This window comes from Sediminibacter sp. Hel_I_10, assembly GCF_000688335.1.
In the GTDB taxonomy this organism is placed as follows: domain Bacteria; phylum Bacteroidota; class Bacteroidia; order Flavobacteriales; family Flavobacteriaceae; genus Psychroserpens.
Genome location: NZ_JHZX01000001.1, coordinates 3,863,993 through 3,921,663, shown reverse-complemented (window position 1 = coordinate 3,921,663; position 57,671 = coordinate 3,863,993). Strand labels below are relative to the sequence as shown.

General features: G+C 35.8%; 38 protein-coding genes (1 of these 38 cut by a window edge). 19 read left to right on the top strand and 19 right to left on the bottom strand.

The annotated features are described in order from the left end of the window. The 12 genes from P176_RS0117635 to menD form a co-directional block, all read right to left on the bottom strand. Positions 1–366, bottom strand: the beginning of a protein-coding gene (locus tag P176_RS0117635; protein ID WP_026755941.1) for an o-succinylbenzoate synthase. 684 nt of this gene lie to the left of the window's left edge; only the first 366 of its 1,050 coding nucleotides appear in the window; it begins with the start codon at positions 364–366; its stop codon lies off the left edge, out of view. Between the two features lie 24 nt (positions 367–390). Further along, positions 391–1,080, bottom strand: coding sequence for a DUF2490 domain-containing protein (locus P176_RS0117630; protein ID WP_026755940.1), 690 nt, complete (start codon positions 1,078–1,080; stop codon positions 391–393). A 157-nt stretch (positions 1,081–1,237) separates the two neighbouring features. Then, positions 1,238–2,689 (bottom strand): TolC family protein, encoded by a 1,452-nt coding sequence (locus P176_RS0117625; protein WP_026755939.1) that lies wholly within the window; start codon positions 2,687–2,689, stop codon positions 1,238–1,240. After that, positions 2,679–5,924: an efflux RND transporter permease subunit gene (locus P176_RS0117620; protein WP_026755938.1), complete on the bottom strand. Its 3,246-nt coding sequence runs from the start codon at positions 5,922–5,924 to the stop codon at positions 2,679–2,681. The genes P176_RS0117625 and P176_RS0117620 overlap by 11 nt, the downstream gene beginning before the upstream one ends. Positions 5,925–5,948: 24 nt before the next feature. Beyond that, entirely contained in the window at positions 5,949–7,031 is a 1,083-nt protein-coding gene (locus P176_RS0117615; protein ID WP_026755937.1) for an efflux RND transporter periplasmic adaptor subunit, read from the bottom strand. Between the two features lie 139 nt (positions 7,032–7,170). Continuing rightward, positions 7,171–7,605, bottom strand: coding sequence for a hypothetical protein (locus P176_RS0117610; RefSeq protein WP_026755936.1), 435 nt, complete (start codon positions 7,603–7,605; stop codon positions 7,171–7,173). 195 nt (positions 7,606–7,800) lie between these two features. Continuing rightward, positions 7,801–8,478 (bottom strand): metal-dependent hydrolase, encoded by a 678-nt coding sequence (locus P176_RS0117605; protein ID WP_026755935.1) that lies wholly within the window; start codon positions 8,476–8,478, stop codon positions 7,801–7,803. Positions 8,479–8,730: 252 nt separating this feature from the next. Continuing rightward, on the bottom strand, positions 8,731–9,636 hold the full coding sequence (gene menA, locus P176_RS0117600) for a 1,4-dihydroxy-2-naphthoate octaprenyltransferase (protein ID WP_026755934.1): 906 nt from the start codon (positions 9,634–9,636) through the stop codon (positions 8,731–8,733). Positions 9,637–9,655: 19 nt separating this feature from the next. Further along, positions 9,656–10,495: a 1,4-dihydroxy-2-naphthoyl-CoA synthase gene (locus P176_RS0117595; RefSeq protein WP_026755933.1), complete on the bottom strand. Its 840-nt coding sequence runs from the start codon at positions 10,493–10,495 to the stop codon at positions 9,656–9,658. 127 nt (positions 10,496–10,622) lie between these two features. Beyond that, the gene (locus P176_RS0117585; protein WP_026755932.1) at positions 10,623–11,456 is read right to left on the bottom strand and encodes a S1 RNA-binding domain-containing protein; all 834 of its coding nucleotides are present in this window, start codon (positions 11,454–11,456) and stop codon (positions 10,623–10,625) included. Positions 11,457–11,599: 143 nt separating this feature from the next. Beyond that, on the bottom strand, positions 11,600–11,941 hold the full coding sequence (locus P176_RS0117580; RefSeq protein ID WP_026755931.1) for a DUF2853 family protein: 342 nt from the start codon (positions 11,939–11,941) through the stop codon (positions 11,600–11,602). Positions 11,942–12,018: 77 nt separating this feature from the next. Next, positions 12,019–13,779, bottom strand: coding sequence for a 2-succinyl-5-enolpyruvyl-6-hydroxy-3-cyclohexene-1-carboxylate synthase (gene menD, locus P176_RS0117575; RefSeq protein WP_026755930.1), 1,761 nt, complete (start codon positions 13,777–13,779; stop codon positions 12,019–12,021). A 748-nt stretch (positions 13,780–14,527) separates the two neighbouring features. On the opposite strand from menD, the gene P176_RS0117570 reads away from it, so the two are divergent. From P176_RS0117570 to P176_RS19770, 3 genes are all read left to right on the top strand, one after another. Continuing rightward, positions 14,528–19,351 (top strand): T9SS type B sorting domain-containing protein, encoded by a 4,824-nt coding sequence (locus P176_RS0117570; RefSeq protein WP_026755929.1) that lies wholly within the window; start codon positions 14,528–14,530, stop codon positions 19,349–19,351. A gap of 245 nt (positions 19,352–19,596) precedes the next feature. After that, positions 19,597–25,176, top strand: a complete 5,580-nt coding sequence (locus tag P176_RS19775) for a T9SS type B sorting domain-containing protein (RefSeq protein ID WP_156033155.1) — start codon at positions 19,597–19,599, stop codon at positions 25,174–25,176. Between the two features lie 164 nt (positions 25,177–25,340). Then, positions 25,341–31,004: a T9SS type B sorting domain-containing protein gene (locus P176_RS19770; RefSeq protein WP_051605558.1), complete on the top strand. Its 5,664-nt coding sequence runs from the start codon at positions 25,341–25,343 to the stop codon at positions 31,002–31,004. 122 nt (positions 31,005–31,126) lie between these two features. Here P176_RS19770 and P176_RS0117555 read toward each other — a convergent pair whose 3' ends face one another. The 3 genes from P176_RS0117555 to P176_RS0117545 are packed head-to-tail and all read right to left on the bottom strand — an operon-like array spanning position 31,127 to position 36,151. After that, a complete protein-coding gene (locus P176_RS0117555; RefSeq protein ID WP_026755928.1) occupies positions 31,127–33,811 on the bottom strand; it encodes a DNA gyrase/topoisomerase IV subunit A in 2,685 nt (894 codons plus the stop codon). Then, complete coding sequence (locus P176_RS0117550) at positions 33,804–34,295, bottom strand: hypothetical protein (protein ID WP_026755927.1); 492 nt, start codon at positions 34,293–34,295, stop codon at positions 33,804–33,806. Before P176_RS0117550 ends, P176_RS0117555 begins: the two co-directional genes overlap by 8 nt. A gap of 5 nt (positions 34,296–34,300) precedes the next feature. Next, a complete protein-coding gene (locus P176_RS0117545) occupies positions 34,301–36,151 on the bottom strand; it encodes a DNA topoisomerase IV subunit B (RefSeq protein ID WP_026755926.1) in 1,851 nt (616 codons plus the stop codon). A gap of 208 nt (positions 36,152–36,359) precedes the next feature. Between P176_RS0117545 and P176_RS0117540 the strand changes: the two genes are divergently transcribed. Continuing rightward, entirely contained in the window at positions 36,360–37,184 is an 825-nt protein-coding gene (locus P176_RS0117540; RefSeq protein WP_026755925.1) for a phosphatase PAP2 family protein, read from the top strand. A gap of 114 nt (positions 37,185–37,298) precedes the next feature. Here P176_RS0117540 and ychF read toward each other — a convergent pair whose 3' ends face one another. Beyond that, on the bottom strand, positions 37,299–38,393 hold the full coding sequence (gene ychF / locus P176_RS0117535; protein ID WP_026755924.1) for a redox-regulated ATPase YchF: 1,095 nt from the start codon (positions 38,391–38,393) through the stop codon (positions 37,299–37,301). A 324-nt stretch (positions 38,394–38,717) separates the two neighbouring features. Between ychF and P176_RS0117530 the strand changes: the two genes are divergently transcribed. Continuing rightward, positions 38,718–39,851 (top strand): carboxypeptidase-like regulatory domain-containing protein, encoded by a 1,134-nt coding sequence (locus P176_RS0117530; RefSeq protein WP_026755923.1) that lies wholly within the window; start codon positions 38,718–38,720, stop codon positions 39,849–39,851. 80 nt (positions 39,852–39,931) lie between these two features. On the opposite strand, the gene P176_RS0117525 is transcribed toward P176_RS0117530, so the two are convergent. Further along, on the bottom strand, positions 39,932–40,285 hold the full coding sequence (locus P176_RS0117525) for a 4Fe-4S dicluster domain-containing protein (protein ID WP_026755922.1): 354 nt from the start codon (positions 40,283–40,285) through the stop codon (positions 39,932–39,934). Positions 40,286–40,371: 86 nt separating this feature from the next. On the opposite strand from P176_RS0117525, the gene P176_RS0117520 reads away from it, so the two are divergent. The 9 genes from P176_RS0117520 to P176_RS0117480 all read left to right on the top strand — a co-directional run bounded on the left by P176_RS0117520 (position 40,372) and on the right by P176_RS0117480 (position 49,012). Next, positions 40,372–41,433 carry an acyl-CoA reductase gene (locus P176_RS0117520; RefSeq protein ID WP_026755921.1) on the top strand — a complete coding sequence of 354 codons (1,062 nt, stop codon included), beginning with the start codon at positions 40,372–40,374 and terminating at the stop codon, positions 41,431–41,433. A 140-nt stretch (positions 41,434–41,573) separates the two neighbouring features. Further along, positions 41,574–42,638 carry a 3-phosphoserine/phosphohydroxythreonine transaminase gene (gene serC / locus P176_RS0117515; protein ID WP_026755920.1) on the top strand — a complete coding sequence of 355 codons (1,065 nt, stop codon included), beginning with the start codon at positions 41,574–41,576 and terminating at the stop codon, positions 42,636–42,638. Between the two features lie 88 nt (positions 42,639–42,726). Then, on the top strand, positions 42,727–43,689 hold the full coding sequence (locus P176_RS0117510) for a D-2-hydroxyacid dehydrogenase (RefSeq protein ID WP_026755919.1): 963 nt from the start codon (positions 42,727–42,729) through the stop codon (positions 43,687–43,689). Between the two features lie 92 nt (positions 43,690–43,781). Further along, a complete protein-coding gene (locus P176_RS0117505) occupies positions 43,782–44,423 on the top strand; it encodes a DUF937 domain-containing protein (protein ID WP_026755918.1) in 642 nt (213 codons plus the stop codon). Between the two features lie 213 nt (positions 44,424–44,636). Further along, complete coding sequence (locus tag P176_RS0117500) at positions 44,637–45,065, top strand: DUF6146 family protein (RefSeq protein WP_026755917.1); 429 nt, start codon at positions 44,637–44,639, stop codon at positions 45,063–45,065. A gap of 20 nt (positions 45,066–45,085) precedes the next feature. After that, complete coding sequence (locus tag P176_RS0117495) at positions 45,086–45,598, top strand: DUF6787 family protein (RefSeq protein ID WP_231481291.1); 513 nt, start codon at positions 45,086–45,088, stop codon at positions 45,596–45,598. Continuing rightward, positions 45,598–45,939 carry a hypothetical protein gene (locus P176_RS0117490; protein WP_026755915.1) on the top strand — a complete coding sequence of 114 codons (342 nt, stop codon included), beginning with the start codon at positions 45,598–45,600 and terminating at the stop codon, positions 45,937–45,939. Before P176_RS0117495 ends, P176_RS0117490 begins: the two co-directional genes overlap by 1 nt. A gap of 27 nt (positions 45,940–45,966) precedes the next feature. Further along, positions 45,967–48,366 carry a TonB-dependent receptor domain-containing protein gene (locus tag P176_RS0117485; protein ID WP_026755914.1) on the top strand — a complete coding sequence of 800 codons (2,400 nt, stop codon included), beginning with the start codon at positions 45,967–45,969 and terminating at the stop codon, positions 48,364–48,366. A 79-nt stretch (positions 48,367–48,445) separates the two neighbouring features. After that, positions 48,446–49,012 carry a hypothetical protein gene (locus P176_RS0117480; protein ID WP_026755913.1) on the top strand — a complete coding sequence of 189 codons (567 nt, stop codon included), beginning with the start codon at positions 48,446–48,448 and terminating at the stop codon, positions 49,010–49,012. Between the two features lie 87 nt (positions 49,013–49,099). Here the strand turns inward: P176_RS0117480 and P176_RS0117475 are convergent, their stop codons facing one another. Continuing rightward, positions 49,100–49,396 (bottom strand): hypothetical protein, encoded by a 297-nt coding sequence (locus tag P176_RS0117475; protein WP_026755912.1) that lies wholly within the window; start codon positions 49,394–49,396, stop codon positions 49,100–49,102. A gap of 292 nt (positions 49,397–49,688) precedes the next feature. Between P176_RS0117475 and P176_RS0117470 the strand changes: the two genes are divergently transcribed. The 3 genes from P176_RS0117470 to P176_RS0117460 all read left to right on the top strand — a co-directional run bounded on the left by P176_RS0117470 (position 49,689) and on the right by P176_RS0117460 (position 53,976). Continuing rightward, positions 49,689–52,142: a DUF5916 domain-containing protein gene (locus tag P176_RS0117470; protein WP_026755911.1), complete on the top strand. Its 2,454-nt coding sequence runs from the start codon at positions 49,689–49,691 to the stop codon at positions 52,140–52,142. A 50-nt stretch (positions 52,143–52,192) separates the two neighbouring features. Continuing rightward, entirely contained in the window at positions 52,193–52,855 is a 663-nt protein-coding gene (locus P176_RS0117465; RefSeq protein WP_026755910.1) for an ABC transporter ATP-binding protein, read from the top strand. 92 nt (positions 52,856–52,947) lie between these two features. Then, positions 52,948–53,976, top strand: coding sequence for a hypothetical protein (locus tag P176_RS0117460; RefSeq protein WP_026755909.1), 1,029 nt, complete (start codon positions 52,948–52,950; stop codon positions 53,974–53,976). Between the two features lie 95 nt (positions 53,977–54,071). On the opposite strand, the gene P176_RS0117455 is transcribed toward P176_RS0117460, so the two are convergent. Next, positions 54,072–55,079 (bottom strand): alpha/beta fold hydrolase, encoded by a 1,008-nt coding sequence (locus P176_RS0117455; protein ID WP_051605557.1) that lies wholly within the window; start codon positions 55,077–55,079, stop codon positions 54,072–54,074. Between the two features lie 235 nt (positions 55,080–55,314). Between P176_RS0117455 and P176_RS20620 the strand changes: the two genes are divergently transcribed. Both P176_RS20620 and P176_RS0117445 read left to right on the top strand, forming a co-directional pair. After that, on the top strand, positions 55,315–56,385 hold the full coding sequence (locus tag P176_RS20620) for an AraC family transcriptional regulator (RefSeq protein ID WP_026755907.1): 1,071 nt from the start codon (positions 55,315–55,317) through the stop codon (positions 56,383–56,385). Between the two features lie 520 nt (positions 56,386–56,905). Then, complete coding sequence (locus tag P176_RS0117445; protein ID WP_026755906.1) at positions 56,906–57,670, top strand: TIGR02757 family protein; 765 nt, start codon at positions 56,906–56,908, stop codon at positions 57,668–57,670. Position 57,671: the final 1 nt, after the last annotated feature.

Sequence of the window (57,671 nt, the reverse complement as noted above, 5' to 3'; positions counted from 1 at the left end):
GAGTCCGTTGATTGAAATAGCATCATTGCCTTTTGTGAATTTTGAAGGAAATAATTCAAAACCATCAATACTTTCTAAAGATTTAAATGCCATTTCTAGACCAAACTGAATGCTCGGGTATTGGGTAGTTTCAATAAGTAAGGCCTGTAATCCTAAATTAATATGGTCGCAAACCCATTGTAATTTTGCCTCATAATGGGGTGTATCGTCAAAGCTCAATCCTCTAAACATTCCACACTCACCAATCCCCTTTTTGGTTCCGTCATTAATTATAATAAACCAAGTATCCTTAGTTTTCAAAACGCCTCTTGATGTCCCACTCGCTTGTTTAAAATTTAAGGTATAAGGTTGAAATGATGCCTTCATATGATGTTTTTGCTTAAGTTTTAATTAAAAATTATGATGCATGCTAAGCTGTAATTGGGCTTTACCAATAGCATCTGTTTTTTGATTCATCCAACCTAGTTGAAAACGTATGCCGTCATTTACAACATAGCCAAGCCCCAAATACGTTCTGTTTCTATCAAATAATGCCACGGTACGGTCATCTCCTATGTCCTTTTGTCCATTAATAAATAACTCATTGTACAACGCTAAATAAAGGGTATTAGCTTCTAAAGCCTTATTAGTTAGCGGTATGTTTATAGAGAGGTTGTAGCGATAGCGTGTTCTAAAATCTTGATCTTCTACAAATCGTTGTTCGTATCTAAATCTATGGGTAAGGTAAACGCGATTGCCCAATTTTTGAGGTAAAAGAGCTTCTTGATAGATTCTGTTTTCCATAGACGTATTATTCTCATCTCCAAACTCGCCAGAAGTCACATGGGCGTAACCTAGGGTAAATTTTGCTTCAACACCTTTAGGTCTATAAGTCAAACCAGATCTTAATAAAAGTTGTTCTAAATCACCACCGAGATTCCAATTTCGGTATTGTGCATCTCCTTGAATCCCAAAACGGCTATTTTTAAATTGATGATCATAAAAGTACATATACCACGCCCCAGTTTTGCCAGATTCTACCTGAGCAAACATTCCTCCTGAAGAAAATAGTAACACCACTAAAAGATTCTGAAGCTTCATTCTTGCAATTTCATCAAAATTACAAAATAAACCCCATGAGATAAAGTTAGAATGACATACTTGACATTCTTAAAAATAGACGTTACGTTTATAATGAAAAAAAGCCATCCCACATGATGTGAGATGACCCTTTAACTGCTATTAACACTAAAAGATTTTAGTTCCAGCCTCCGCCGAGTGCACGATAAATATGCACATTAGCTAACAACTGATTTTTTTTAGTTTCTACAATTTCAATTTTAGCATCCAGTGCCTCTCTTTGGGTAAGTAACACCTCCATATAATCGGCTCTTGCAGAGCGAAACAATCTTGTAGATAAATCAATCGAGGTTGTTAATGCTTCAACTTGATCCCTTTTAAGATCATAACTATTTTTAAGATTACGAATGTTAGAAAGCTCATTGGCGACTTCAACATAAGCCCCTAAAATGGTCTTTTCAAATTCATAAACTGCTTGTAGCTGTCTGTCATTTGCATTTTGATAATTCGCTTTTATGGCATTTCTATTAAGCAAAGGTCCTACAACGTCTCCCACTAAAGAATAGGCAAGAGACTCTGGTGTACTTGGCAAATGTTTCAAATTAAAGGCCTCTAAACCTACGCCAGCTTTAATTCCCAAAGAAGGATAAAAACCAGCTTTAGCGACCTTGGTATCTAATTTTGCCGCTGCCAATTCAAACTCTGCTTGACGAATATCTGGGCGATTCTCTAATAATTGTGATGGAATTCCAGCATAGACGGTATCAATTTTACGCTCAATAAAGTTATCTGAATCCCTCTTTATAGATTGTGGATATCGACCAAGTAAAAAGTTGATCTTGTTTTCGGTCTCTACAATTTGCTGTTGTATTTGATATTTATTACTTCTGTTCTTAAGAACTTCTGCTTCAAATCTTTGTACACCCAGCTCTGTAGCTCTAGCGGCTTGCTTTTGAAGTTTTACCATTGCTAAAGCATTCTTTTGAAGTTCTAAATTCTGCTCTATAATGGCCAATTGATTGTCTAACGCCAATAGCTCATAATAGGTTTCTGCAATTTCAGACACCAAATTGGTGACCATAAAATTCTTTCCTTCAACCGAAGATAAATACTCAAATACAGCTGCTTTTTTGCTATTCCGAAGTTTTTTCCAAATATCCAATTCCCAAGAGGCTGAAAGCCCTAAAGAAAAGTTGGATAAAGGATCAGGAAATGCCTCGTCTTCACGAATGTTCAAATTTTGCTCAACGGCACCATTTCTAGTAAACTCACCTACCTTTTCTGTTTCTGCTCCAGCATAGGCGCTTACAAACGGTAAATACTCACCTTTTCTTGCTCTAATTTCATTTTTAGAAATGTCTATTTGTTGCAACATGATATTGAGCTCTTGGTTACTGACCAAAGCACTATCAATTAATGTGACTAAATTTTCATCTGAAAAGAAATTTTTCCAATTGACCTTTGCCACATTTGTGGTGTCTGTAGCCAATGCATTATAGAGATCTGGTACCGAATTATCTTCTTCTCTTACAACCTTGGTCGGGACACAAGAATAGAACACCAAAACGGCAAGACAACTTAATACAAATGAACGTCTGTAAGTAATTAGATTTCTAATATTATTGTTCATCACTATCTTTTTTAATTAGTTTTTTCAAAAGCTTGTTGATTTTGCGGAGTCTAGAAGATGTTTTACTTTCACTCTCACTTATTCTCATAAATTCTTCGGAAACAGGCTCGTTAGATTCTCCTTTAATCAAGCTACGACCATCTGCCATTGTTGCGAAAATATAATACAGGCCAGGGATGATCAATACCCCAAATAGGGTTCCCATGAGCATTCCTCCCATAGCTGATCCTCCAATAGTTCTATTACCAATAGCACCTGCACCATGTGCAAATACCAATGGAATAAGACCTGCTATAAACGCAAACGAGGTCATCAAAATAGGTCTAAAACGTACTTTGGCACCTTCTATGGCCGATTCTAAAATAGTACTGCCCTGTCGTCGTTTTTGTACTGCAAATTCTACAATTAGTACCGCATTTTTACCGAGTAAGCCAACCAGCATGATGAGTCCAATTTGTGCGTAAACATCATTGGCCAGCCCCATTGCTTTAAGCATAACGAACGAACCGAGAACTCCAACAGGCAAGGACAGAATGATGGCAAATGGTAATAAGAAACTCTCGTATTGTGCAGCAAGTACAAAATACACGAAAATTAATACGACGATAAAAATGTAAATTGATTCATTTCCTCTTCGAGCCTCATCATAAGACAAACCTTCCCAAGCAACATCATAACCCCTTGGAAGGGTCAATTCTGCAACTTCATTTATGGCGTCTATGGCATCTCCACTAGTAAATCCAGGCGCAGGCAACCCTCTTATAGATGCAGAATTGTAAAGGTTGTAACGTGTAATCTCATTAGGACCCAATTTTTTCTCCATGCTCATGAAGGCCGAATAAGGTACCATCTCTCCCTCTTCATTCTTAACAAAAAGTTTTTCAAGATCTGTTGGCAGTGCTCTATATTCTGGTGCTGCCTGAGTATACACCTTAAAGAAACGACCAAAACGGATAAAACCTTGTTCATACGTACTACCAATTAAAATATTGAGGTTTTCCATAGCTTTATCAATGGTCACCCCTTTTTGCATGGCAATCTTATTGTTTATTTTAAGTTCATACTGCGGATAATTTGCAGAATAGAACGTGAATAAACCGGCAAGCTCTTCACGCTTAGAAAGCGCATCCATGAAATTGTTATTGATTTTTTCAAATTCATGATAATCGGTGCCATCTGTTTTATCTAATAAACGCATAGAAAATCCACCAGATGATCCAAATCCAGGTACTGCAGGCGGTTCAAAATATTCAATGACCGCTCCTAAGTTTTTGGTTTCCTCTTCCAGCTCTTCCATGATTTCGTGAACTGAATGATGACGTTCTGACCAAGGTTTTAAATTAATCAAACAAGTCCCGGCATTAGAGCCTCGACCTTCAGTCATGATTTCATATCCCGCCAAAGAAGATACCGATTCTACGCCTTCCGTTTCTTCACAGATTTTCTGAAGTTTTCTGGCCACATCATTGGTACGCTCCAACGTAGATCCTGGAGGTGTTTGAATGATGGCATAGATCATACCTTGATCTTCATTTGGAATAAATCCTGCTGGTAAAACTTCATTTGTTAAAAATATACCGACGCAAAAGGCAATTAAGATCCCAAAGGTTAAGACTCTTCTAGCCACGATGCGGTTAAGAATTTTACCGTATCTACCAGTCAATCGTTCAAAACCTCTGTTAAACCAATCGATAAATTTATCTACAGGTGATTTCTTCTTGGGTTTACCATGATCATTTTTAAGGATCATGGCACAAAGTACCGGCGTCAAAGTTAAAGCCACAACGGCCGAGAGAATAATAGATCCTGCCATTGTTATTGAAAATTGGCGATAGAAGACTCCAACTGGACCAGTCATAAATGCTATGGGGATAAATACAGAGACCATCACCAAAGTAATAGCTATAATAGCGCCACCAATCTCATTAACCACCAATTTAACAGCTTCATAAGGTCCCAAATGGGTTTCTTCCATTTTGGCATGCACGGCCTCGACCACCACAATAGCATCGTCAACCACAATACCAATAGCTAAAACCAGTGCGAATAACGTGATCAGGTTAATAGAAAGACCAAAGAGTTGCATGATAAAAAAGGCCCCAATTAAAGAAACAGGTACAGCAATGATTGGTATCAACGTAGAACGCCAATCTCCCAAGAACAAGAATACCACGATAGCTACCAAAATAAATGCATCCCTAAGTGTATGAATTACCTGCTCTATAGATGCATTTAAGAAGTTAGACACATCATAACTAATTCTATATTCTAACCCTGTTGGTAAGTCTTCCTGAAGTTCCTCGAGCTTATCTTTTACCTCTTGAATCACATCACTGGCATTACTACCAAATGTTTGTTTCAAGACAATGGATGCCGAAGGTTTTCCATCTAAATTAGAATAAATATCAAAAAACTCACTACCCAATTCAACATCGGCCAATTCTCCTAAGGTTAAGATTTCACCATCCTCATTGGCTTTGATAATAATATCCTCATATTGTTCAGGTTCATCATATCGATCTTGATACATGAGCACATATTCAAGCGATTGTGATGTTTTACCAGAGCTTTGACCAATCCTTCCAGGTCGAGCCAAAATACTCTGCTCTTCCATGGCTTTTAAAATTTCTTCTGCGGAAACATTATAGGCACGCATACGGTCTGGTTTTAACCAAACTCTCATGGCATACTTTCGGCTACCAAGAATTTGCGCACTAGCAATACCATCGATTCTTTGAATTTCTGGAATCATTTTGGTATACGCGTAGTTATACAAAAATAGCTCGTGGTCATCGTCATTATTACTGTACAAGTTAACGTACATCAACATACTTGGCTGCACAGGAGTTATGATAACCCCTTCTCGTTGCACCAATTCTGGCAATAACGGCATAACTTGATCTACTCTGGTCTTTACCCTTACTACCGCTTGGTTGGGATCTGTACCAGGTTCAAAAATAATACGTAAGGTTCCTTCTCCCGCACTTGTGGCATCAGAAGCTATATAACGCATACCTTGCACACCGTTGATGGCCGTTTCTAGAGGTATGAGCGTTGATTTTACCAGTACATCTGCACTAGAACCAGGATAAGCAATAAATATGTTTACCGTAGTTGGTGCAATTTCTGGAAATTGTGAAATTGGTAACTGCTTAATAGAGAGCAGTCCCGTGAATACGATGATTACCGATATGACGATTGCCAAAACCGGTCTTTTTATAAATTTACTAAACATCTGTCGTCAAGATTTTAATTGCGATTACTCGGCGTATAAGTTCAAGTGAGATAAAACTTCATTTGGTTCTACAAATTTGGTATGTATCTTTTCCTTGTTCTTAACCATTCGAATACCTTCTACCAATATTCTATCGTTAACAGACAATCCTTTATCTATTACAAAGAGATGTTGCATTTCTGCCGCAATAGTGATTTCTCTTTGTTGCACCACATCATTTTTATCAATGACGAATACGTATTTCTTATCTAAAATTTCGAAAGTTGCTTTTTGAGGAATAATGATGGCATCTTTAAAAGGGATGGTCATCAATACGCTACCTGTTTCTCCATGTCTCAAAATACTATCAGGGTTATCAAAGGTTGCTCTAAAGGCAATGTTTCCCGTTTGGTTGTTAAATTCACCTTCAATGGTTTCAACGATACCTTTTTGATTGAATTTTTTATTATTGGCCATTAAGAGTTGTACTTCCTTTTTACTATCCTTATTTGCACTGATGATATAGTCTAAATATTCGGCTTCTGGCACATTAAAATAAACCCACATTTTACTGTTGTCTGAAAGTGTAGTCAATAATTCACCTTCGTCTAGTAAACTACCTTCACGAACATGTAGGTGGTCCATGATGCCATCAAAAGGCGCCTTGATATTGGTAAAACCCAAATGTGTTTCAGAAAGCGCTACTTCTGCTCTAGCTTTGTCATAATTAGCTCTGGCCATTGCCAGTTCGTTTTCAGAAACAACGTTACCATCTGCAAGTAACTTGGTGTTATCTAGTTCTATTTCGGCAACTTTGGCTTCAGCAGTAGCTTTTTGAAGATCGGCCTCATAAATGTTGGGCATGATATGGAACATTCTTTGGCCTTTAGTCACGCGCTGACCTTCATCTACATAAATATTTTGTAGATAACCTCGTTCAAGAGCTCGTAATTCAATATGCCTTATAGAATTGATTTGACATACATAATCCTTAGTTACAGAAGTGTCTTTTTTAATGGGGTTGGTAACAAGATATTTTGTGTGTTCTTCTTTTTTCTCTTTTTTTGATTCGCAGCTTGTGTGAAATAAAAGCACAAGCATGCCTATGACGATAACATAGTTTTTCATAACGATACGATAAGATAATTGGTGATATAGATTGAGTTAATGTAAATGATACTTCCATTTCAGTATGGCAGTACTTTCTTTTTTGAAATAATTACATAAAAAACAGACTTATGAAGTTATGTCTGTATACACCAAATGATCAGATAATGAATACCTGAAATTTTAAGTAGAGTCTAAGGGAAGGTTTTGAAATTACATGTTCATAATTTAAAAACTCCCGCTTGAGCTGAGAAGAAAAATAAGCACACTGTGCAGCATGCAAACGCGCAGAGTTAAAGAAAGCAAAGGACTGAGATGAATTGCTAGTACTTGCTTTTTCTTCATTCTCTTCTGAATCTTCAACATCGGCTATTTCTGCAAACAGCTGATGCATATGTTCTGTTTCTGAACTATTATTTAATTCGAGAAGACGTTGATGATACGCATCGAAATCTACAAAATCATTTAAATTATTTTCTTGTTGGAAAACGAAATGATTTTGAGCACTATATCCTGAACTTGCATATAGTTGTACAAACCCACTCAAAAGTAGAATACTTAAAGAGAACAGAATATGTTGGAAGTGCTTTTTCATTTAGGGCGTAAAACTATATCAAATCCATCATATTGCAAAACACTCCTAATTTTTATTTGTAGTATTTCAACGATTTTATGATATAATTTAACACTCAAACGTTATCGCTTTTGGGTTAATCCGATTAAAAGAGAACAATCCTGTTCTACGATTACAATTTATTCAAAAAGGTACAAACTGAAATTACCAGCACTATTATAGTTCAATAGATTCGCCAATTTCAAGAAGCATCAAATCTTTGTTTTTGCTGAAAAATTTGCGTTTTGCTTCTTCATGATCAATTTCAATATAACCGAAAGTATCGTAATGCACCCCTAAGATTTTATCACATTGAACAAAATCACTGGCCATAATAGCTTCATCCACACCCATAGTAAAATTATCTCCTATTGGTAAAATCGCCAAATCTAGCTTTGTAAACAAAGGGATCAACTTCATATCCATCGTTAAAGCAGTATCGCCGGCAATATAAATGTTTTTGTGTTCACCTTCAATTACAAATCCGCCTGGTTGACCACCATAGCTGCCATCAGGAAATGAAGACGTATGGATGGCATTTACATATTTTACATTTCCGAATTCAAAATCCCATTGACCACCATGGTTCATTGGGTGATTCTCAATATCCATATTATCAAAATAGGTGGCTATTTCAAAATTAGAAATTACAACGGCACCTGTTCTTTTGGCAATGGCCTCAACATCTAAAATATGATCTTGATGGGCGTGAGTTACCAAAATATAATCTGCCTTAAGCGTATTGATATCAATTTTTGAAGCCTTTGGATTTTGGGAGATAAAAGGATCTACTAAAATGTGGGTATCGTCAACTGTAATGCCAAGACTTGCGTGACCGTAAAATGTAATTTTCATTAGGATCGAATTTTATTTGAATACAAAAATATTTGAAAAATTTTATTTAATCTAATTCTACAATGTTGTTGTTTTAACCTTCTAAAACCGATCATCTATTAGTTTGATCATTTAGGGACAACGTGTCAAAAACTAAACTAATAATGAGGCGTAATACATGTTTCATTGGGAAAGCGCTTTTGAGTTAAAGCTAAAGTACAAAAAACATTACCACAACTAAAAAAAAGGAAGACTATGGAACCTAAAGATTATTTACAAAATGTAGCCTAAACCCAATAAAACCGATAGGGCAAAAGTAGTTAATGCCAGTACTTTTAGCTGAGAATCAAAATCGTTTGCAGTAACAGCCTTACTTATGTTTTTAATATGAATGATCAATGGTACAAAGGTGACCAAGAAAATCAGGTTCCAAAATGAAGTAAAATACAATAGCGCAAAAATCACAGCGATAATCATAGCTGATATAATCAAAGTCAAGTGATAAATTTTCGCATTTCTTTTTCCCAATTTAACAGCTAAAGTGCGCTTATTAGAACCCGCATCAGAGTCAATGTCACGCATATTGTTTAAATTCAAAACGCCCACACTTAATAAACCCAAAGTAACAGATGGAAGAATGATCAAATGGTCTAAGTGCTTGGTGTATAGAAAATAGCTTCCAACTCCGCTCAACATTCCGAAAAACAAAAATACAAAAACGTCTCCCCATCCTTTGTAACCGTATGCAGAGCTGCCCACTGTATAATTGATCGCCGCATAAATGGACAAGCCCGATAATACAAAAAAGAGCAACCCGTATAAAAAATATTTATTTCCGAAGGCTGCAAAAATGAGTAACATGGTAAGTACCACAACAATCAAAACATTGATTTTTATACCTTCTAGCATTTGATTCGGCGTAATTGCACCACTTTGTATAGCACGCTGTGGTCCCACTCTGGTATCATTATCGGTACCCTTAACCCCATCTCCATAATCATTGGCCAAATTTGATAACACTTGTAGTGCTGTCGTTAAAAGAAGCGCCAAAAACATGACCATTCCATCAAAGGCGCCATTATAGTGCGCAAAACAAGAGCCGATTATAATCCCGGAAATGGAAAGCGGAAGTGTACGTAATCTAAACGCAGATAACCATGGTTTTAAGTTCTTAAACATGCAAAGGCTTTTGGCTGATTCAAGGAATCCATTTTTTAACAAAATTCGGCTTCCGTTTTTCCAAAAATGCGTCTCTGCCTTCTTTTGCCTCGTCTGTCATGTAAGCTAATCGTGTAGCCTCACCTGCAAATACTTGCTGGCCAACCATACCATCATCGGTAAGATTCATAGCAAACTTCAACATTTTTATAGAAGTAGGTGATTTTGCTAAAATTTCTTGTGCCCATTCATAGGCAGTGTCTTCTAAAGCATCATGCGGAACAACGGCATTTACCATGCCCATATCAAAGGCTTCTTGAGCGTTATAGTTTCTTCCGAGGAAAAATATCTCTCGAGCCCGCTTCTGCCCTACCATTTTTGCTAAGTATGCCGACCCGTAGCCCCCGTCAAAACTTGTGACATCTGCATCGGTTTGTTTAAAGATGGCGTGCTCTTTACTGGCAAGAGTTAAATCACAAATAACATGCAAACTATGGCCTCCACCAACGGCCCAACCAGGAACAACTGCAATTACGGCTTTTGGCATAAAACGAATGAGACGTTGTACCTCTAGAATGTTTAAGCGATGGTAACCATCATCACCAACATAGCCTTGATGACCTCTCGCCTTTTGATCTCCTCCAGAGCAAAAACTCCAAATACCATCTTTAGAAGAAGGTCCTTCTGCAGATAGTAAGACCACACCTATGTTTACATCTTCATTGGCATCATAAAATGCATCGTAAAGTTCTGAAGTGGTCTTTGGCCTAAACGCATTTCTTATATCTGGCCGATTAAATGCAATTCTGGCAACGCCATTGCTCTTTTTATAGGTGATGTCTTCATAGGTTTTAACCGTAACCCATTCTGCTTTATTCATGGCTTTTTATTTAGCTGCAAAAATAATGTTTATATCTATTTTGTTCAAATCTGAAAGCGCAAGGATGTCAGATTTGAACCGTGAAGTCAATTTTCAATAATCGTATTGAAATCTATTTCTAATAGAATTATATTAGACGAATGCCGTCTTCTTCAATACTTATTAACCTTTGCTTATATAGCGTACCGATAGCTTTTTTGAATGTTTTTTTACTCATTTGAAGCTCATTTTTAATTGCTTCAGGTGCAGATTTATCATTAAGAGGTAAAAATCCATCTTTACTATCCTCTAAATGCTGCATAACGAGATCTGCATTCGGTTCAATTTTTCGATAGCCAATTTTACCTAGAACAATATCAATTTTATTATCAGGACGTATTTTTTTGACATGTCCTTTTAAACGATCACCAATACTTAAATCCTTAAAAATATTATCATTAAAGATAAGGCCGTGATGCTGTTTGTTTACAATCACGTTCATCCCAATATCTGATGGGTGAGAGACAATGAGGTCTACTTCATCAAATTCTTGAACGGTAAGTTCTGAATTGTCTAGAAAACGATTGGTCTTACTTGAGGCTACCAATCGATCTGTTTCCTCATCTAGATAACAATGGATCAAGTACCAACCGCCGGCTTTCATTTTAAAGGCCTGCTCCTTAAATGGGCAAAACAATTGCTTGACGAGTCCCCAATCTAAAAAAGCACCGTGATTAGTAACATCACTACAGCGTAGCATGGCAAAATCATCTCTTACCACATAAGGCTCATCTGTTACAGCTACTGGTCTTTCTTCATTATCAAGATATACAAAAACCTTTATTTTATCCCAAATTTTAAACGCTTCGGGAACGTAGCGATTGGGCAATAATACTTCGTTATCTTCAGTATCTGCCAAGTAAAGTCCTTGTTCTGTTTCTCGAATGATTTCGAGTGTATTAAAATCTCCAATTCTTATCATGGCGCAAAGATAGGAAAAACGCCAAAGCCTGAAACATTAGAAATGACAAGACTCCCTATTTTTGATTTTATTTAAATCTAATAGAGAGTCTTTATGTTTGTGATTTCAGTAATGCTAAAAATCAAGGCTATTTTAAAACCATATTAATTGTAAACGGATTCTTTTTTAAAATGAGTCGCTAATAGATAATACACAACAACACGATATTTATTGCGATTGGATTTTCCATATTTTTCCATAACAGCATCAATGGCAACATCTAGGGCATCACTCTCAGAAAGTCCCAATTTTTTGATAAGAAAATTATTTTTAACCGTTGCAAGCTCCTTCTCATCAGAACTGGAAACCGTTGCGGAATCGGCATTATAAATCGACGGACCGCAACCGATGGTTACCTTTGTCAATAAATTCATGTCTGGATTAACATCGCACTTTTCTTTTAAATCTGCAGCATATTTTGCGATCAACTCATCTCTTTTACTCATAATTTTGATTTTGGGTTAATTGAATTTTTCTTAAAAATACAGATTTCTTATAAATTTATAATCAAGAGATTGCTTAACTAAGCGATAAAATCAAAATAATCTAAGAGAATATCATCGTTTTTAGTTCTAGGTGTAAAAACCTCTAAAAGACGCGGACGTTTCGATTTATTATAAAATTTTGACAAGGATTGCTCTAACTGTACTTCATTTGTTGCGGCGAGGTATTCAAATTTAAACATCTCACAGAGTTGCTTAGCCGTAAGTTTATGAGTGGTTTCAAAGAAATATTCAAAATTAGGTGTGTTTTTATCGCCAGGTAAAATTCTAAAAATACCACCACCTTCATTATTGATTAGGATAATTCTAAAATTTTTGGGGATGTAATTGTTCCATAGCGCATTACTATCGTAAAAGAAGCTTAAATCGCCAGTAATCAATGTGGTTTGTTTAGAGCTAGCAACTGCTGCTCCAATTGCTGTAGATGTACAACCATCAATCCCGCTGGTACCTCGATTACAAAAAACCTCTAGCGTAGGATTGAGATTAAACAACTGTGCATAACGCACTGTAGAGCTATTGCCTAATTGCAATTGTGATTTGTTAGGTAGAGATTTTAAAATGAAACTAAATACCTTAAAGTCGCTAAAAGGAATTTGACGTATGTATTCTAAATGTTTTCTATTACGGTGCTTTTTAACAGCCGTCCAAGTGGGCAGATAATTACTTTTTAAGGTGTGCGTTATTTTAGGAAGAAACTCTGACAAAAAGGCATTCGGGGTTGCTTCTATATGCTTAGTAAGACAAAAGTAAGTATCATTAGCCGACTTTGGATCTACGTGCCAATGGTGTTTGGGCTGATGAGATCTGAGAAATTTTTTGATTTTTTTTGAAACAATCATTCCGCCGAAAGTCAATAAAATATCGGGTTGTAATTGTTGAAACTCCTCCTCTTGCAGGGAGGCTATCATTTTATCAATACTCGTAAAAAAATTGGGATGGTGTAAATTGCTAGTGGTTTCGGTAAAAACAACTAAGCTATCATCGTTAGCTAACTCTTCTAGCCAGCGTTGTTCTATTTGATTAGGAGGCAGTACGCCTACCAAGATCATTTTTTTTGAAGCACCATACCACTCATCTATACAATCTTTTACCTCTACATCATCAATTTTTTGTTTTTTGAAATCGAGCTTTTCTATTCTTGGCTTTACAGACATTTTCTCAACGGTCTCATAAAGAGGTTCGTCAAACGGAATGTTGATATGCACGGGGCCTTGCTTTAGTTTTGCCAGTTCAAATGCGGTATTGATTTCTTCTTCGTTGTCATCTTGAATGTTTTGCTGAAGACCAAGAAAACGTTCAAGCTTCCCTTCCAGACTTTTAAAGATGGGGAGATCTTCTTTTTCAGATAATCGGTGCTCATCCTTCAAATCCAACTTTAAGTCTGTTGAATATAAACTATGATTTTCAAACACATTTTTTTGATTGATGGTTTGTCCGTCCCCAATACCTATTAAATGCTTAGGCCGGTCTGCCGAAAGCACTATTAAGGGAATATTGCTATAAAATGCTTCTGAAATGGCGGGATAATAGTTGAGTAAGGCACTGCCAGAAGTACATACCAGAGCCACTGGTTCTCTAAGTTGCTGAGCAATTCCTAAGGCAAAAAATGCGGCACATCTCTCATCTACAATACTGTAGCATGTAAAAAATTCATCGTTGGTAAAGCCTATATTAAGCGGTGCGTTGCGACTTCCAGGGCTAATAACAATATGCTTTACTGCTTTTTGCCGGCACATTTGCACAACCGTTTGGGCCAATGGTATTTTAGGGTATATCATAATGATACAAAGTTATCTCATTTCGGTCTTTCAAAAAAGAATAGAGAGATTAAAACAGCGTTTTATTTAGAAAAAAAACAAGGATCGGGGTTGACCTATACTTTTTATTTCAAAATCAAAATTAGATGGTCTTACGCTAAACAGTAAACTAACGCTCTGTAACATTTGTAGAAAACAATCGTCTTTTAATTGTAGAACATCAAACATCAATCTTAAAACAATAACATTATGAGAACATTAAACAACAATCAACTTTCAGCAACATTAGAGCAAACAAAAACAAGTACATGGAACAGTAAACGTCGTTATAGAACACGTTTGTAATCGTATTCATCAATCAAAATCAACATATCATGAAAGCTCTTAAAAAAATCGTTAAAACGTCAAATACCGTTAATGACGATCTAGAAAATCTTAAATATTAGGTGCTAAATTTTAATTTTAGCATCTTAGAATTGAACTGAAAACCAACGTACTAATAAACGTTGGTTTTTTTTGTGCTTTTCTAAACAAAGCATGAAAATTGTAAGTCAGACTTGACTTGAAGCATCAATCACGAGCTTCATTCTAATAATTATTTTAGTACAAACCATACAATTTTTCGTCTAAACGTTAAATATTCATGTATTTCAACGTATTTATTTGTATTTCGTCTAATTATCGATTACTTTGGTCCCACTATTAGAACAGAAGGTTTTTAAGTCCCAAACTAACGCCCTTCTTATACCATAAACTTAACCGCTTAAAGATGAAACATTTCTACAAAACCCTCATTGCCCTCACGTTCCTTTTTGGTTACACCATCAATGCGCAACAAATCAACATTAACAACGCTTATACCGTAGATCAGCTTGTCGAAAACAATCTGGTTGTAGGCTGTGTTGAAATTTCAAACATCGCGTCACAAGTTAATGGCTCGGTTAACGGATTTAACAGTTTCGCCTATTTTGAAAATGGAAATTCTAACTTTCCTTTTGAAAACGGCATCATGTTGTCTACAGGTAACCCCATGTCTGGCGGAAATTCACAGAACAATAACATTCTCAACGAAGGGAACACCGATTGGCTATCAGATGCCGACCTCGAAGAGGCTCTAGGCATTAGCAATACGTTAAATGCAACGTCAATTGAATTTGACTTCATTTCTATAACCAACCAACTGCAGTTCAATTATATTTTAGCTTCCGAAGAATACTTTGGAAATTTTCCTTGTCAATATTCTGACGGTTTTGCTTTTTTGATTAAAGAAGCTGGAACTTCTGATCCTTATCAAAATATTGCTATTATTCCTGATACGACCACACCGGTCAATACCAAGACCATTCACGATGAAATCGTAGGGTATTGTGATGCTTCAAATGCCAACTATTTTCAAGGGTTTAATGTAGGAGACACCAACTATAACGGACGTACGAAAGTTTTGACAGCAACGGCAGACATTACGCCGTATGTACAATATAGTATCAAACTAGTGATTGCTGATCAAACCGATCAAAATTACGATTCAGCAGTATTTATAGAGGGCAATAGCTTTAACTCTGAAGTTAATTTGGGCTCAGACATACAAACCTGTGCCAGTGAAGTCTCTTTAGAAGGCGACATCGCCAACCCGCAAGCCGTTTATTCTTGGTATATGAATGATGAGCTTATCCCTGGAGCACATACACCACAATTAACTGTAAATCAATCTGGAATTTATAAATTAGAAATTTCAATTCCTTTAGCGGGCTCTAATTGTACCATAGAAGATAGCGTAGAAGTTACCTTAAGTGCTACCCAATCTGCAGATGCCATAACCGATTATCAATTATGTGATGCTAATGCTGATGGCACCGAAACTTTTGATCTTACCGTAAAAACCAATGAGGCCTTAGATGCTGTGCCAGATTCAAGTTATCTAATTTCTTATCACTATAGTGCCACTAGCGCTCAAAATAATTCTGGTGCAATTACGGCACCTATTCAGAACACGTCAAATCCTCAAACTATTTTTGTGAGAATTGAAGACGAAATTAACGGTTGTTTAGCCTATACTGAATTCAATTTAATTGTAAACGAACTTCCTGAGGTAACGCCTCCAACTATTTTAATTGCTTGCGCAGATATTGCAGACGATGGAGCGACCATTATTGATCTTTCAGAAAAAGATGAGGAAATCACCAACGGAAATCCAGATTTAGGCGTTACCTATTATTTAGATCTTGATGATGCTGAAAATGGCCAGAACGCAATACCATTACCCTATGTGAATAGTAATGGCAATGAGCAGGTATATGTTCGAGTAACTGATGTGGTTACAGGTTGCTCTTCAACCACCACTCTTACTATAGATGTACTTAACAAACCTGTAATCAATATTGGTCCGCATATCATCGATGCTTGTGATCAAGATCATAATGGTTTTGCTGAATTTGATTTAACCCAAATTACAGCAGATGTTTTAGACGGCTTGACTGGAGTAACCGTTACATTTCATGAAACGGCTTTAGATGCTAACGAAGGCATTAATCCTATTTTAGATGAAACAGCTTACACTAATCCGCAAGCTGAGGAAGGTGAAGTATATATTCGCGTGGTAGATAATGAAACGGGATGTGCTTCTGTGACCTCAATTGAAATTCACACCAATCTGTTATTAACTGGTACAGATATTAAAGAATTTTCTTTGTGTGATGAAGGGAATGACGGTATTGAAGGTTTTGACCTTGCAAATATCGCCTTAGATATCATTAACAATTTAGAAGATGTTACCATTGACTTTTATACGTCTTTAGAAAATCAAAGTAACGGTGTTGGAGCGCTAAGTCAAAATGTAGAATTTGTTCCAAGTTCTAATCCACAAACGCTTTACATTACTTTAACAAGTCCAATCTGTACTGAAATTGCCGAAATCGAACTGATTATCTATCCCGTTATTGAAGTGGAATCGATTGGCTCTCAAATTGTTTGTGATGAAGATCAAGATGGTTTTACAGCATTGAATTTAAACCAATTTAATAGCGCGATCACTAACGGTGAGCCTGGATTTAATGTAAAATACTTCACTGATGAAGACGATGCCAATAATAATTCGGGAGCTGTTCCTTCTAATTACACCAATACCACAAATCCACAGGTGTTTTATTATAGAGCTAGATTAAACGAAACTGGGTGTGCTTCAGTTCAATCTTTTGAAATTACGGTATTAGAAGCTCCAATTTCCGAAGCTCCAGAAGGTATTATCATTTGTGATCAAGATCAAGATGGGATTGCTGTTGTAAACTTAAATGCTAAAATTTCAGAAGTTATTAGTGATACCACCAATAGAAACGTCACATTTCACACGAGTGTTTCTGATGGTGAAGCTGGAACCAACGCCATTTCAAATCCTTCTTTCTTTAGCGCCATGACGCAAGTGATCACCATACGTGTTGAAAATACCAACACTGGTTGTTACAGTTTAGAGAATTTAGATATTATTGTGAACACCTTACCTGTAATAAACCCAATTAGCGTCTATAAATTTTGTGAGGAAGGCGATGACGGATTTGGAGAATTTATTTTCCAATCCCAAGATGCTGATATCTTAGGAGGGCAAAGTGGTAAACAAGTATTTTATTACGAAAATGCACAAAACGCAGAGAACGATGTTGATGCTATAGACAAAACTCAAGTTTATGAAAACCTGTCTAATCCACAAACCATTTATGTACGTGTAGAAAACATTACCGATGCAACCTGTTACACTACAGCCTCTTTTACTATAAGAGTAGGAACTAATCCCGAATTCAATGAAGCTACAGACATATTTGTTTGTGACGATATTTCAAATGATGGAAGCGTGGTTTTTGATCTGAGCATTCAAATGGGCGAAATCACGAATGGTATTTCAGACATTGAAGACGTGACCTTTCATACTTCAGAACTCGATGCCATCAACAATGTGGATGCCATACCTATGACTTTTGAAAACACTGTGAATCCTCAGCAAATTTATGCTAGAATCAATAACGGATCTATCTGTGAGTCTTATACCTCATTTGTATTGAGTGTTATTGCTGCTCCAGATGTCAACATACCAGAAGGTCTTGATCAATGTGATGTCGATTATGATGGTATTGCTCAATTTGATTTAACACTATCAGAATTTGATATTTTAGATGTAAGACAAGACAATATTGATATTGCTTACTACGAGTCTGAGGCAGATGCTGTTTTAGAGGAAGATGAAATTACAAATACTTCAAACTACACCAATTTATCTAATCCACAGACGGTTTTTGTAAGAGTGGCTAATACCATATCAAATTGTTTTGTTACGGTTCCTCTAGAGTTAAACGTGAACCTTCCTCCTGCTATTAATTTTATCAATAATTTTCAAATTTGTGATAATGCAGATGCCATTACAGATCTTACAGCCATTAATGATGCTTTGTTGATACAAACAGAGAATGTAGTTGTAACTTATTATGCTTCGGAAGAAGACGCTCGAGATCAGTCTAATGCATTAGATAACAACTATAATTATCAAACATCAAATGATGTATTGGTGGCAAGAGTTCAGTTTTCAACAACGGGTTGTTTTATAATCCATGACTTTAATTTGAAAGTGAATCCATTACCGATAGCAAATCAACCTACTGACTTAGAAACTTGTGATGATGATTTTGATGGTTTCCTTGTCTTTGATTTGACCCAGCAAGAGGCCCAAATATTGGGAACTCAAGATCCTAATGATTTTACGGTAACGTATTATAATGATTTGGTATTTGCTCAAGATGATGTGAATAGAGTAAACCCAACTTACGAGGCAATGGACAATGATGTGATCTACGCTAGAGTTGAGAACGATATTACGGGCTGTTATGACATTACCCAGTTCACTATTTTTGTGCATCCTAAAGCCATTGTAGACATTCAAGATCAGGTAATTTGTTTAGATAATCTACCATTGGTGGTGAGTGCAAATACTAACTTTACAGGTGATACCTATTTATGGTCAACCAATGAGACCACTCCAGAAATTGAAATTACAGAAGTGGGCACCTACTCTGTAAAAGTGACTACTGCTTTTGGTTGTGAGACTATTAGAGTATTTTCAGTGTCAGAGTCTGAGGCTGCAAATATTGAATTTACAGAAGTTATTGATTTCTCAGATCCAAACAATGTTACCGTTACGGTGAGTGGTATTGGTAATTATTTATATCAAATAGATGATGATGAGCCACAAGAATCTAACTTCTTCGAAAGTGTCCCACTAGGATATCACACATTAACCGTGATTGATCTTAACGGTTGTTCTGAAATTACCAAAGAGATCTTGGTGATTGATGCTCCCAAGTTTATGACCCCTAATGGTGATCAATATTTCGATACTTGGCATATTACGGGAGTTGAGACCCTGCCTGGTACTATCGTTTACATCTACGATCGCTATGGCAAATTATTAAAGCAATTGTCTTCTTCTTCTGAAGGTTGGGATGGTACCTATAATGGTCAAGATATGCCATCATCAGATTATTGGTGGGTTGCTCAGGTGAAAAAAGGAACTATAGAATTTGAGGCTCAAGGTCACTTCACCATTAGACGCTAATGGTGGCTAAAATTCTGAATTTTAACAGACTATTGTATGAGTTTTGCTTGAGAAACGTGATCATAACCCTTTTTTATTTATTTTTGCAAGATTATCAAAGGTTGATGAAACTTAAAAATACATAATCCCATTTCGCCATCGTTCTATCAAATATTAGATATAAAGATTTATTGCTACTGTCAATTTTAGTGACGCTTAGCTCAGTGATTTACGCACAGAAGATAAGTACGTCAACCAATTTGCCTTTGAGTAATTTGGTGAACAATACACTAGGGCAAGGCTGTGTAGATGTATCAAATGTGTCCTCTGTAATTAATGGTAGCGTCAATAACATAAACAGTTATGGCTTATTTCAAAGAGGAAGTTCTGAATTTCCGTTTGATGAAGGCATCGTTTTATCTACAGGAAACGTGATTTCTGCAGGAAATACAGAAATCCCGTTACCCTTAGACGAAGGTGAAGATAATTGGTTGACAGATCCAGATCTAGAAAATATTTTCGGTGTTTCTGAAACTTTAAATGCAACATCCATTCAGTTTGACTTTGCCTCGATTAGTAATGAAGTTACCTTTAATTACATCTTAGCTTCAGAAGAATATTTTGGAGTCAATCCTTGTAACTATTCTGATACCTTCGCTATCTTAATCAAAGAGGCTGGAACAACCGATCCTTTTGTTAATATTGCTACAGTTCCAGGAACTTCTTTACCCGTAAACACCACTAATATTCACGATGAGATTTTCGGCTATTGTGATGCCTCTTATCCCGAGTATTTTGAGGGTTATGGTCTTGGTGATACTAATTTTAATGGGCGTACCACGGTGCTTTCTGCTGTTGCTTCAATTCAGCCAAACGTTAATTACACCATTAAATTTATAATTGCAGATAATGAAGATCGTTTTTATGATTCCGCAGTTTTTATACAAAGTGACACAACAGAAGCTTCTGTAGATTTAGGTGAAGATATTTCGACTTGTGCAGATTCGGCAGTATTAAATGCAGACATAGGTAATGCAGTTGCAGCCTACTCTTGGTTCATTAATGACAATCTTATTGCTGGTGAAAATGCTCCAACATTAAATGTAGATACTTCGGGAACCTACAGAGTTGAAATCAGCATACAATTTGATGGCAGTACTTGTGTGATTTCGGATTTTATAGAGGTTGTATTGTCTAGTGCCCAAACGGCAGAGCCCATCCCTAATTATGAACTCTGTGATGACCAAACTGAAGACTTCAGTACGACATTTGACTTTTCAGAAAAAGATACCGATGTGCTTGCTATCGTGCCTCCAGGTTCTAATTATAATATCTCCTACCATACTACTCTAAACGGTGCTGAAAATAATACTGGAGCGCTCCCTACTCTCTATGACAACACCTCAAATCCTCAAAACGTTTTTGTAAGAATTGAGGATATTGACAATGGCTGTGTGTCTTTTTCAAATTTTGATCTCATTGTGAAGCCTTTGCCTGCCATAGGTACTGTTTCAGATATTACGCTTTGTGATACTGGCGCGTCAGATGGTAGCACCTCCATCAATCTGCAAAACACAACTCTAGAAGTGACCAATGGTAATGATGCACTCTTAGTAAGCTATCACAGAACCTTGAATCAAGCGATCAATGCAACAAATCAAGTGAATCAACCATATACCAATACGCTTCCAAACGAAACATTATATATTAATGTTCGTGACCCAGAAACAGGATGTTCTAATATAACATCTTTTGATATTACGGTTTTAGAAATACCAAATATTGATGTGAATACAACACATTATATCAATGCATGTGACACTAGCGGTAATGGATTTGCGGTTTTTGCATTAAACACCATAGTTAATGACGTATTGCAGGGTGTAACAGGTGTTGATGTCAGTTTTCATCAAACTATGGCTGCTGCTCAAACTGGTGCTAATCCCATTACAAGTATTTCTACTTATCAAAATACTGTAGCCAATTTTCAAACCGTTTATATTAGGGTGGTTGATCCAAATGCTGGCTGTCCGGCAATTGCTCCAATTGAACTTCATACCAACTTAGCCGAAACGGGTTTAGATTTGAGTGATAACTTTGTTTGCGATGACGCCTCTGGAGACGGAATTGCTGAATTTGATCTGGTCGAAGTTGAAGAGCAAGTTTTGAATGGTTTTGATGATTTTACTTTAACTTATTATGACAATGAAACAGATCAAACCAATGGCTCAAACCCTTTGGATATATCGGTTCCGTTTGAAGTGAGTTCTAGCCCAAAAGAGATTTTTATTACGGCGCAAATTGGGTCTTGCACCACTTTTGTTTCAACATATTTGGTAATTAATCCTACAATAGAAATTCAACCTTTGGGCACCGTCGATTACTGTGATGATGACACCGATGGCTTTACAACGATATTTCTCAATTCTTTTAATAGTTATGTGAGTCAAGGTATTTCTAATCCTTTCGTAGTATATTATAGAAACGAAGATGACGCCTTAAATGACGAGAATCGCTTAAACAATAATTTTACAAATACCATTAACCCGCAACAGTTTTATGTAAGAGTTACAAATACTCAAACCTCATGCTTTGATGTTGCTCCTATTACAATTAACGTTTACCCTGCTACTATTACTAGCGTTCCTACAGATATTATTATATGTGACAGTGATCAAGATGGGTTTGCTTTTATTAACCTTAACGCTAAAATTTCAGAAATAGTAAGTTCCACCACTAACCTCGAGATCAGTTTTCATGAAACCAACGACCAAGCGGTTAATGACGAACTTGCGATACCCCTTCCTAGTTCATATAATTCTAACACCCAAATTATTTATGTGCGGGTAGAAAATCAAACTACAGGATGTTTTTCTATAGTAGAGCTTCCGGTATATATCAATACGGTTCCTGTTTTTGAGGATATTTCAGATTTTGAAAATTGTGAAGAAGATGGCACCGTCGTCTCTGAGTTCTTCTTTTATCTTAAAGATGAAGATATTTTAAACGGTCAAGACAATAAGGATGTTCTGTATTTCGAATCAGAGCAAGATGCCATAGATCGTGTCAATATCATCGATAAGTTTAGTGGCTATACCAATATTTCCGTTCCGCAAACAATTTACGTTCGTGTTGAAAGCTTAAATGATCCGTCTTGTTTTGGAATTTCAGAATTTGATTTGGCTATTGGCTTTTTACCAGACTTCAACCAACCTACAGATATATTTTTATGTGATGATATTAGTAATGATGGGGAGGTAACTATTGATCTTAACGATAAATACCAAGAAATTATAGCGGGTATTTCTGAAAATTTGAATATTTCTTTTTACACAAAATACAGTGATGCTTTAACAAGTATTAATGAGGTTTCAGGCAGTTATACCAATACCAATAATCCGCAACAAGTGTTTGCTAAGATTGATGATGGAACCAACTGTTTTTCTATAGTAGATTTTGTAATCAATGTGATTCCTGCTCCAGATGTAAGTCCTTTCTCAGACCTTGTAATCTGTGATGACAATTATGATGAGACAGCTGTTTTCAATATTACAGATGCCGAAGTTGAAATTACAGATGTAAGAATTGAAGATATTGAAGTTACATATCATTATTCTTTTACCGGTGCTGAAAATGATTCAGACATCATAGCCAACACAACTAATTTTACGAACACATCCAACCCACAAACTGTGTTTATAAAAGTCAATGACATCCTATCTAACTGCAATGTGATTTTGCCTATAAACCTCGTAGTGGATACCCCTCCTGCTCTAACCAATTTACAAGTTTACAATGGTTGCGATATTGAAGAAGGATTTATTGATTTGAGCGATATTAATAGTTCTCTAACAGACACTACCAACAACACTAACTTTTCGTATTATTTTTCAGAGGCCGATGCACAGAGCGAAACAGGTGCTCTTGATACCATATATTATTATACCAGTTTAAATCTCATGCTATATGCGAGATTAGAAAATCAGACGACAGGATGTTACATCATCAAGGAATTTGAGCTCATTTTGAATCCGTTACCTGATGTTGTCATGCCAGATAGTCTAAGAGCCTGTGATGACCCTTCAAATGATGACATTACCCTGTTTGACTTGTCAAATCAGAGTAATATTATTTTAGGCACTCAAAATCCAAATAATTTCACAGTCACCTATTATGAGACTGAAATTAATGCTGAAAATGGAACCAACGTCTTAGACCCGAATTATAACGGCCAACACCTTCAAACCATCTACGCTATAATAGAAAATAACACGACTGGATGTTTCAATACAACGCAGTTTGATTTATTGATCAATGATCATCCGGAGACGCCTAGTGTCATCATGATTTGCGATACAGACTATGACGGGTTAACTACTCTAGATATTACTCAGGTAGAATCTCAACTGTATCCAGTTTCCAATCCAAATGATATCATTACTTATTTTGAAAGTTTAGAGGACTTAAATGCAGATACCAATCAAATTCAAACTCCAACTAATTATTCAAATAACGTTAATCCGCAGCCCATCTTTGTCAAAGTTTTTAATATTGAATACAATTGTTTTACCTATGTCAATTTCTTTGTAGATGTCAATCTTCCACCAGCCATCAACTTATTGGACACTTATGACATATGCGAAAACTTGGAGCAAAACACATTGCTATCTGGTTTCAATCCAATCCTTCTTCAGCAAAACACGAATGTTTTAATTAATTATTTTGCTTCGGAAGCTGATGCTATGAGTCAAGTAGATGCTCTAGATGATGTGTATTTCTATCAATCTAATTTTGACCAATTATATGTTAGAGTAGAATTTTCAACAACCAATTGTTTTTATATCCATCCTTTTAATTTAAAGGTAAACCCATTACCTATTGCCAACGAACCACCCAAGATGGAAATTTGCGATGATAATTTTGATGGCCTTTACAATTTCGACTTCACACAGCAAGATACTTTTGTACTAAACGGACAAAACCCAAGTGATTATTTTATTAGCTACTACGGCTCTTTAGAGAGTGCTGATGAAGGTACAAATGCTTTACCTGAAACTTACGAGGCATCTTCCTTCGAGATTGTATATGTGCGAATTGAAAACATTGAGACCAATTGCTTTAGTGTAACACAGTTTATGACGGTTGTTAGACCTAAACCATATGTAGATATCCCAGAACAAGTTATTTGCCTTAATGATCTACCATTATTAGTAAGCGCAGAAACCAATAATCCAGACCATACTTACTTATGGTCCACAAACCAAACAACTGCAGAAATTGAAATCGATCAAACAGGAACTTACAGTGTAACAGTAACATCTTCTTTTGGATGCACTACTACTAGCGTTTTTGAAGTTTCAGAATCTGAGTCCGCTTCTATCGATTTTACTGAAACAATTGATTTTTCAGATCCTAATAACGTTACCGTTACAATTAGTGGTATTGGTAATTACTTGTATCAAATCAATAATTTAGCTCCTCAAACGTCTAATGTTTTAGAGAATGTGCCATTGGGAAATAATACCATTACTGTTATAGATCAAAATGGCTGTGCCTCGGTTAGTAAAGACATAGTGATTATAGATACTCCAAAATTCATGACGCCTAATGGCGACAGTCGTTTTGATACATGGCATATTACTGGAGTTGAAAGATTACCAGGAACAATAGTATATATTTTTGATAGATACGGAAAATTATTAAAAACCCTATCCTCTTCTTCAGCGGGATGGAACGGAACTTACAATGGTAAATTAATGCCCGCAGCAGATTATTGGTATGTTGCTGTTGTTAAAGACGGAAGTGACGAATTTGAAGTTCGAGGACATTTTGCTTTGAGATATTAAGAAATGCATAATATTTGTTATTACAATTGACTCTATCGTAAAAAATATTGATTTTATCAAAAAAATTCTTTTGAATGGCAATTTTTAGTTAATTTCAGCCTTCATAATTTTCCCTACTCAAGTCTGCACAATTAACTTAATCTCATTATAAATGGCACCATTTAATGAGAGACTATTACCAAATTCTTTTTTTGGTAGTTTTTGGTTTTGCTATTGCCACGCAAGCCCAACAAATTACCACAGATGATTCTTTACCAATAAATGCCTTAATCCAGAACAATTTGGGCCAAGGTTGCGTTGATATAAGTAACATCTCTACGAGCGTTAATGGACAAAGCAGCGGATTAAGCAGTTTTGGCTCATTTAACAGTGCATCCTCTAATTTTCCTTTTGAAAACGGCATCCTTCTTACCACGGGAAGCATTGACTCAGCAGGTAATTCCTTAAACACAAGTCCACTTAATGAAGGTGACGAGAATTGGGGAACCGATACAGATCTAGAAAATGCCCTTAATATTTCCAATACCATAAATGCAACCTCTATTGAATTTGATTTTACATCTGTTGCCAATCAAATTCAGTTTAAGTACTTATTAGCTTCCGAAGAATATTTAAACGCAAACCCTTGTTCCTATTCGGATGGCTTTGCTTTTTTAATAAAGAAAGCTGGTACTTCAGAGCCATACACTAATATCGCATTAATTCCCAATACCAACATTCCTGTAAACACGAACACCATTCACGACGATATTGCAGGGTTTTGCACCGCCTCTAATGAAGCTTATTTCGAGGGTTATAATATTGGTGACACCAATTACAATGGCAGGACCACAGTATTGACAGCATTTGCTGATATAAATCCAAATGTACCATACCATATCAAATTAGTGATTGCAGATCAAGGTGATGAGTTTTATGATTCAGCCGTATTTATAGAAAGTAATAGTTTTAATGCTTCGGTTAATCTTGGTCCAGATATAGTGACTTGTGCTAATTCTACTTCATTAGACGGAGACATACAAAATAGTTTTGCAGACTATGAATGGTTTCTTAATGGCTTACCAATTGCTGGTGAAACCAACTCGACATTAAATGCAACCGCATCTGGTCTTTACACGGTAAAAATTACTATTGGATTGAATAACAGTGAATGTATCATTGAAGACAATATTCAAGTCACACTAAACTCCGAACAATCTACAACCAACATCTCAGATTATATATTATGTGATGATGCGGCTGATGACGGTATCGCCATATTTGATTTGCCCTCAAAAGAGAATGAAATCTTGAGTGCATTGCCACCATCTAACTACGTCGTCAGCTATCATCTCTCCTTAGACGATGCGCAGGATAATACAAATACACTTCCAGAAGTCTACCAAAACACAACCTCTCCTCAAACTATTTACGTGAGAACAGAGGATGCGGTTAACGGCTGCACAACCTATACCATGTTTAATCTCATTGTGAACCAAGCCCCTGAAATTAATGAGCCTCAAGACATTATTGCTTGCAACAATGGCACTGCTGATGCCTCTGCACTCATCAATTTAAATGAAACAAGTAACGAAGTTACTGGAGGTAATCCTAATCTATTTGTAAGCTATCATTTCACGCCGCAAGATGCGAATTCTGGAGCAAACCCTGTGTTCTCACCTTATAATACGGTCAATTCTGAAGACACACTTTACATAAGAGTTTTTAATGCTGAAACAGGATGTTTTAATACAACATCAGTACATATTACTGTTCAAGAAAGTCCCATAGTCAATGCCGACCAAAATCAATGGTTAGGTGCTTGTGACCAAGGAGGTGATGGTTTTGCCGATTTTGATTTAACCGAAGTAATAGATGATATTCTTCAAGGGCTTACGGGAGTATCTGTAAGTTTTCACTTGAGTGAAAGTGACGCGCAAACGGGTAACAATCCAATTGCAGATGCCTCTAACTATCAAAATGTAGTTTCCAATTTACAGCTTATTTACATTAGAATTGTAGATGAAGCAACGGGCTGTTCTACAATAGTGCCCTTAGAGATCCATACAAGTATTGTGGAGACAGGTGTTTCTGGAGCAGCACATTACGAATGTGATGATCCATCTGGTGATGATGTTGAAACTTTTGATCTTCAAATAGTAGCTACTGAAATGATTGGCGTCTATGAAGAACTAGTGGTCACATTTTATGAAACACAAGAAGATTTAGATAATGGTGTAAATGCCCTTGATGACAGTATTCCTTATGAAGTGGATACAGAAATGACACTTTATGCGACTGTTGCTAACTCTGATTGTATAGAATTTGCCGTAGTTTTATTGATAGTAACTCCGCCTATTGATATTCAACCGGGTACCGTAGATTATTGTGATGTTGATACCGATGGCTTCACCTCTATAGATCTGGAGTCTTTTAACGACTATGTCTCAACAGGCGTCAACGGAGCTAGTGTAAGCTATTATTTAACCGAAGATGACGCTACCAATCAGGAAAATGCACTTCCGCCCTATTATTACAACACTTCAAACCCACAACTGTTATGGGTAAGAGTTGAGAATTCGGTTTCAGGTTGCTATGATGTAGCGCTTTTAACTATTAACGTGACTTCTGCACCAACCGCTTATTTCCCTACAGATCTTATCGTTTGTGATAATGATACCGATGGGTTTTATGTTGTGGACCTTACCTCTAAAATTCCTGAAATTACTGAAGATACTTCTAATTTAGAGCTTAAGTTTTTTGATAATTATGACAATGCATTTAATGATGTCAGTAATATTTTAGAACCGGAAAGCTATAATACGGCCTCCCAAAATATTTATGTGCGTGTTGAAAATGTCACATCCGGATGTTTCAATATTGTATGGTTTTACACTGCCATAAGTGCGCTATTAGAAAATATCACGATTTCTAATTTTGCCAATTGTGAACCAGACGGGAATTTAATTACCGACTTCTATTTCTATTTAAAAGATGCTGAAATTCTTGAGGGTCTATCTGGATTTGATGTGCTCTATTTCGAAACAGAACAAGACGCCATTGATCGTACAAATATCATCGATAAATTTGCACCTTATCAAAATACAACGAGTCCGCAGGCGATGTATATCAGAATAGAAAGTATTTATGACATCCAATGCTTTGGAACTTACTCCTTTGATATAGAGGTTGGAGCGCTTCCCTTATTTAATGCGCCCTCTAACTTTTTTGTATGCGATGACGCGAGTAATGATGGCGTAGAGAACTTTAATTTCAACGATAAAGTCGATGAGATTTCAGAAGGGATATCCCAAGATTTAGAGATTTCGTTTCATTTGTCCCAATATGAGGCCGAATTAGATCTTAATGAGCTTCCACTTAATTTTACTAATACCAGTAATCCACAACAGATATTTGTTAGAATTGAAAACGGAACCTATTGTACTGCTGTCTCTGGATTTCAGATAGACATTATTCAATTGCCCATTGTTGGGAGCCCTTCAGACTTGGTTAAATGTGATACTGATTACGACGGATTTGTGAATTTTGATATTTCAGAAGTGGAAATAGAAATTTTAGATGTAAGGCAAGATGACATTATCATTACATATCACGAATCTTTTGAGGGTGCAGAAACGGATACCGAAATTATTGGTGATCCCGAAAATTATACCAATACTTCTAATCCTCAAACCGTATATATTAAAATCAATAATACCATTTCCGATTGTTCTGTAGCATTACCTATTAACTTGAGTGTTGATCTTCCGCCTCTGGTTAATGATTTTGAGACTTATGATATCTGCGAAAATGTAGAGTCTAGTTTTGATCTTAGCACAATAGATACTGTTGTCAATAATACGCCTTCATCGTTTTTGATAAGTTATTACGGTTCGCTTTCAGACGCCGAAAACAATATCAATGCGCTTTCTACAGATTATACCTATACTTCAAATACTGATACTATTTTTATACGAATTGAAAACCCAGTCACGGGTTGTTGGACCACTTACAATTTTGATTTAGTTATAAATGCATTACCCATAGCAAATACACCAGGAGATCTAAGGGCTTGTGATGATATCAGTAATGATAATTTGGAAGAATTTGATATCTATACCTTAACACCAGAAGTCTTGGGCAGTCAAGATGCTGATGCTTTTACTGTGACGTATTATGCTAATGAGACTGATGCTATTTCAGAAACAAATCCGCTTGATAATTTTATAATAGGTCAAGATTCTCAGACCATTTATGTACGAGTTGAGAACAACGAGACGGGATGTTTTAGCACAACCCAATTTGGTTTGATTATAAATGAACATCCAAATACTCCAAATCCAATTGCAAATTGTGACGATGATTATGATGGTATTACCATGTTTGATCTTACCCAAGTAGAACCTGAACTTTTTGATACCCTTAACCCTGATGTTGAAATCACTTATTTTGAATCATTAACTGACTTAGAATCCAACACAAGTCCCATAGCTAATCCTGCAGCATACGAGAACATCAGTAGCCCACAGACTATTTTTGTTAAGGTTTATAACACCATTTCTGATTGTTTTCAATGGGTTAGTCTCGAAATAGATGTTAATCTTCCTCCAGAAATTAATCCAGTACAAACCTATAATGCTTGTATTAAAGCAGACGGTTTTGTCACCTTATCAGATTTTAATGTACAATGGCTTGATCAAAGTTTTAATATTATTGTGAGCTATTATGCTTCGGAAAATGACGCTTTCAACCAAAGCAATCCTTTAGAGGATACTTATTTTTACACCTCTAATGTTGAAACCTTATTTTTACGAGTAGAATTTTCAACCACGCATTGTTTCTATATTCATGAATTTAATTTGGTGATTAATGAACGTCCTATAGCAAATCAACCTCCTCCATTAGAGACTTGCGATGATGATTATGATCAGTTTTTCAACTTTGATTTTACCCAACAAAATCAAATCGTTCTGGGTAATCAAACCCAAAATGACCACACGGTCTCTTACTACTTGAATTTAGAAGATGCAGAAAATGCTATCAACGCATTGTCCAATGATTTTGAAGCCACTAACAATGACATCATCTTTGTGAGAGTAGAAAATAACACTACTGGTTGTTTCTCTCTAACACAATTTGAAACTATTGTAAGGCCAAAACCTATAGTTGATATTCCTGATCAAGTGATTTGTCTAGATGATTTACCGTTATTGGTTAGTGCAAATACCAACAATCCAAACGATTCTTATGAATGGTCTACCAACGCTATTTCTCCCGAAATTGAAATTACAGAAGTAGGCACCTACTCTGTGACTGTTACTTCAGAATATGAATGTACTACCACAACTGTTTTTAATGTATCAGAATCTGAAGCAGCAAGTATTGATTTCACTGAAACCGTAGATTTTTCAAATCCTAACAACATTACAATTACAATAAGCGGGATTGGCAATTATCTCTATCAATTAGATGATCTCAGTCCTCAAGAATCGAATGTTTTTGAGAACGTCACCTTGGGCTACCACACTGTTACTGTTATTGATCTCAATGGTTGTTCAGAGGTCACTAAAGACGTTGTAGTTATAGATGCTCCAGCATTCGTTACGCCTAATGGCGATGGCTATTTTGACACTTGGCACATCACAGGTGTTGAGACTTTACCGGGCACCATGGTTTATATCTTTGACCGCTATGGTAAATTGTTAACCACATTAAGTCATACTTCGCAAGGATGGGACGGTACTTATAATGGGCATCAAATGCCAGCAACAGACTACTGGTTTTTAGCAAAAGTTAAAAAGGGAGAAATTGATTTTGAGGTAAGAGGACACTTCTCACTTCGTTTATAGCGTGTATACATCAATATAACAAATTCTGTGAAATTTTTATGAGCAATCGTATCGTCTTGATTTCTATATACGAATCAACTAAGGGTTAAGTTCTGCTATTATCAACTCATAGCTTACTATTTTCAAAACAAAGTGGTTTGCCCTTCTCCATCCTTATCTAAACTATCGTCAGCATCTTGATCTTTTGAGGCCTGATTGGCAGAAGATTTTTCTCCTGATTGAGATGCTCCATTGTCACTGTCAACTTCAGTTTCATCAATCACCTCCACATCTTCTGCATGAATGTCTTCAGGAGCCTCATATGGTAACGGATCTAAAATACTAATTTGATTTACTTTCTCTTTTGTAAGTTGGTTGCCTAGGGCAGTAATTCCTTTAACAGCTATAAATTCTTCTAAATTCACCGTCTCGTTATCTTTTCGGTCTTTACCGCGTTCTTTGGTGAATTCTATTTCGGCCATTGGTCTCCAATCCGTAGATACGATTTCGAGATGCGATTTTGGATGGTCTGAAATAAACGTCTCCTGTTTGCCTTCATTTTCAATTAAAAATCGTTTCACATAATAAAGTTCCTTTTCTCCATTAAAATAAATAGCAGAAATTGGTTTTTTAGGATTCCATTTCTCTAAAACAATCATATCATCATCAAAACGAGCCGTGATTTCAGGAAGTATCGTCTTAACTTCTCCAGACTGTGTAATAATTAACAATCGGTCTTCGCCTCTAAACTCACCTAAAAGTTCACCACGATCATCAACATTAAGTCGTTGTACGACCTCATCGAACCAAATTTTTCGTGGTTTTAAAGTGGACACCCCTTTTTCCTTAAGCTCAATTTTTTTGATGGCATATTTTGTTACCGTATTTCCTTTTGAAGAGCGGCCTTTAATGAGAATATCAGCAAAATCAAGATCCCATTTTAGTTTTTTAATACTTCCAACTTGACGTAAATAAATGGTGATTACTTCTGCCTCTCCGTTAGGATTTGCAGAAAAATACCACATCAGGGATCCTTTAGAGCCATTGGTCAAATCATATTCACGATCTCGAGTAACAGCCGTAATTGCAAATCGCTTCACATACGTTGGCCCTTTACTGCCATCTCTATAGATCATGTTGTATATGGTGCGCTTGTCTTTCTTTTTGAACACGGCAACATGCACAATATCCTTGCCTATAAAGGTTTTGGTATCCACTTTAGTTACCATCATTTTGCCGTCTTTAGTGAAGCAAATAATGTCATCAATATCACTACAGTCACATACGTATTCATCTTTCTTTAAAGATGTCCCTATAAACCCTTCACTACGATTGACGTAAAGTTTTGTATTACGAATGATCACTTTGGTGGCATCCACATCTTCAAACGTTCTTATCTCGGTCTTACGCTCTCTTCCTGCGCCATAGTCTTTTTTGAGACGCTCAAAATATGCTATCGCATAGTCAATTAAGTTGGCAAGGTGATGCTTTACCTCTGCTATTTGATCTTCTAAGGCATCAATCTTTTGTTGCGCTTTATCTATATCAAATTTTGAAATCCGTTTAATTCTAATCTCGGTCAAACGAACAATATCCTCTTCTGTTACCTCGCGTTTTAAATGCTTAGTAAAAGGTTTCAAACCTTTATCTATAGCCTTTATAACACCTTCCCATGTTTCCTCTTCTTCAATATCGCGATATACACGGTTTTCAATAAAAATACGCTCTAAAGAAGCAAAATGCCATTGTTCTTCAAACTCGCCGAGTCTAATTTCCAATTCGCTTTTCAGCAGTTCTACTGTTCGTTCCGTAGAACGACGTAACATCTCTGTTACCCCAATAAATAAGGGCTTGTTGTCTTCTATAATACAGCCTAAAGGAGAAATAGAAGATTCACAGTTGGTAAATGCATAAAGGGCATCTATGGTTTTATCTGGAGAAATACCAGGTGGTAAATGCACTAGTATTTCAACATTAGCCGCCGTATTGTCTTCAATTTTCTTAATCTTAATCTTCCCTTTATCATTGGCTTTCAAAATAGAGTCAATAAGAGAAGAAGTGTTGGTGCCAAAAGGAATTTCTGTAATTACCAGTGTGTTTTTGTCCAACTGCGAAATTTTAGCACGCACGCGAACGCGACCTCCACGAAGACCATCTTTATAATCACTAATATCGATGATGCCTGCAGTAGGAAAATCTGGATATATTGTAAAACGCTTTCCTTTTAAATGTTTAACGGAAGCATCTATAAGTTCAATAAAATTATGAGGTAGAATTTTAGTAGAAAGCCCTACAGCAATCCCTTCTCCACCTTGTGCCAGAAGTAATGGAAACATGACGGGAAGATTGATAGGCTCTTTTCGACGACCGTCATAACTGGACTGCCAGTCCGTTATTTTTGGATTATAAACAACATCCAACGCAAATTTTGACAAACGTGCCTCTATATAACGAGAAGCCGCAGCACTATCTCCAGTGAGAATATTACCCCAGTTTCCCTGAGTATCGATAAGTAAATCTTTTTGTCCAATTTGAACCATGGCATCAGCGATACTCGCATCACCGTGAGGATGGTACTGCATGGTATGACCTACAATATTGGCTACTTTATTGTAGCGGCCGTCATCGAGATCTTTCATAGAGTGCATGATCCTACGCTGTACAGGTTTAAAACCGTCTTCTATAGCAGGTACTGCTCGCTCTAAAATTACGTAAGATGCATAATCTAAAAACCAATCTTTGTACATTCCAGTAACTCTGGTAATGCTTTCTTGAGGCAAATCGGGTTGTTCGCTATTTATGTTTAAGTCGTTGGTATCTTCACTCATTAATGATCGCTCCTGTTTTGTTCAATTTAATAATCTTACTTAATGACTGCCTAATATATCTGCGTTTTTTATTGCCCAAAAGAGTAATATTAAACGTTTCCTTGTTTGTTTTACCTCTTGAATTTTTGGTGTAAACAATTAAGGTTCTATAGAAAAAAAAGTTGTGGATTTTATATGCTTCTAACCGGTCTTTTTCAAACTCCAATCGTGTTTCCCTATAATTAAATCGGTCAGAAAGTAAAAGCCCCTTATTAATGATGATTACTTTTCTACCATCACTATCATATTCAAAATATCTTGAAATATTATGTACCAAAAAGAAAATAATCACAAAAGCTAAGACCACACCACCAAGAATTAAGGCACTGTGCGTATTAAAATCTGAAAACATTCGGGATAAAGTAGCAAATACAATGATTAATACAATCATTATAAAATAAACCGATACAATAGTATTTTTGACTTTGCCGTTATTGGTGCGCATGATAGTTACTCTACAATATCCAGTTCAACTTTTAGGTTATCAATAATGAATTCCTGTCTCGTAGGTGTGTTTTTACCCATATAAAATGACAACAATTCTTCTATAGACATATCCTTATCTAGCATTACAGGATCTAAACGAATATCTTCGCCAATAAAATGCACAAACTCATCTGGTGAGATTTCACCTAGCCCCTTAAATCTTGTAATTTCAGGTTTTGGCTTCAATTTCTCTATGGCTGCTATACGCTCGTCTACAGTATAACAATAAATCGTCTCTTTTTTATTACGTACCCTAAATAATGGGGTTTGAAGAATATATAAATGGCCTTCCTTAATGACTTCAGGAAAAAACTGCAAGAAAAATGTAATTAGCAACAGTCTAATGTGCATGCCATCAACATCAGCATCTGTCGCAATAACCACATTATTATACCGAAGATCTTCTAAAGAATCCTCAATATTAAGCGCAGCTTGTAACAAGTTAAACTCCTCATTTTCATACACAATCTTCTTACTTAGACCATAGCTATTGAGTGGTTTCCCCTTTAAACTAAAAACCGCTTGAGTATTAACATCTCTTGATTTTGTTATACTTCCCGAAGCAGAATCCCCCTCTGTTATAAAGAGTGTTGTTTCTAGATTACGTTCATTTTTAGTATCTCCAAAATGCACACGACAATCCCTGAGTTTTTTATTATGAAGACTTGCCTTTTTAGCTCTGTCTTTAGCTAATTTTCTAATACCAGAAAGCTCTTTACGTTCGCGCTCTGCCTGAAGTATTTTTCTCTGAATCTTATCTGCGGTTTCTGGATTTTTATGAAGGTAATTATCTAGATATTTTTTTAAGAAATCATTGATATATGTTCTCACCGTTGGCAGCTCTCCTCCCATATCTGTAGAACCCAACTTAGTTTTAGTCTGGCTTTCAAATACGGGCTCCATGACTTTGATAGAAATGGCAGAAACTACAGATTTTCTAATATCTGAAGCTTCATATGATTTTCCGTAGAAATCGCGAATTGTTTTTACCAAAGCTTCTCGAAATGCCAATAAATGCGTTCCACCCTGTGTTGTATTCTGTCCGTTAACAAAACTTCTATATTCTTCGCTATATTGAGTTCTACTATGCGTTATCGCAACTTCAATATCATCACCTTTTAGGTGGATGATTGGATAAAGTCGATCTGATTCGGCAATGTTTTCAGATAATAAATCTTTAAGTCCGTTTTCGCTATAAAATTTTTCTCCGTTGAATACTATAGTCAACCCAGGATTTAGATAGACATAGTTTTTGAGCATTTTTTCAACATACTCATTACGGTACTTGTAATTTTTGAAGATGGTTTCATCTGGAATAAAAGAAACTTTGGTCCCCTTCCGACGTGAGGTATCATCCAAAAGTTCTTCATCCATCAAATTACCTTGCTCAAATTCTGCAGCAGCAGATTTACCATCACGATTAGATTCAACCCTAAAGTAATGGGACAAGGCATTCACGGCTTTTGTACCAACACCATTAAGACCTACCGACTTTTTAAAAGCTCTAGAATCATACTTACCACCAGTATTCATTTTAGACACTACATCTACCACTTTCCCTAAAGGAATACCACGGCCGTAATCACGTACAATTACCTTATTGCCCTGTATGGAAATTTCAATGGTTTTACCCGCTCCCATCACATACTCATCAATGGAATTGTCTAAAACCTCTTTTAATAAAATATAAATACCATCATCTGGTGAAGAGCCGTCTCCCAGTTTACCAATATACATACCAGGACGCATACGAATGTGTTCTTTCCAGTCCAGCGAGCGTATGTTGTCTTCGGTATATTTGGTTTCTTCAGTCATAAATAAAGGCGGCGTTAGATAGTACGCTAATATAACACAACGTCGTAAAAAATGAAATAAGGATGCCACGAAGTAATTAACAATAAAAAACAAATGTTGTTGAGAACCTCAGTATTTCTTATCGATTTTATGCTTTAAGCTAATTTATTTGCTTTTTTGAGCAAATCACAGAAAGCGCGGTTATCTATTTTTGCCGAAAAATAAACACATGAAACATCTCTTGATCATTATTCTTTTTGCGCTTTTGAGCTTGAGCACTTTCTCCCAAACTAACAGTTCTCCTTATGAATGGAATTGGACTACAGATGGTATTTGGACTGGTGCAGCACTTGCTGGCAGTGCTGGTGGATTATTGCTCATTCAAAATAAAGAAGACATTAGCATGGAAGAGCTTAATCGGGTTTTGGCAAATAGAGATAACATTAATTTTCTTGACAAATGGGTTGCAGGAAATGACTCTGAGGATGCAAGTACATTAAGCGATATTCCATTTGCTCTATCTTTTGTAGCGCCATTTGCATTATTATTTGATGATGAAGCTAATGAACATAGTGGACAATTATTTGGTATTTATATCGAAAGTTTAGCAACAACAGCCTCCCTATATGCAATTACAGCAGGTTTGGTGAATCGTTCAAGACCATATGTATACAGCGATGCTATACCAGATGAAAGACGTACTCGTAATAACGGGCAGCGCTCATTTTACTCTGGACATGTTGCAGCCACGACTGCGGCTACATTTTTTGCTGCAAAAGTATTTCAGGATTTTAATCCAGACTCTAAGGGCGTGCCCTACGTTTGGACGGGAGCGGCAATTTTACCACTCACAGTAGGATACTTAAGAATGGAGGCTGGACAACACTTTTTAACTGACGTGCTTTTAGGCTATGGTTTAGGCGCTGTTGTAGGGTATTATACTCCAGAATTACACAAAAAGGGTAACGAACAAAAACTCAGTTTTGGAACGTTTACAGATCTAACCCCTAAAGGAGAACGTTATCAAGGCGTGGGTTTAAGCTTTAAGTTTTAAAGCTCCGTTATTCTGTAAAGGAAAATTTATAGAAGTTATTACATTAAAAAACAAGCCTGAAATAGTTCTATTTTAGGCTTGCTTTTTTTTACAATGTGAGTTTTAATTGGTATACTATACGTTAAATAAGAAATGCATCACATCACCATCCTTAACCGTGTAATTTTTACCCTCAACACGCATTTTTCCTGCTTCTTTTACTTTAGCCTCATTACCATGAGATACAAAATCATCATAAGCGATGACTTCTGCTCTAATAAAGCCTTTTTCAAAATCGGTATGAATCACACCTGCGGCTTGAGGTGCTGTAGACCCAACATCTATAGTCCAAGCACGAACCTCTTTTACACCAGCCGTAAAATACGTCTGTTGGTTTAATAATTTATAAGCAGATCTAATCAGCTTTGCAGAACCAGCCTCAGCTAAACCAATATCTTGAAGAAACATTTTGCGCTCTTCGTAGTCATCCAATTCATTAATATCGGCCTCTGTACCTACAGCAAGTACCAAAACTTCAGCATTTTCATCTTTTACGGCTTCAAGCACTTTGTCTACGTATGCATTTCCTGTAGTTGCACTTCCTTCATCAACATTACAAACGTACATTACAGGTTTATCGGTAATAAGTTGAGCTGGATTAACAAAATCGTTATAGTCATCTTCGCTAAATTCCAAAGCTCTTACAGATGTTCCTGCCTCTAATCCTGCTTTCAGCTTAAGCAAAACAGCCTCTTCTTTTTGAGCTTCTTTATTACCTGTTTTTGCAGCACGCTTTACTTTATCTAATTTTTTATCTACTGTTTCCAAATCTTTCAATTGGAGTTCCATATCAATGGTTTCCTTATCTCGAATTGGGTTGACGTTACCATCAACGTGTATAATGTTTTCATTATCAAAACAACGCAAAACATGAAGAATGGCATCTGTTTCACGAATATTTGCTAAAAATTGATTTCCTAAACCTTCTCCTTTACTAGCGCCTTTTACAAGACCTGCAATATCTACAATCTCAACTGTAGCTGGCATAACCCGCTCAGGATTTACTAAACTTTCTAGCTTTTCCAGTCTTGGGTCCGGAACATTGACAACCCCAATATTTGGTTCAATAGTACAAAACGGAAAGTTTGCACTTTGAGCCTTGGCATTTGATAAACAATTAAATAAGGTCGATTTTCCTACGTTTGGTAATCCTACAATTCCAGCTTTCATTAATAATGTATTTAATAGTTTCCGTGTAAACGAAAATCTTTTTTTTGCGAGTGCAAATATAAGTATTTAAGCATGACTTTACTTATAGTTTATCATTAGAAATCATCCTACAATTAAGACTTTTTTAAAACGATTTCGACTTTAGTTTCTTATAAAGAATCAAACCTTCAACCCATTTAACAAAAAAAAAATTTAGAAAAAATTTAAATATCTCATTGAAACGTAGGGAAAAACGCATCTTAACTGTTAAATAGATAGATATACTTGTGTTTTTATATCTTTAAGAATCTGTATTTTCAAATTAATCCATATAACCCTCTAACAATGAAAAAATCAATTAGCCTTCTACTCCTATTATTAACGCTCTTTGCTTGCTCAGATGATAAAACAGAAACCGATACTACCGGTGCCTATCTTATATCTGGCAAGTTTGTAACTCCAAATGGTGAAGACGCTATTTCAAAAGCTAAAATCGAACTCTTCAAGGAAGGCCTGTTATTGAAAACACAAATGACCAACAGTTTAGGTGAGTTTAGTTTAGAAGAGTTGACTCCTGGCACTTATGATATTCGGCTTTCTAAAGGTTTATTTTCGGCTTCAAGAACCGTAACCATTGATGATGCAAATGACCTTCTAGAAATTATTTTAGAAACTATTGCCGTAACAGATCTTCCAAATATTGCAGTTGTTACCGGAAGCTATGATCATATCGAAGATGTGCTGTACAATATAGGTCTCGTTAACCCTGAAACCCAAGAACCACTTTTTGATATTATAGAAGGACAAAATATTTTTGGCCGTTCTCAAGCAGAACCTCATAAAAGCCATGGCAATAGTCTATCTCACATGAATAGAACCACTAATTCTCAATTGCAACCTAATGTAGATTTTGATTTTGCAGATTTAATTGAGTCTCCCGATCTTTTGAACAGCTATGATATCATCTTTTTAAATTGTGGTTTAAATGAAAGTAAAATAGAATTTAGCAACAATCTAACAAATTATGTAGCAAATGGCGGACTCTTATATGCTACAGATTGGGCGTTTGCTTACTTAGAGGATATCACTAATGGCGGTGAAGATTATATTGATTTTTACCAACCTATCCATTCTGGTACATCATTATCTACCGAAGCTGAATTATTAAATGAAGATCTTGCCAGCTGGTTGTCACTCAATTTTGAAATAGAATTAACGGACAATACCGTGACAATAGATGAATTTCTTAGCTCTTGGCAAGTGGTTGACACCTATGATACCGAAACGGTAATACCTTGGTTATACGGGCCTGTAGAATATAATGGAATAAGCGAAAGCAAATACTTAGCTTATACCTTTTTACATGATGAAGGCGCTGTGCTCTACTCTTCTTTTCATACTGAAAATGAAACAGACGAAGCTACCAGCGTTGAGCGACTGATGCAATATCTAGTATTTGAGCTTTCTGCCATGAAATAAAATTAGAGAACCCAATTATTCTGATATAAAAAAAGCCCTAAATATTGATTTAGGGCTTTTATATATTATCTCATTTTCATTTAATCTTCAGGATGCATAAAGCGTTGCTTTCCTAAAAGCACCTCTTCAGATTCTACATGCTCATCATCAGGCACACAACAATCTACAGGACACACTGCAGCGCACTGCGGCTCCTCATGAAAGCCTTTACATTCTGTACACTTATCTGGTACAATGTAATAAATCTCATCACTTACAGGCTCTTGTGCCTCTTCTGCATCAACGGCATTACCGTTAGGCAAAACCACATTTCCTTCTAAACTTGTACCGTCTTTATAGCGCCAATCATCAGCACCTTCGTAAATAGCTGTATTTGGACATTCTGGCTCACATGCGCCACAATTGATACACTCATCTGTTATTACAATCGCCATAGTAATCTTTCGTTTTTGTTTCCTAAATTTGCATTCTTAAAACGCTTGCAAAAATAACGCCTATACCTCGTTTAACCAAACCCCTTATGGATTTACAACAAAGAATTAACGCTTTAACTCATTTAGGCAAGTTTCTAAGTCAATTTTCAACAGAAGGCATCACACGTAACGATGCTATTCTCCATAATGATGTTTTTTTTGAAGGATTTCAGCATCAAATGAAACTCGCCAGTGAAACTAACGGTTGGTTCACTAAAGAAAACATATGCTTCGCATTAGAAGGCTGGTCTCAACAATTAAAAGAAAATCAGATCAAACAATGGGTAAGCAAGTATACATTTCATATTGAAACACCTAAGACCATTGCAATCGTCATGGCCGGAAACATCCCTTTGGTTGGGTTTCATGATTTTATTTCGGTACTTATTTCTGATCATTCGGTATTGGTAAAGCAATCTTCTAATGATAAGCACCTACTGCCCTACTTGGCCAAATATTTGGAATATGTGGAGCCCGGTTTTCGAAATAGAATACGATTTACGGAAGGTAAATTAGAGAATTTTGATGCGGTTATTGCTACAGGAAGCAATAATACCGCTAGATATTTTGAATATTACTTTAAAGATAAGCCGTCCATCATTAGAAAAAACCGAAACTCTATTGCCATCCTTACCGGAAAGGAAAATGAAGATCAACTTAAAGCACTTTCCGAAGATATTTTTAGGTATTATGGCTTAGGCTGTAGAAATGTATCCAAGCTTTATGTGCCTAAAGACTATGACTTTGAGCTGTTTTTTAAAGCAATGTATAACTGGCATCCCATTATTCACCAAAACAAATACGCTAATAATTACGATTACAATAAGGCCGTTTATTTAATGAGCGAATTTCAAATGCTTGAAAATGGCTTTTTAATGATTAAAGAAGATGAAAGTTTCGCCTCTCCTATTGCGACGCTATTCTACGAATATTATGATTCTAAAGCGGCATTACAAACCGAAATCGAAAATAAAAAAGATCAAATTCAATGTGTTGTAGCAAGTGGCTTTAAAGCAAGTGAAATTGAATTTGGACAAACCCAATTGCCAAACCTATGGGACTATGCCGATGATGTTGATACTATTTCGTTTGCGTTGACAATCTGTTAATAAGTTATCATTTTCTTAACCCTTTTTTTTTGAGAATTTACCACCTTTGTTAGTGAATTGGATACCCTTACATTTGTAAAACACTATTCAAAAAATCAACATTAATCGCATTCTGAAATTTCAGAACAAACTATATCTTCATGAAAAAACATAATTTTAGTGCTGGTCCTTGCATATTGCCACAAGAAGTCTTTGAAAAGGCATCACAGTCTATATTGGATTTCAATAATGACGGACTTTCAATTTTAGAAATCTCTCACCGTAGCAAGGCCTTTGTCGATGTTATGGAAAATGCAAGAGCATTGGCTTTAGAGCTTTTAGGTCTTGAAGGAAAGGGCTATAAGGCATTGTTTTTACAAGGAGGCGCCAGTACGCAATTTTTAATGGTAGCCTTAAATCTTTTAGAAAAAAGAGCGGCTTATCTCAATACAGGAACTTGGAGTGATAAAGCCATCAAAGAAGCTAAAATTTATGACGATATTTTAGAAGTAGGATCTTCTAAAGAGGCTAATTACAACTACATCCCAAAAGGATATAGTATTCCAGAAGATCACGATTATTTTCACTGTACTTCAAATAATACCATTTTTGGAACACAGATTAAAGAATTTCCAAACTCACCGATCCCAATGGTTTGTGATATGAGTAGTGATATTTTTTCTCGTGAATTGGATTTTTCTAAATTCAGTTTAATTTATGCGGGTGCACAAAAAAATATGGGTCCGGCTGGCACAACGCTTGTTGTAGTTAAAGAAGATATTCTAGGTAAAGTTTCTCGTAAAATTCCATCTATGATGGATTATAGCGTACATATTAGTAAAGGCAGCATGTATAACACGCCTCCTGTTTTTGCTGTATACGTTTCTATGCTCACACTGCAATGGTTAAAAAGCTTAGGAGGCATTGCTGCGATTGAAAAAGAAAATAAGAAGAAAGCCCAATTGATTTATTCTGAAATTGATTTAAATCCGCTTTTTAAAGGTTTTGCTGCTGAAGGAGACCGGTCAATAATGAATGCCACCTTCACTTTAGAAAATGAAAACCTTAAGGATACTTTTGAAACAATGGTTAAAGACGCTAATATCAACGGTATTAACGGTCATAGAAGCGTTGGAGGCTATAGAGCATCGATGTACAATGCCATGCCATTAGAAAGTGTTGGCGTATTGGTAGATGTCATGAGTGAATTAGAGCGTAAAGCTTAACAATTAGAGTTAGCATACTTAACCCACATAATAACTAAAAAGATAAAAGCTAGACCTAGTTTTTATCTAAAAAATAATAAAAATTAATATGAAAGTATTAGCAAACGACGGTATCTCACAAAGCGGAATTGAAGCCTTGAAACAAGGCGGTTTTGAAGTAGAAACTACAACTGTAGCCCAAGAGCAACTAACAAATTACATTAACACCAACAACGTTGATGTCCTTTTAGTGAGAAGTGCAACAACAGTTCGCAAAGACTTAATTGATGCTTGCGATAATTTAAAAGTTATTGGACGCGGTGGTGTTGGTATGGATAATATCGATGTAGAATATGCAAGAAGTAAAGGAAAACACGTCATCAATACGCCTGCTGCATCTTCTCAATCTGTTGCAGAATTAGTTTTTGCTCACTTGTTTGGTGGGGTACGTTTTCTACACGACTCTAATAGACACATGCCATTAGATGGTGATACCAAATTTAAAGATCTTAAGAAAAATTATGCTAAAGGGGTAGAACTTAGAGGAAAAACCTTGGGGATTATAGGCTTTGGCCGAATTGGTAGAGAAGTTGCAAAAATTGCTTTAGGGGTTGGAATGAAAGTGATTGCTAGCGATAAATTTGTAGGCAAAGCAGACATTAAGGTTGAATTTTACAATGGGCAATACATCAATGTAGAAATAGAAACCCAACCAATGGATGATATTCTCAAGCAAGCAGACTTTATTACCTTACATGTACCCGCACAAGATGGTTATATTATTGGTGAAAAAGAATTAGGAATGATGAAAGACGGCGTAGGATTAATTAATGCCGCAAGAGGAGGCGTCATTGATGAAGTCGCTTTAGTAAAAGTTCTAGAAACTGGAAAAGTAGCTTTTGCTGGTTTAGACACCTTTGAAAGTGAGCCTACACCAGCTGTTCAAGTATTAATGAATGGTAGAATCTCATTAACACCACATATTGGTGCTGCTACTAATGAAGCTCAAGATAGAATTGGTACTGAACTCGCAGAACAAATTATTAGTATTTTAAAAACCCAGGAAGCTTAGAAAATAAGTTTCATCTCACTTTTGAAAGCCCGTGATAATCTCAAATTCACGGGCTTTTTTTGTATATTACTAGTCCATATAAACAAAATATTATGTCCGGAATTTTAGATTTACTAAACGGCGAGACAGGAAAAGCCATTATTAGTGGGGTCTCCAATCAAACCAATCAGCCTGAAGACAAAACACAAAGTGTTTTGACCATGGCATTACCTGTATTGATGACAGCAATGAAACGCAACGCAGCAACACCAGAAGGCGCCCAAGGTCTTATGAGCGCTTTAAACTCAAATAAACATGACGGCGGTATTCTTAATAATCTCAGCGGATTATTTGGTGGAGGTGTCGATGCTAACGTTTTAAATGACGGGAGTAAAATCTTAGGTCATGTTTTAGGAGGAAAACAAAGTACAGTAGAACAGACCTTGAGTGCCAAATCTGGAATGGATTTAGGATCTGTATCCCAAATATTGAAAGTTGCAGCACCAATCTTGATGGGAATGTTAGCAAAACAGACTAAAGAAAAAAACGTTGATAGTGCTGGTGGACTTGAAGGGATGCTAGGCAGTCTTCTTGGGGGTAACTCTGCCAAACAAGAGCAAAGCTTTTTAGAAGCTATTTTAGATGCCGATAATGACGGTAGCGTTATTGACGATGTTGCGGGCATGGTTTTAGGCGGAAACAAGAACAAAGGCGGACTAGGCGGAATGCTTGGTGGACTTTTTGGCGGAAAATAAATGCGCCTTTATGATTTCAGGATCATATGAAGTGCATAGACGATTTTTTTAAAAGGATACGTAAGCCAAACAATTTGTTTGGCTTATTTGTTTCCCTCAGCCAAAAGATGGTTTCACTCATTTCAGGTTTTAAAACCTGAACTTTGGATCTAATTTCGCAGAGGGATTGAAGTCGTTTCAACCGCCTAATTTTGTAACTTTAAAATAAAAAAGATGAAAAAAGTAATCACACTCCTTTTAACGCTGACCCTTTTTAATTGTGGCACATCAAATTATGTATCCAATTCACCTGATCTTGAAAATATCCCTGAGGAAGATATCGTTAAAATTGCCAATGATGATCTCGAATATGAAATCATCATTATTGAACCTGGATTTAATACCTGGTTGGCAAGTATCGCGAGACCAGAAGGTTATTATTCCCAATCCTACATGGAGGCTAGAAACATACAGTGGGTAAATGCTTGGAACACAAGAGTACTGCAACCACAACGTTTTGATCCTAATTTGTACGAGTTGCAAATCGATTATCGTTCAAATATAGATTACGGTTACGAGGTTAACTATAAGCTTTTTAACTACTTCACCTATTTTCAATTAACTTATGATCAACGTTTGTCTTCTTTTCTACCTAGAATTTAATAAGGTCTTTTTATCTTTGCATGGCAATTTTAGCTATGTTAAAAAATTTTAAGGCACGTTGGGAGATTCAAGAGGATTGGCAATTGTTATTTCCATTACTAGGGATAATTGGCTTGGGCTATAGCGTCTTTAAATTGGCCTCAGTAATATTGCCCGCTGTTTCTATTATAATAACGATAGCTATTGCCGCACTCCTTTTTTTCTTACTGCTGAAATTGATACTGTTCATTTTTAAAAAATTAGAGCATAAATGGGTGGTAACCTATCGTTGGGAGATGATTCGCATCTTTATCGTTTTTGCTTTAACGGGATCATCATCAGTGTTTGTGGGACGTCCTATTATAAAACTCATCGGAATTACTAAAGAAAACTTAAACCCAATACTCTATTGGGTTTTATTCATTATCATTGGACTCATTTTTTATCAGGTTTTACTAGTGTCTTTTGGTTGGCTATTTGGTCAATTTAAATTTTTCTGGGAATTTGAAAAAAAAATGCTCAGACGTTTCGGATTAGGAACTTTTATAGATTAATGAATCAGCACAAACCACATAACGCACTTAGAGTCTCACTATTAGTTTTAGTGATGGCTTTGCTTTTGCCTAGTGTTGTAAAGCTGGCGCATGCTTTTGAAAACCACGAACATGTGGTTTGTAAAGGAGAAAATCAAAGTCATCTACACGAACTGGATTTAGACTGCGAATTTTATAAATTCAAACTCAACACTAACTTTAGTTTTGAATTTGCGAACTACGAAATTTTTATTTCAGAACAATTTCAAGAGTTAAATCTTGAACATTATACCTTTTTAAATGGTCATCAGCAACGTACCGCTTACCTTCGAGGACCACCGTGTTTAGTAGCATATTGTTAAAAATATACTTACACTAAACACCATTACATGAAATATTTTTTATGCTGTTTGGCTTTGATCCATTTTGGATCTGGCTTTGCACAAGATTGCACTTATACGTTTGAGGGGCAGTTGATTGATTTTCACGACAACTCGCCAATAGCTGCTGCAGCCATATACATTGAGTCTACTCAAAAGTATGTGACTTCAGATTTCGACGGAAACTTTACCATCAACAACCTTTGTGAAGGTCCGTTGATCTTAAAGATCTCTCACATTGCCTGTGAAGATAAAACCACAACTTATACCATAAATTCCGATAGAAAGGAAACCATTTATATGGAACACCATACTGAAGAATTGAATGAAATTTCGGTAATAAGTAATGGATCAAGAGACGTTACTAAAACGGCGCAGGAAACTGTTTTAGAATCTGAAACGCTAAACCGATATAGCGCCTTGAATCTAGGTGATGCTTTAAAGGAAGTGTCTGGAGTGAGCTCCATCAATACAGGAAATGCCATTGTTAAACCAATGATCAATGGTATGCACAGTAGCAGATTACTAATATTAAATAATGGTGTTCGTCTCCAAGATCAAGAATGGGGGATTGAACATGCTCCAAATATTGACATCAATACAGCAGATCAAATTTCGGTAATTAAAGGATCTGCTGCACTTGCTTATGGCGGAGATGCCATTGGCGGAGTTGTGGTGATTAAGCCTTCTAGAATTATTTTAAAAGATTCGCTCTATGGAAGTAGCGTTATTAATGGGCAATCTAATGGGCGTAATTATAGTATTTCATCCAATTTACATAAAACTTATGCCTCTGGATGGTTTGCGACGGTGCAAGGCAGCTATAAACAAAATGGTGATTATAAGGCTCCAGACTATAGCTTAACAAATACAGGGCTAAAATCTAAAGGGCTTTCTTTTCGTTTAGGCAAAAAGCAATTTGAATCTGGTTTCGAAGTATATTATAGCTATCTCAATAATGAAATTGGTATTTTGAAATCATCTCATATTGGTAGTGTAGCCGATTTGGTAACAGCAATTAATTCTGGTAAGCCTTATACTATCGAGGATTTTAGTTATGATATTAATTCACCTAAGCAAGATGTCACCCATCATTTGGTAAAGGCGTCTTATTACAAGCGATTTAAAAACTTCGGAAAAGTGAATTTACAGTATGATTATCAAAATAATCAACGCTTTGAATTCGACATCAGAAGAGGAGAAAACAAAGACAAACCAGCCTTAGACTTAAAACTCCAAACGCATACCTTACAGGCAGATGCTATTTTAGATGCCTCTTCTTATTTTAAACACCATTTTGGGGTTATGGCGCGTTATCAAGATAACTTTGCCAATCCTGGGACCGGTGTTAGGCGTTTAATTCCCGATTACAATAAATACGATTTGGGCGCATTTTTTACTACAGAATGGCGAACGACAGATCGTTTAACTCTAGATGCCGGAATTAGATATGATTTTAACAGAATTGATGCCAAGAAATTTTACCGAACATCAAGATGGATAGAACGTGGTTATGATCAACTGTTTCCTGAATTTGTAATTGAAGAGCTTGAAACTCAATTGTTGACCAATCCTGTTTTAGATTACCATAATGTGTCAGCTTCGGCAGGTGCCAAATATCAATGGAATGACAACAGTACTGTGTTGGGTAATTATAGTTTATCTAGTAGATCACCAAATGTATCGGAGCTGTTTAGCGATGGTTTGCATCACTCTGCAGCACGTATAGAGCTTGGGAATTTGAGTTTGCAGCAAGAATTTTCAAATCGGTTTTCTGTAACTTATAACTATACAAAAACCAATTTCAAACTGAACTTAGAGGCTTATTACAATCACATTAGTGACTTTATTTATTTAGAGCCTACTGGAGTTGAGCAAACCATTCGTGGCGCGTTTCCCGTTTGGGATTATAAAAAAACCAATGCTCAGTTTTATGGTATTGATGTTTATGCCGGTTATAGCCTTTCTGATAATTGGGGAATTCAAGACAAGACTTCATTTATAAAAGCGAACGATCTCAAAAACAATCGCCCTATCATCGATATTCCTGCTTTCAATACCATTAATGAGTTGACTTACAAAAATGCTAATTGGAATAATTTTAGCGCAACTCTTAAAAGCGAATGGGTCTTTGAGCAAACCAATTTTCCAAACAACAATTTCGAAGTTTTTGTTACAGAAACTCAGGAAACCGTTTTATTAAATGTTAGCTCACCGCCACCAGCTTTCCATTTATTTCATTTTTACAGTGATGTAAATTTTAAAATTTCCGAAGCAACTCAACTAAATGTTGCTTTAAGTGTCAACAATATATTAAACACTAATTACAGATCTTATCTCAACCGACTGCGTTATTTTGCTGATGACCTAGGTAGAAATGTAGCTTTACAGTTACGACTTAATTATTAATATTTTAAAAGCCTTTTTAATGATATCACACGTATTTAATTTAAAACAAATGATAAATCATAAATCTAAATTTAATTCAATGAAACAATTTTTTCTTATCGCAATTTTAGGAGTGGCAACATTTACAAGCTGTTCAGATGATGACAGCAACCCTGTACCTGTAAACGAAGAAGAAGTAATTACAACAGTTCGTTTAACCTTAACACCACAAGGCACAGGCACTCCTGTAATTTTTACTTCTACCGATATTGATGGTGATGGCCCAAATGTTCCTGTAGCCACAGCTTCTGGAGAACTTACAGCATTTACCACTTATAGCGGTACGGTCAAAGTTTTAAACGAAATTGAAACACCTGCTGAGGATATTACGCTAGAAGTTGCAGAAGAAGCTGAAGATCACCAGTTTTTCTACGTATTTTCTGAAGGATCTAATATCGAATTTAGCTATAATGATACCGATAGTGATGGCAATCCAATTGGTATAGAAACTATTTTCATTACTGGAGAAGCTGCTTCTGGCACTTTAAACGTCATATTACGCCATGAAGCTAATAAATCAGCAGATGGCGTTAGTGAAGGTTTAATCAATAATGCTGGAGGCGCAACAGATGCTGAAGGCTCTTTCAACTATACAGTATCCAACTAACAACCTTATTAAGGTTGTAAATGAAAGAACCCTTCTATCCTTTAATATAGGTTAGAAGGGTTTTCTTTTAGGTTTGAAATGAGCCTATTAATTTAAAGTATCTTGTTTCCGCTCTGAGGAAAACTTATAAGTATAAAGCCACATTAATGTAAATGTTGGGATGACATCTGTAAAAGGCAAAATTTCTTCTACAAATGATACGACTGCTGCTACTTTTGAAGGTCTCCCTTTATAAAGTTTTGTCATCAAATAGGCAGAGGCAGGCGCCCATATGACATCTGCAAACTCCCCTATCCCAGGGATGAAAAATGTTACAAAGCCTAAAGCATCAAATAAGATACCTAAGACCAATTTTTTATATTTCGAAAGTGTTTCTAAGTTCATTATAATTTTAATAGTTCTCAATTATAATATCAAAACTCATTCCGAAAAACGAGACTGACAGTTCGTCAAACAAGTGTTAATTAAAATCATGAACCTATAGGAGGTTATTGATTTTAGTTCTTATTATTAAATTCTGCACTTTCAATTATAAAATTCATAATACATTCGTATCCTATTACGAATGTATCATTTTAACGTTTACTTAAGACAAAAGCCAAGCACTCCTCGATAGATTTGCAATCCTAACAAATCTAACTAAACTTAAAGCGTTTTTTTCGCTACTTATATTATCATGCGTTTCCTCTCTATTCTTATCTTTTTACTATGTTTTCTTGGTCTTCAAATTTCCGCACAAGAAAAAAAGCAATTACAAATTGAACGTACTGAAATAGCTCCTGAAATTGATGGAAATCTTAATGATAGCATTTGGTTAAAAGCTAATATAGCTTCTGGATTTACCCAGTTCAAACCCAATGCAGGTATTAAAGACTCGCTCTCTAATAGAACCATTGTTAAGATGAGTTATGATGATGATGCGATCTATTTAGCAGCCTATCTTTATGATGACCCCTCACAAATCATGAGCCAGATTACAAGTCGAGATGATTTTGGACAAACCGATTTCTTCGGTCTTATTCTCAACCCCAATAACGACGCACAGAATGATACCGAATTTTTTGTATTTAGCTCTGGAGTTCAAGCAGATGCTACGGCTTCACCTAGTAATGGCGAAGATTTTGGCTGGAATGGCGTTTGGGAAAGTGCAGTACAAATGACCGATGAAGGATGGACGCTTGAAATGAAAATACCTTATAGGGCTTTGCGTTTTGCAAATAGAGAAGTTCAAACTTGGGGCATCCAATTTCATCGTTTTTTTAGACGTTATCGCTCGCAATATACTTGGAATGCTATAGATGTCACCAAAGGCAATGTTGGGCTATACCATGGCGAACTCAATAATTTAAAAAATATAGAACCCCCTACCCGATTGGCTTTTTATCCATTTACAACAGGCCTATTAAATAGTTTTGATGGTACAACGGACACCGATCTTAAATTTGGTCTTGATGTGAAATACGGTATCACCGAGAATTTTACGTTAGATATGACCTTGATCCCTGATTTTAGTCAAGCAGGCTTTGATAATGTAGAGCTCAATTTAGGTCCCTTTGAACAAACCTTTTCAGAGCGAAGACAATTTTTCACCGAAGGGGTGAGTCTTTTTAACAAAGGCGATTTGTTTTTTTCTAGACGGGTTGGTAGTTCTCCTATTGGGCAAGTTATTCTTGAAGATAATGAAACCGTGGTAAATTACCCTAGCAACGTTAAAGTACTTAATGCCGCTAAAGTTTCCGGGAGAACAAAAAATGGTTTAGGCGTTGGTTTTTTTAACGCCATTACAGAAAAGACCTATGCAACCGTTCGAGACACCATCAATCAAAGTTCTAGAGAAACCTTAGTAGAACCCTTATCAAACTATAATATCTTAGTTCTTGATCAACAGTTTAATCAAAATTCTTCGGTAAGTTTGATCAATACCAATGTCACTAGAAATGGTCATTTTAGGGATGGTAACGTCACAGCCGTTGTTGCAGATATTACCAATAAAAGAAATACCTATAATCTCTTCGGAAGAGCTAGAGTGAGCAATATTAACCTAGCAGAAGGTACATCACAGGGGTTTAGCTCATTCTTTATGGCAAGTAAAATACATGGAAACTATAGATATAGTTTTGATCATTCTTATGCCGATACAAAGTTTGACAATAATGATTTAGGACTCATCTTTAGAAATAACTTCAATAATTTTGGGGTAGATTTTGATTTTCAAACCTTTAAGCCTACTAAAAATTTAAACAACTACCGTTGGAGTACCTATATTAACTATACCAGATTAGCCAACCCCAACACCTATACGGGTAAAGGTTTTGGTGGAGAGTTTAATGCTCAAAGTAAATCCCTCCATAATTTTGGAGCAGAAATCAATTTTGAGCCAGGAAAACAATATGACTATTTTGAGCCAAGAGTCGAAGGCCGTTATTTTATTTATGAAAACTTGTTGAGCTCGAGAATTTACATCTCCTCAAATTACAATAATACGTTTGCAATAGATGCCAATATTGGTGGTTCTATGATTATTGAGGACGATAGAAAAACGCGTCAGGCTTATTTTGAACTCAGACCAAGAGTGCGTTTCAATAACAATTTATTAGTGGTATTTGGATTTGAATACAATGAGATCTTTAGGGATCGTGGTTATGCCAATAATTCAAACTCGTTGGCCGACGCTATTGTTTTTGGACAGCGGGACCAAGTGACCATGATCAATAGCATTCGTGGGACCTACAGTTTTAATCCTTTACATTCTTTAGGACTTACGTTTAGAAATTATTGGAGTACCGTAACTTATGAAGACCACCCCTATTTACTACAGGACAATGGCCGGTTAGCAAAATCCCCAAATAATTTTTCAGACTTGAACCTTGAAAGCTCTGATGTTAATTTTAGCACTTGGAATATTGACATTAATTATACTTGGCAATTTGCCCCAGGTAGTTTTTTGACCGCCCTTTATCGAAATCAATTGTTCAATAACGATCGCGTATCTTCTAGAACCTATAGCGAGAGTCTAAGTACCTTATTTGAGCAACCCACACTTCATTTCTTTTCACTGAGATTGCAGTATTTTGTGGATTATAACCAAATCAAAAGCTTATTTTCAGGAGCTAAGAAATCTAATTCATAGATTGTGTAATTCTATATTATGTGCTACATTGAAATCTCTTAAAAAGGCGAATGATACAAGCAAAAAATATTCATAAATATTACGGTGATCTACAAGTATTAAAAGGCGTAGATCTTCATATAGAAAAAGGCGAAGTTGTATCTATAGTGGGCGCCTCTGGTGCTGGAAAAACAACGCTTCTTCAAATTCTTGGGACTTTAGACCAAATTGATCCAAAGAGCGATGGCACGTTGATTATCAATAATACAGCAATACCTGGTTTAGAAGATAAAGCGCTGGCTAAGTTTAGAAATCAGCACATTGGTTTCATTTTTCAATTTCACCAATTGTTACCTGAGTTCTCTGCATTAGAAAACGTGTGTATCCCTGCTTTTATCTTCGGAAAATCAAAACAAGAAGCAGAACATAAAGCAAAAGAACTTTTAGACTTTTTAGGCCTCTCTAACCGATACCATCACAAACCCAACGAACTATCAGGCGGAGAGCAACAGCGTGTTGCAGTTGCAAGAGCATTGGTCAATAACCCTGAACTCATTTTTGCAGACGAACCCTCTGGTAATTTAGATAGCGAATCTGCAGAGAATCTCCATAACCTTTTCTTTAAATTAAGAGATGAATTTGGTCAAACATTCGTGATCGTTACCCACAATGAAGAACTAGCAGATATGGCAGATCGTAAATTGACCATGGTTGACGGTAAGATTTTAATATAGTTCCGTTCAAAAATTTTCTAAATTTTTGATATTGCATTACGCAACCTTTCTATGTTAATCGCATCTTTAGAGCAATCATCATCTTAAAACAAATGCTCAAACATATTTCGTGGCTTTTCATGTCGATGCTTCTATTAAGTAGTTGCACCACCATTCTTAATTCTAAGACCACCAAAGTAAAAATTTACGCTCCTGAGCATAGTAAAATTATCTATAAGAAAGACACCTTAGTTCTAGACGAAGCGTTTGTAAAAATTCATCCTATACGATCCAAAGATTCGCTTAGTTTTGAAGTCCTGCAGGATTCAATCACGGCTCAATTTAATTTTAAGCGCAAAACTTCAGGATTGCTTTTTTTAAATATTCCATACACTTATGGATTGGGGATACTTGTCGATTTAACTAATGAAAAGCGTTTTACCTATCCCCATAATATTAGATTTGTTGAGGATTCTAGCCTAAATCAACTGTATACCACCAAAGAGAAAATAGCGCCATTTAAGCGTAATACCATATTTATTTACACGTCTCCATTAAGGGCAATAGATGTATTTTCTAGACCAACAGTGACGCTTGGCACAGAGTACTTTCCTAGGGACAACTTTAGCGTTAGTGCAGAATATGGTATGCAATACATTTATCCAAATTCAACTTCTTCTAATTCGTTAAGAGTTAAAGATCAAGGGCACTCCTTAAGGTTTGAAATTAAATATTACAACCTTCTGCATCTTTCCTCAAATCCAAATATCAATGATTATATTGGCCTAGAGGCACGTTTCTTGAGAACTCAATTTACAGATAATATTGACTATATTATTACTAATGAAGACCTAAGTTTTTATAGGAATGAACCTATAATTGTTCAAAAACAAGCAAACATTTTCAATCTAAAATACGGTCTGAATTTACCTATTGGAAAGGCGCTATATTTTGATGTTTATGGCGGGTTTGGTCTTCGTTTCAAACAGATCAAAAATCCAAACCGAATGTATAACCCAGACATACACAACCTTATGGATGATTATTCCGAAAATTTTTTTAATGAACATATTTTAGAGGAAACAGGAAATCAAAATCATTTCAACGTTTCGCTTGGCTTCAAATTTGGAGTCAAGCTTTAAATTTGGAGTCAAGCTTTAAATTCAGAAAAAAACCATATCAAAAGCATTGTATCTAGTGGCCTTGAAAACCCTCTTAGCCAAGACCTTTTGAATTTTTATTGCTTTAGATACTTTTTTAAGGGCTCTATAAAGGCATCAAAGCTTTCGATATGTGGAAGGTGTCCTATTTCAGGGATTTCAACTAATTGAGCATCTGGAATTTTTTGATAGGTTTCTTTTCCTAATTGATCATATAATCCCATGGTTTGTCTCACGTCTTCTGAAACTAAAGGTTTAGCTAAAGCAGTACGATCTCTAGTACCAATGATCAGCAAGGTTGGCACTTTTAGTTGATCAAACTCATACACTACGGGTTGTGTAAAGATCATATCATAAGTAAGCGCTGCGTTCCATGCGATACGCTTATAACTTGAGTTTAAAGTCCAACCTGCCAAAAGATTGACCCATTGATCATAGTCTGGTTTCCATTTCCCATCATAGTAATTTGATTTTTGATAAGACTTAATGCTTTCAAAATCCTTTTTCAATTCATTTTGATACCACCATTCTACAGGTTTGTATGGCACTTTTAATTTCCAGTCTTCTAGTCCGATTGGGTTTTCTAAAATTAATTTTTCCGCAGTATCAGGAAACATTAAGGCAAATCTTGTGGCCAACATCCCTCCCATGGAATGTCCTAAAACCGCAACCTTACTAATTTTTAAAGTATCCAATAGACTTTTAGTATTTAAGGCCAATTGTTGAAAGGTATAATGAAAATGTTCTGGTTTTGAAGATTTTCCAAAACCAATTTGATCTGGAACAATCACTCTATACCCCTCTTTAACTAAAGCTTTTATGGTCGTTTCCCAATACGCTCCATTAAAATTTTTGCCATGAAGTAATAGAACGTTTTTGCCATTATAGTTATCTGGTTGAACATCCATATATACCATATCAAGTTTTTGATCTTGAATATCAAGCGTTACGGAATTAACTTTATAAGGATAGTTGTAATTACTCAGTTCAATATCTAACCATTGTAGACCTTGATTTTGAGAATGGTTTGTAATTGGTAAAATGAAGAGTATTGCTGTAAATAAGCTTATGGTGAATGATTTCATTTTTTTTTTTCATAAAACTAGTAAATAGCTGATAAAAGTTTAACTATTTTCCCACTAAGACTGACACAAATGGGTATTTTTGGATTAATGATACGATTCACTAAAAAAAAGAGAAAGGGCATTATTTCTAATGTTTAATAACATTTATTAATAATTTGCCTTTTCATGTTATAATAAATCATGAATAAAAAAATGCTTTTTAAAATTAAAAAAGAAATAACAATTAGATAGAAACATGAACATATCAAAATGGTATCAACTTATTAAGCCTAATTTCAGGTTCTATAAAGATGGTTTTTTTGAGTTTCCATATTTAGCAAACACGCCCGAGTTATTCATAGAATCTACCATTAAATCGCCAGGAAGTAAACATGATACTGAGGAACAAGTGGTTTATAGAAACAATCCTTTTATTAAAGGAGAAATGCGCTATAGAAAAATTGATGAGGGTTTATGGCTTACCATCACTAATTTAGATTTTAAGTACGACACCGTAATTAAATCCAATTATGCCAAGGAAATTCCTAGTGATCATTATTCAATCACTTTTACCGTATTTGACAGCGAGGTTAAACTTCAAAATAGATTTATAGATAAGGTCCCTTTTCAAAACAAATTTTGGGGTTTCAAAAAACCTGGAACAGATGTAGGTGCTTGTTTTTACAAAGGATCAAAATGCCAATTTTATATTTATTATTTAAGTCCGAGCTGGATTGAAAAAAATGTACCTTTAGACGCATTAGACCGTAAGATTCCTTTTAAAAAGTTTTTAGATTCAGATAAAGGGTTTATTACTTATTCAGACATTGTCCCCAATGCCCAAGGATTGTCTCATGAGATTTTACACACGTTAAAAACATTTAATACTGATGCTTTTAACAAAACGATATTAAAAGCACAAACGTTAAGCTTAATATCTGCCTTTTTTAAAAATGTTTTTGCCGATAAAAGAACCGACGAGTATCAGGAAAAAAGCACTGTTGATTATAATGCCATTTCAAAATGCGAGTTAATGGTTTCTACAAAATTATACAAACCGTTTATTGGGATTGATGCACTTGCCAAAATATTCAATATATCTTCTTCTAAGCTCAAAATGGATTTCAAATCGGTTTACGGAACTTCAATACTGCAATACCATATTGATAAAAAAATGGAATTGGCTATGCAACTTATAGTTAATACTACTATGCAAATAAAACATATCGCTAAGGAAGTGGGCTATGAAAGCTCTAGTAAATTTAGTGCTACTTTCAAGAAAAAACACGGAAAACTCCCTTCAGAAGTGCGTCCCGATAACCTATAAGACTAAGAGTCTGCCGTATTCTATATATACTTAAACCAAAAATTTATAAAAAGCTCACTAGCTTGATTTTAACTTGTGTAAAATAGCCATTAAAATTAGTGGCTAAAACATAAAATCATCGATAAAGTGTTCACACAAACCGATTATGTGTCCGAATAGGCTATTGATTTGTCCGAATGGGCTACTCAAAAAATATTTTATGCTATAAATTTGTAGATATGATAAGGTTGAGTAAATAATTTAAACTAAAATTTTATGAAAAAAATTCACTTATCAACATTAGCTTTTACTTTGTAAAACACTAATACAATTAATTTTGATAATTTAACCAATGTAAGATTACAAGTATTGGATATTATAGGTAAACTAATCAAGCAATTAAAAATACTATTTGTATAATTAAACTCCCTTATAGCTTTATTATACAATACTATACATACATTTTTTGTGCATGAAGTGGCAGTATTAAAAGATTATTCGTTTCTTTTTTAAACGATTGCTATCTTCAAATAAAATAATAATGAGAAAAGAAGAGCTTAAAGACTTTCTAGACATTAAAGTTTTACAATACAATAACCTTAAATTTATTGAGAGTGACCCTATTCAAATTCCGCATCGGTTTTCAAAAAAAGAAGATATTGAGATAGCCGCCTACCTAACGGCAACAATTTCTTGGGGAAATAGAAAGAGCATTCTTACCAATGCCAATAAAATGATGGATTTATTAGACCAAGCCCCTTTTGACTTTATTAAAAATCACGAAGAAAGTGATTTAGAAAAACTAATGCCATTTGTGCATCGCACTTTTAATGGACTCGATTTTATTCAATTTGTGAGAAGTTTAAATCATATTTATCAACATCATGGTGGCTTGGAGCAGGTATTTTTAAAACATTCGAAGACAAACAGTCTTCAACATTCAATACATGAGTTTAAAAAACATTTTTTTGAAATTGAACATCTGGAGCGAACTAAAAAACATGTGAGTGATCCTTTAAAAAATTCTTCAGCGAAACGTATCAATATGTTTTTACGCTGGATGATTAGGGAGGATCAAAATGGAGTAGATTTTGGGATTTGGCAAAGTCTATCTGCACACCAATTATCTTGCCCATTGGATGTACATTCTGGTAATGTTGCAAGAAAATTAGGGCTTTTGAAACGAAAACAAAATGATGCCAAGGCAGTTAAGGAATTGGACACTAGTTTAAGAAAATTAGATGTTAAAGACCCTGTGAAATATGACTTTGCATTATTTGGACTTGGAGTTTTTGAAAATTTTTAAC

What these genes read in the sequence shown, in the direction of transcription:
- P176_RS0117630 (WP_026755940.1), bottom strand. Translation starts at nt 1,080, where the DNA reads ATGAAGCTTCAGAATCTTTTAGTGGTGTTACTATTTTCTTCAGGAGGA.
- P176_RS0117625 (WP_026755939.1), bottom strand. Translation starts at nt 2,689, where the DNA reads ATGAACAATAATATTAGAAATCTAATTACTTACAGACGTTCATTTGTA.
- P176_RS0117620 (WP_026755938.1), bottom strand. Translation starts at nt 5,924, where the DNA reads ATGTTTAGTAAATTTATAAAAAGACCGGTTTTGGCAATCGTCATATCG.
- P176_RS0117615 (WP_026755937.1), bottom strand. Translation starts at nt 7,031, where the DNA reads ATGAAAAACTATGTTATCGTCATAGGCATGCTTGTGCTTTTATTTCAC.
- P176_RS0117610 (WP_026755936.1), bottom strand. Translation starts at nt 7,605, where the DNA reads ATGAAAAAGCACTTCCAACATATTCTGTTCTCTTTAAGTATTCTACTT.
- P176_RS0117605 (WP_026755935.1), bottom strand. Translation starts at nt 8,478, where the DNA reads ATGAAAATTACATTTTACGGTCACGCAAGTCTTGGCATTACAGTTGAC.
- menA (WP_026755934.1), bottom strand. Translation starts at nt 9,636, where the DNA reads ATGTTTAAGAACTTAAAACCATGGTTATCTGCGTTTAGATTACGTACA.
- P176_RS0117595 (WP_026755933.1), bottom strand. Translation starts at nt 10,495, where the DNA reads ATGAATAAAGCAGAATGGGTTACGGTTAAAACCTATGAAGACATCACC.
- P176_RS0117585 (WP_026755932.1), bottom strand. Translation starts at nt 11,456, where the DNA reads ATGATAAGAATTGGAGATTTTAATACACTCGAAATCATTCGAGAAACA.
- P176_RS0117580 (WP_026755931.1), bottom strand. Translation starts at nt 11,941, where the DNA reads ATGAGTAAAAGAGATGAGTTGATCGCAAAATATGCTGCAGATTTAAAA.
- menD (WP_026755930.1), bottom strand. Translation starts at nt 13,779, where the DNA reads ATGATATACCCTAAAATACCATTGGCCCAAACGGTTGTGCAAATGTGC.
- P176_RS0117570 (WP_026755929.1), top strand. Translation starts at nt 14,528, where the DNA reads ATGAAACATTTCTACAAAACCCTCATTGCCCTCACGTTCCTTTTTGGT.
- P176_RS19770 (WP_051605558.1), top strand. Translation starts at nt 25,341, where the DNA reads ATGAGAGACTATTACCAAATTCTTTTTTTGGTAGTTTTTGGTTTTGCT.
- P176_RS0117555 (WP_026755928.1), bottom strand. Translation starts at nt 33,811, where the DNA reads ATGAGTGAAGATACCAACGACTTAAACATAAATAGCGAACAACCCGAT.
- P176_RS0117550 (WP_026755927.1), bottom strand. Translation starts at nt 34,295, where the DNA reads ATGCGCACCAATAACGGCAAAGTCAAAAATACTATTGTATCGGTTTAT.
- P176_RS0117545 (WP_026755926.1), bottom strand. Translation starts at nt 36,151, where the DNA reads ATGACTGAAGAAACCAAATATACCGAAGACAACATACGCTCGCTGGAC.
- P176_RS0117540 (WP_026755925.1), top strand. Translation starts at nt 36,360, where the DNA reads ATGAAACATCTCTTGATCATTATTCTTTTTGCGCTTTTGAGCTTGAGC.
- ychF (WP_026755924.1), bottom strand. Translation starts at nt 38,393, where the DNA reads ATGAAAGCTGGAATTGTAGGATTACCAAACGTAGGAAAATCGACCTTA.
- P176_RS0117530 (WP_026755923.1), top strand. Translation starts at nt 38,718, where the DNA reads ATGAAAAAATCAATTAGCCTTCTACTCCTATTATTAACGCTCTTTGCT.
- P176_RS0117525 (WP_026755922.1), bottom strand. Translation starts at nt 40,285, where the DNA reads ATGGCGATTGTAATAACAGATGAGTGTATCAATTGTGGCGCATGTGAG.
- P176_RS0117520 (WP_026755921.1), top strand. Translation starts at nt 40,372, where the DNA reads ATGGATTTACAACAAAGAATTAACGCTTTAACTCATTTAGGCAAGTTT.
- serC (WP_026755920.1), top strand. Translation starts at nt 41,574, where the DNA reads ATGAAAAAACATAATTTTAGTGCTGGTCCTTGCATATTGCCACAAGAA.
- P176_RS0117510 (WP_026755919.1), top strand. Translation starts at nt 42,727, where the DNA reads ATGAAAGTATTAGCAAACGACGGTATCTCACAAAGCGGAATTGAAGCC.
- P176_RS0117505 (WP_026755918.1), top strand. Translation starts at nt 43,782, where the DNA reads ATGTCCGGAATTTTAGATTTACTAAACGGCGAGACAGGAAAAGCCATT.
- P176_RS0117500 (WP_026755917.1), top strand. Translation starts at nt 44,637, where the DNA reads ATGAAAAAAGTAATCACACTCCTTTTAACGCTGACCCTTTTTAATTGT.
- P176_RS0117495 (WP_231481291.1), top strand. Translation starts at nt 45,086, where the DNA reads ATGGCAATTTTAGCTATGTTAAAAAATTTTAAGGCACGTTGGGAGATT.
- P176_RS0117490 (WP_026755915.1), top strand. Translation starts at nt 45,598, where the DNA reads ATGAATCAGCACAAACCACATAACGCACTTAGAGTCTCACTATTAGTT.
- P176_RS0117485 (WP_026755914.1), top strand. Translation starts at nt 45,967, where the DNA reads ATGAAATATTTTTTATGCTGTTTGGCTTTGATCCATTTTGGATCTGGC.
- P176_RS0117480 (WP_026755913.1), top strand. Translation starts at nt 48,446, where the DNA reads ATGAAACAATTTTTTCTTATCGCAATTTTAGGAGTGGCAACATTTACA.
- P176_RS0117475 (WP_026755912.1), bottom strand. Translation starts at nt 49,396, where the DNA reads ATGAACTTAGAAACACTTTCGAAATATAAAAAATTGGTCTTAGGTATC.
- P176_RS0117470 (WP_026755911.1), top strand. Translation starts at nt 49,689, where the DNA reads ATGCGTTTCCTCTCTATTCTTATCTTTTTACTATGTTTTCTTGGTCTT.
- P176_RS0117465 (WP_026755910.1), top strand. Translation starts at nt 52,193, where the DNA reads ATGATACAAGCAAAAAATATTCATAAATATTACGGTGATCTACAAGTA.
- P176_RS0117460 (WP_026755909.1), top strand. Translation starts at nt 52,948, where the DNA reads ATGCTCAAACATATTTCGTGGCTTTTCATGTCGATGCTTCTATTAAGT.
- P176_RS0117455 (WP_051605557.1), bottom strand. Translation starts at nt 55,079, where the DNA reads ATGAAATCATTCACCATAAGCTTATTTACAGCAATACTCTTCATTTTA.
- P176_RS20620 (WP_026755907.1), top strand. Translation starts at nt 55,315, where the DNA reads ATGAACATATCAAAATGGTATCAACTTATTAAGCCTAATTTCAGGTTC.
- P176_RS0117445 (WP_026755906.1), top strand. Translation starts at nt 56,906, where the DNA reads ATGAGAAAAGAAGAGCTTAAAGACTTTCTAGACATTAAAGTTTTACAA.